Source organism: Paenibacillus catalpae (assembly GCF_900112695.1).
GTDB classification, from domain to species: domain Bacteria; phylum Bacillota; class Bacilli; order Paenibacillales; family Paenibacillaceae; genus Pristimantibacillus; species Pristimantibacillus catalpae.
Window position 1 is genome coordinate 173,015 of sequence record NZ_FOMT01000004.1, and the last position, 57,671, is coordinate 230,685.

Annotated in this window: 53 protein-coding genes and 1 pseudogene (2 of these 54 running past the window's edge); 14 read left to right on the forward strand and 40 right to left on the reverse strand. The window is 51.4% G+C overall.

What is annotated here, in order from left to right:
• The 7 genes from BM200_RS18520 to BM200_RS18550 all read right to left on the reverse strand — a co-directional run.
• Nucleotides 1-3,544 carry the 5' portion of an InlB B-repeat-containing protein gene (locus BM200_RS18520; protein ID WP_091188146.1) on the reverse strand. Its footprint begins 971 nt before the window's first position, so 3,544 of the gene's 4,515 nt are visible here — the first part of the coding sequence; its start codon is at nucleotides 3,542-3,544; the stop codon falls past the left edge of the window.
• A 180-nt stretch (nucleotides 3,545-3,724) separates the two neighbouring features.
• A complete protein-coding gene (locus BM200_RS18525) occupies nucleotides 3,725-4,582 on the reverse strand; it encodes an inositol monophosphatase family protein (RefSeq protein ID WP_091188147.1) in 858 nt (285 codons plus the stop codon).
• 205 nt (nucleotides 4,583-4,787) lie between these two features.
• On the reverse strand, nucleotides 4,788-5,606 hold the full coding sequence (locus tag BM200_RS18530; RefSeq protein ID WP_091188148.1) for a sulfite exporter TauE/SafE family protein: 819 nt from the start codon (nucleotides 5,604-5,606) through the stop codon (nucleotides 4,788-4,790).
• Between the two features lie 130 nt (nucleotides 5,607-5,736).
• Nucleotides 5,737-6,753: a UV DNA damage repair endonuclease UvsE gene (gene uvsE, locus BM200_RS18535; protein WP_091188149.1), complete on the reverse strand. Its 1,017-nt coding sequence runs from the start codon at nucleotides 6,751-6,753 to the stop codon at nucleotides 5,737-5,739.
• A 6-nt stretch (nucleotides 6,754-6,759) separates the two neighbouring features.
• Nucleotides 6,760-7,077 (reverse strand): hypothetical protein, encoded by a 318-nt coding sequence (locus BM200_RS18540; protein WP_091188150.1) that lies wholly within the window; start codon nucleotides 7,075-7,077, stop codon nucleotides 6,760-6,762.
• Nucleotides 7,078-7,114: 37 nt separating this feature from the next.
• Nucleotides 7,115-8,245, reverse strand: a complete 1,131-nt coding sequence (locus tag BM200_RS18545; protein WP_091188151.1) for a D-alanine--D-alanine ligase — start codon at nucleotides 8,243-8,245, stop codon at nucleotides 7,115-7,117.
• A gap of 25 nt (nucleotides 8,246-8,270) precedes the next feature.
• On the reverse strand, nucleotides 8,271-9,629 hold the full coding sequence (locus tag BM200_RS18550) for an amidase domain-containing protein (protein ID WP_091188152.1): 1,359 nt from the start codon (nucleotides 9,627-9,629) through the stop codon (nucleotides 8,271-8,273).
• 395 nt (nucleotides 9,630-10,024) lie between these two features.
• Here BM200_RS18550 and acnA point away from each other — a divergent pair, with 395 nt between their 5' ends.
• Nucleotides 10,025-12,727, forward strand: a complete 2,703-nt coding sequence (gene acnA / locus BM200_RS18555) for an aconitate hydratase AcnA (protein ID WP_091188153.1) — start codon at nucleotides 10,025-10,027, stop codon at nucleotides 12,725-12,727.
• Nucleotides 12,728-12,858: 131 nt separating this feature from the next.
• Here the strand turns inward: acnA and BM200_RS18560 are convergent, their stop codons facing one another.
• Entirely contained in the window at nucleotides 12,859-13,602 is a 744-nt protein-coding gene (locus BM200_RS18560) for an IclR family transcriptional regulator (protein WP_091188154.1), read from the reverse strand.
• A gap of 230 nt (nucleotides 13,603-13,832) precedes the next feature.
• Between BM200_RS18560 and BM200_RS18565 the strand changes: the two genes are divergently transcribed.
• Entirely contained in the window at nucleotides 13,833-14,939 is a 1,107-nt protein-coding gene (locus tag BM200_RS18565) for an alpha/beta hydrolase (RefSeq protein WP_091188155.1), read from the forward strand.
• 96 nt (nucleotides 14,940-15,035) lie between these two features.
• On the opposite strand, the gene folE is transcribed toward BM200_RS18565, so the two are convergent.
• The 7 genes from folE to BM200_RS18600 all read right to left on the reverse strand — a co-directional run bounded on the left by folE (nucleotide 15,036) and on the right by BM200_RS18600 (nucleotide 19,502).
• On the reverse strand, nucleotides 15,036-15,626 hold the full coding sequence (gene folE / locus BM200_RS18570) for a GTP cyclohydrolase I FolE (RefSeq protein ID WP_091188156.1): 591 nt from the start codon (nucleotides 15,624-15,626) through the stop codon (nucleotides 15,036-15,038).
• Nucleotides 15,627-15,665: 39 nt separating this feature from the next.
• A complete protein-coding gene (locus tag BM200_RS18575; protein ID WP_091188157.1) occupies nucleotides 15,666-15,887 on the reverse strand; it encodes a YneF family protein in 222 nt (73 codons plus the stop codon).
• Between the two features lie 109 nt (nucleotides 15,888-15,996).
• Nucleotides 15,997-17,190, reverse strand: coding sequence for a tRNA epoxyqueuosine(34) reductase QueG (gene queG, locus BM200_RS18580; RefSeq protein ID WP_091188158.1), 1,194 nt, complete (start codon nucleotides 17,188-17,190; stop codon nucleotides 15,997-15,999).
• 21 nt (nucleotides 17,191-17,211) lie between these two features.
• Nucleotides 17,212-17,646 (reverse strand): ribonuclease HI, encoded by a 435-nt coding sequence (rnhA, locus tag BM200_RS18585; RefSeq protein WP_091188159.1) that lies wholly within the window; start codon nucleotides 17,644-17,646, stop codon nucleotides 17,212-17,214.
• Nucleotides 17,647-17,714: 68 nt separating this feature from the next.
• On the reverse strand, nucleotides 17,715-18,299 hold the full coding sequence (lepB, locus tag BM200_RS18590) for a signal peptidase I (protein ID WP_091188160.1): 585 nt from the start codon (nucleotides 18,297-18,299) through the stop codon (nucleotides 17,715-17,717).
• Nucleotides 18,300-18,304: 5 nt separating this feature from the next.
• Nucleotides 18,305-18,862 (reverse strand): DUF402 domain-containing protein, encoded by a 558-nt coding sequence (locus tag BM200_RS18595; protein ID WP_091188161.1) that lies wholly within the window; start codon nucleotides 18,860-18,862, stop codon nucleotides 18,305-18,307.
• 217 nt (nucleotides 18,863-19,079) lie between these two features.
• Complete coding sequence (locus BM200_RS18600; protein WP_091188162.1) at nucleotides 19,080-19,502, reverse strand: GNAT family N-acetyltransferase; 423 nt, start codon at nucleotides 19,500-19,502, stop codon at nucleotides 19,080-19,082.
• A gap of 355 nt (nucleotides 19,503-19,857) precedes the next feature.
• On the opposite strand from BM200_RS18600, the gene BM200_RS18605 reads away from it, so the two are divergent.
• Together BM200_RS18605 and BM200_RS29740 are read left to right on the forward strand one after the other, a co-directional pair.
• Nucleotides 19,858-20,472, forward strand: coding sequence for a superoxide dismutase (locus BM200_RS18605; RefSeq protein WP_091188163.1), 615 nt, complete (start codon nucleotides 19,858-19,860; stop codon nucleotides 20,470-20,472).
• Between the two features lie 163 nt (nucleotides 20,473-20,635).
• A complete protein-coding gene (locus BM200_RS29740; protein ID WP_139230805.1) occupies nucleotides 20,636-21,559 on the forward strand; it encodes a hypothetical protein in 924 nt (307 codons plus the stop codon).
• Nucleotides 21,560-21,704: 145 nt separating this feature from the next.
• On the opposite strand, the gene BM200_RS18620 is transcribed toward BM200_RS29740, so the two are convergent.
• The 6 genes and pseudogenes from BM200_RS18620 to BM200_RS18645 form a co-directional block, all read right to left on the reverse strand.
• The gene (locus BM200_RS18620) at nucleotides 21,705-22,856 is read right to left on the reverse strand and encodes a S1C family serine protease (RefSeq protein ID WP_091188165.1); all 1,152 of its coding nucleotides are present in this window, start codon (nucleotides 22,854-22,856) and stop codon (nucleotides 21,705-21,707) included.
• 11 nt (nucleotides 22,857-22,867) lie between these two features.
• Complete coding sequence (locus BM200_RS18625) at nucleotides 22,868-24,121, reverse strand: FxLYD domain-containing protein (RefSeq protein WP_091188166.1); 1,254 nt, start codon at nucleotides 24,119-24,121, stop codon at nucleotides 22,868-22,870.
• A 173-nt stretch (nucleotides 24,122-24,294) separates the two neighbouring features.
• Nucleotides 24,295-24,555 (reverse strand): annotated as a pseudogene (locus BM200_RS18630) (ATP-binding cassette domain-containing protein); the annotation flags it as partial.
• Between the two features lie 6 nt (nucleotides 24,556-24,561).
• Nucleotides 24,562-25,446, reverse strand: a complete 885-nt coding sequence (gene galU, locus BM200_RS18635) for a UTP--glucose-1-phosphate uridylyltransferase GalU (protein ID WP_091188167.1) — start codon at nucleotides 25,444-25,446, stop codon at nucleotides 24,562-24,564.
• Between the two features lie 19 nt (nucleotides 25,447-25,465).
• Nucleotides 25,466-26,848 (reverse strand): HAMP domain-containing sensor histidine kinase, encoded by a 1,383-nt coding sequence (locus tag BM200_RS18640; RefSeq protein WP_091188168.1) that lies wholly within the window; start codon nucleotides 26,846-26,848, stop codon nucleotides 25,466-25,468.
• The gene (locus tag BM200_RS18645) at nucleotides 26,845-27,519 is read right to left on the reverse strand and encodes a response regulator transcription factor (RefSeq protein ID WP_091188169.1); all 675 of its coding nucleotides are present in this window, start codon (nucleotides 27,517-27,519) and stop codon (nucleotides 26,845-26,847) included. The genes BM200_RS18640 and BM200_RS18645 overlap by 4 nt, the downstream gene beginning before the upstream one ends.
• A 140-nt stretch (nucleotides 27,520-27,659) precedes the next feature.
• On the opposite strand from BM200_RS18645, the gene trxB reads away from it, so the two are divergent.
• The 3 genes from trxB (at nucleotide 27,660) to BM200_RS18660 (ending at nucleotide 30,978) form a co-directional block, all read left to right on the forward strand.
• Nucleotides 27,660-28,601 carry a thioredoxin-disulfide reductase gene (trxB, locus tag BM200_RS18650; protein WP_091188170.1) on the forward strand — a complete coding sequence of 314 codons (942 nt, stop codon included), beginning with the start codon at nucleotides 27,660-27,662 and terminating at the stop codon, nucleotides 28,599-28,601.
• 185 nt (nucleotides 28,602-28,786) lie between these two features.
• The gene (locus BM200_RS18655; protein WP_091188171.1) at nucleotides 28,787-30,538 is read left to right on the forward strand and encodes an alpha-glycosidase; all 1,752 of its coding nucleotides are present in this window, start codon (nucleotides 28,787-28,789) and stop codon (nucleotides 30,536-30,538) included.
• A gap of 23 nt (nucleotides 30,539-30,561) precedes the next feature.
• Nucleotides 30,562-30,978, forward strand: a complete 417-nt coding sequence (locus BM200_RS18660; protein WP_091188172.1) for a helix-turn-helix transcriptional regulator — start codon at nucleotides 30,562-30,564, stop codon at nucleotides 30,976-30,978.
• A 15-nt stretch (nucleotides 30,979-30,993) separates the two neighbouring features.
• Here BM200_RS18660 and BM200_RS18665 read toward each other — a convergent pair whose 3' ends face one another.
• The 4 genes from BM200_RS18665 to BM200_RS18680 form a co-directional block, all read right to left on the reverse strand.
• A complete protein-coding gene (locus BM200_RS18665) occupies nucleotides 30,994-31,464 on the reverse strand; it encodes a hypothetical protein (RefSeq protein WP_091188173.1) in 471 nt (156 codons plus the stop codon).
• 218 nt (nucleotides 31,465-31,682) lie between these two features.
• Nucleotides 31,683-32,531 carry a sugar ABC transporter permease gene (locus BM200_RS18670; RefSeq protein WP_091188174.1) on the reverse strand — a complete coding sequence of 283 codons (849 nt, stop codon included), beginning with the start codon at nucleotides 32,529-32,531 and terminating at the stop codon, nucleotides 31,683-31,685.
• The gene (locus BM200_RS18675; RefSeq protein ID WP_091188175.1) at nucleotides 32,528-33,835 is read right to left on the reverse strand and encodes a sugar ABC transporter permease; all 1,308 of its coding nucleotides are present in this window, start codon (nucleotides 33,833-33,835) and stop codon (nucleotides 32,528-32,530) included. Before BM200_RS18675 ends, BM200_RS18670 begins: the two co-directional genes overlap by 4 nt.
• An 84-nt stretch (nucleotides 33,836-33,919) precedes the next feature.
• A complete protein-coding gene (locus BM200_RS18680; RefSeq protein WP_091188176.1) occupies nucleotides 33,920-35,239 on the reverse strand; it encodes a sugar ABC transporter substrate-binding protein in 1,320 nt (439 codons plus the stop codon).
• A gap of 450 nt (nucleotides 35,240-35,689) precedes the next feature.
• Between BM200_RS18680 and BM200_RS18685 the strand changes: the two genes are divergently transcribed.
• Complete coding sequence (locus tag BM200_RS18685; protein ID WP_091188177.1) at nucleotides 35,690-36,724, forward strand: LacI family DNA-binding transcriptional regulator; 1,035 nt, start codon at nucleotides 35,690-35,692, stop codon at nucleotides 36,722-36,724.
• Nucleotides 36,725-36,780: 56 nt separating this feature from the next.
• Nucleotides 36,781-37,215, forward strand: coding sequence for a Dps family protein (locus BM200_RS18690; RefSeq protein ID WP_091188178.1), 435 nt, complete (start codon nucleotides 36,781-36,783; stop codon nucleotides 37,213-37,215).
• A 69-nt stretch (nucleotides 37,216-37,284) separates the two neighbouring features.
• On the opposite strand, the gene BM200_RS18695 is transcribed toward BM200_RS18690, so the two are convergent.
• The 5 genes from BM200_RS18695 to BM200_RS18715 all read right to left on the reverse strand — a co-directional run bounded on the left by BM200_RS18695 (nucleotide 37,285) and on the right by BM200_RS18715 (nucleotide 44,538).
• Nucleotides 37,285-38,796, reverse strand: a complete 1,512-nt coding sequence (locus tag BM200_RS18695; protein ID WP_091188179.1) for an MDR family MFS transporter — start codon at nucleotides 38,794-38,796, stop codon at nucleotides 37,285-37,287.
• Nucleotides 38,797-38,954: 158 nt separating this feature from the next.
• Nucleotides 38,955-39,584, reverse strand: coding sequence for a fumarylacetoacetate hydrolase family protein (locus tag BM200_RS18700; protein WP_091188180.1), 630 nt, complete (start codon nucleotides 39,582-39,584; stop codon nucleotides 38,955-38,957).
• 150 nt (nucleotides 39,585-39,734) lie between these two features.
• Complete coding sequence (locus tag BM200_RS18705) at nucleotides 39,735-41,702, reverse strand: ABC-F family ATP-binding cassette domain-containing protein (RefSeq protein ID WP_091188181.1); 1,968 nt, start codon at nucleotides 41,700-41,702, stop codon at nucleotides 39,735-39,737.
• A gap of 598 nt (nucleotides 41,703-42,300) precedes the next feature.
• Nucleotides 42,301-43,686: a class II fumarate hydratase gene (fumC, locus tag BM200_RS18710; RefSeq protein WP_091188182.1), complete on the reverse strand. Its 1,386-nt coding sequence runs from the start codon at nucleotides 43,684-43,686 to the stop codon at nucleotides 42,301-42,303.
• 183 nt (nucleotides 43,687-43,869) lie between these two features.
• Nucleotides 43,870-44,538 carry a bifunctional 2-keto-4-hydroxyglutarate aldolase/2-keto-3-deoxy-6-phosphogluconate aldolase gene (locus BM200_RS18715; protein ID WP_091188183.1) on the reverse strand — a complete coding sequence of 223 codons (669 nt, stop codon included), beginning with the start codon at nucleotides 44,536-44,538 and terminating at the stop codon, nucleotides 43,870-43,872.
• A 259-nt stretch (nucleotides 44,539-44,797) separates the two neighbouring features.
• On the opposite strand from BM200_RS18715, the gene BM200_RS18720 reads away from it, so the two are divergent.
• Nucleotides 44,798-45,025 (forward strand): DUF2642 domain-containing protein, encoded by a 228-nt coding sequence (locus tag BM200_RS18720; RefSeq protein ID WP_091188184.1) that lies wholly within the window; start codon nucleotides 44,798-44,800, stop codon nucleotides 45,023-45,025.
• 58 nt (nucleotides 45,026-45,083) lie between these two features.
• Here BM200_RS18720 and BM200_RS18725 read toward each other — a convergent pair whose 3' ends face one another.
• The 4 genes from BM200_RS18725 to BM200_RS18740 form a co-directional block, all read right to left on the reverse strand.
• Nucleotides 45,084-45,392, reverse strand: a complete 309-nt coding sequence (locus tag BM200_RS18725; protein WP_091188185.1) for a Dabb family protein — start codon at nucleotides 45,390-45,392, stop codon at nucleotides 45,084-45,086.
• A 53-nt stretch (nucleotides 45,393-45,445) separates the two neighbouring features.
• A complete protein-coding gene (locus BM200_RS18730) occupies nucleotides 45,446-46,375 on the reverse strand; it encodes a TauD/TfdA dioxygenase family protein (protein WP_091188186.1) in 930 nt (309 codons plus the stop codon).
• A gap of 28 nt (nucleotides 46,376-46,403) precedes the next feature.
• Nucleotides 46,404-47,435, reverse strand: coding sequence for an aliphatic sulfonate ABC transporter substrate-binding protein (locus BM200_RS18735; RefSeq protein WP_091188187.1), 1,032 nt, complete (start codon nucleotides 47,433-47,435; stop codon nucleotides 46,404-46,406).
• Between the two features lie 247 nt (nucleotides 47,436-47,682).
• A complete protein-coding gene (locus tag BM200_RS18740; RefSeq protein WP_091188188.1) occupies nucleotides 47,683-48,285 on the reverse strand; it encodes a TetR/AcrR family transcriptional regulator in 603 nt (200 codons plus the stop codon).
• Between the two features lie 116 nt (nucleotides 48,286-48,401).
• Between BM200_RS18740 and BM200_RS18745 the strand changes: the two genes are divergently transcribed.
• The gene (locus BM200_RS18745; protein ID WP_091188189.1) at nucleotides 48,402-49,193 is read left to right on the forward strand and encodes a 3'-5' exonuclease; all 792 of its coding nucleotides are present in this window, start codon (nucleotides 48,402-48,404) and stop codon (nucleotides 49,191-49,193) included.
• 1 nt (nucleotide 49,194) lies between these two features.
• Here the strand turns inward: BM200_RS18745 and BM200_RS18750 are convergent, their stop codons facing one another.
• The 3 genes from BM200_RS18750 to BM200_RS18760 all read right to left on the reverse strand — a co-directional run bounded on the left by BM200_RS18750 (nucleotide 49,195) and on the right by BM200_RS18760 (nucleotide 51,393).
• Nucleotides 49,195-50,058 (reverse strand): ABC transporter permease, encoded by an 864-nt coding sequence (locus tag BM200_RS18750; protein ID WP_091188190.1) that lies wholly within the window; start codon nucleotides 50,056-50,058, stop codon nucleotides 49,195-49,197.
• 16 nt (nucleotides 50,059-50,074) lie between these two features.
• Nucleotides 50,075-50,338, reverse strand: a complete 264-nt coding sequence (locus BM200_RS18755; RefSeq protein ID WP_091188191.1) for a hypothetical protein — start codon at nucleotides 50,336-50,338, stop codon at nucleotides 50,075-50,077.
• Between the two features lie 284 nt (nucleotides 50,339-50,622).
• A complete protein-coding gene (locus BM200_RS18760) occupies nucleotides 50,623-51,393 on the reverse strand; it encodes an ABC transporter ATP-binding protein (protein WP_091188192.1) in 771 nt (256 codons plus the stop codon).
• A gap of 345 nt (nucleotides 51,394-51,738) precedes the next feature.
• On the opposite strand from BM200_RS18760, the gene BM200_RS18765 reads away from it, so the two are divergent.
• A complete protein-coding gene (locus tag BM200_RS18765) occupies nucleotides 51,739-52,617 on the forward strand; it encodes a DMT family transporter (protein WP_091188193.1) in 879 nt (292 codons plus the stop codon).
• Between the two features lie 153 nt (nucleotides 52,618-52,770).
• Here the strand turns inward: BM200_RS18765 and hisA are convergent, their stop codons facing one another.
• On the reverse strand, nucleotides 52,771-53,523 hold the full coding sequence (hisA, locus tag BM200_RS18770; RefSeq protein ID WP_091188194.1) for a phosphoribosylformimino-5-aminoimidazole carboxamide ribotide isomerase: 753 nt from the start codon (nucleotides 53,521-53,523) through the stop codon (nucleotides 52,771-52,773).
• A gap of 152 nt (nucleotides 53,524-53,675) precedes the next feature.
• On the opposite strand from hisA, the gene BM200_RS18775 reads away from it, so the two are divergent.
• The gene (locus tag BM200_RS18775; RefSeq protein ID WP_091188195.1) at nucleotides 53,676-54,452 is read left to right on the forward strand and encodes an exodeoxyribonuclease III; all 777 of its coding nucleotides are present in this window, start codon (nucleotides 53,676-53,678) and stop codon (nucleotides 54,450-54,452) included.
• On the opposite strand, the gene BM200_RS18780 is transcribed toward BM200_RS18775, so the two are convergent.
• Entirely contained in the window at nucleotides 54,449-56,059 is a 1,611-nt protein-coding gene (locus tag BM200_RS18780) for an ABC transporter substrate-binding protein (protein WP_091188196.1), read from the reverse strand. The two genes, BM200_RS18775 and BM200_RS18780, sit on opposite strands and share 4 nt — an antisense overlap.
• Before the next feature lie 57 nt (nucleotides 56,060-56,116).
• Nucleotides 56,117-56,998 carry a helix-turn-helix domain-containing protein gene (locus BM200_RS18785; RefSeq protein WP_091188197.1) on the reverse strand — a complete coding sequence of 294 codons (882 nt, stop codon included), beginning with the start codon at nucleotides 56,996-56,998 and terminating at the stop codon, nucleotides 56,117-56,119.
• 214 nt (nucleotides 56,999-57,212) lie between these two features.
• On the opposite strand from BM200_RS18785, the gene BM200_RS18790 reads away from it, so the two are divergent.
• Nucleotides 57,213-57,671 carry the beginning of a glycoside hydrolase family 43 protein gene (locus tag BM200_RS18790; RefSeq protein ID WP_091188198.1) on the forward strand. Its footprint extends 1,149 nt past the window's final position, so 459 of the gene's 1,608 nt are visible here — the first part of the coding sequence; the start codon lies at nucleotides 57,213-57,215; its stop codon lies beyond the right edge, outside the window.

Sequence of the window (57,671 nt, forward strand, 5' to 3'; positions counted from 1 at the left end):
CCATTGGGAGGGCGTATACGGCGTACTCCGTCTCGATTCGCAGGGTTACTTGCTTCTCAATAAGCATCTGCAGGAGTTCGCCGGACAGCTCGCCAATTGCAATATCCGATCCCGTCTTGATTGGAAGAATAACCGTAACCTTCTGGTCTGCGGAAGCCAGCACCTCTTTCACTTTATCCGCATTCAGATGAATGGTTGATACCGATTGCTCTGCGCGATTAGAATTCTTCAGCTCGCCTAAGCGGTAAGATTTCCCGTCAATGACGATCTCGAAGCCGGAAGACCCCGAATTACTGCCACCGCTGTTACTGCTGATTATGGCAAATGAAGCTGTAACATTCAGGCTGCCGCTTACACTGCGATCCGTTCGTGTGGCGGTTCCCACTCCGTCGCTCCAGCTGACAAACCGATAACCGGCATCCGGAACAGCCGTCACTTCCGTACCATCCGCGCCGTGAAGCGCCGTTTGGACCGCATCACCAGTCAGCGTACCATGCTCGCCTGCCGTATAAGTTAATGCGTATTCGTTAATTGCAAAATTAGCCGTGACGTTCAAGTCAGACACGATCCGGGTATCCATGCGGGTATCCACAAGAATACCGTCGCTCCAGCCGATGAAATGATAGCCAATTACCGGTTCTGCTTTTACTTCCGTTCCGTCAGCTTCGTAATGAACTTCCTGCATTGCCGCTCCGGTTACGCTTCCCCCGGTCCCCGCCGAATAGGTGAGCTTAAATGAGTTAATTGCGAACTCCGCCGTTAAGACAATATTATCAGTTACGTTGAGATCTGTACGACTGGCCGTTGTAACACCATCACTCCAACGAACAAAGTGATAGCCTGCATCCGCCGCTGCCGTTACTTCCGTTCCGTTCGATCCGTGAAGCACCGTTTGTAGTTTATTACCAATCAGTGTTCCATGATCGCCTGCCGTATAGGTTAATGTGTATTCATTAACTGCAAAATTAGCCGTGACGTTCAAATCAGCCGCGATTTGGGTATCCTTCCGTGTATCCGCCAGAACACCGTCGCTCCAGCCGATGAAATGATAGCCTATTGCAGATTCTGCTCTTACTTCCGATCCGTCAGCTTCATAATTGACTTCCTGCGTTGCCGCTCCCGTCACGCTTCCTCCTGCTCCTGCAGCATAGGTAAGCTTGTACGTATTGATTGCGAATTCTGCCGAGACATTCAGATTGCCGGTAACGTTCAAGTCCGTACGGCCAGCCGTCGTTATGCCGTCACTCCAACGCACGAAGTGATAGCCCGTATCCGCTACTGCCTTTACTTCACTTCCATCCGTGCCATGATCCCGCGTCTGATGAACAACGCCGGTCAGAGTCCCATGCGCTCCCGCGGCATAATTCAGGTCGTACTGGTTAAGCTCGAATTCCGCCGTTACCGCAAGGTTTGTTTGGACGTTTGTGTCTTGACGAGATGCTGAGAGCACACCATCGCTCCAGCCGGCAAAATGATAACCCGTGCTTGCTATCGCAGTTACCGTCACACCGTCTGTTCCGTAATCTACGGTTTGAATGGCATTCTTGTCAATGCTTCCTCCAGTGCCGGCCGTGTAGGTTAAGGTGTATTGATTGATTGAAAATATTGCTGTAATGCTTTTGGTGGACATGACTGCGCTATCCGTGCGGGATGCCGTCGTAACGCCATCACTCCAGCCGACAAAGCTGTAACCCTGATTCGGGATTGCCGTAACCTCACTGCCATTTGAGCCGTGTATTACCGTTTGAGAGGATTGTCCAGTTAAGCTCCCGCCTTCTGCGGCCGAGTAATTCAGCGTGTACTCATTAATTGCGAAACTCGCGGTTACGCTTTTGTCCGCTCTGACGTTACGATCTACAGGACGAGTCGCGGTCTCGACGCCATCACTCCAGCCTGTGAAATGATAGCCTGTATCCGGCGCTGCCGTTACGGCCTGACCATCCGAACCGGCCTCTACAATTTGCTCCTTCGATGTTTGCCCGTCAATACTGCCCCCGGCACTTGCCGTATAGGTGAGCTTATAGGTGTCAATCGCGAATTGCGCGGTAACATTCAACTCCCCTGTTACGTTGCTGTCCGTTCGGCTTGCATTCGTATTGCCATCACTCCAGCTTACGAAGTGATAGTCTGGACTAGCTACTGCCGTTACGGTGGCTGCGTTCCCGCCATGCGGAACATTTTGAGTCGTAACCCCCGTAAGACTGCCGTGCTCTCCTGCCGTATAGTTGAGTTTATAGACGATGATCTCAAAATTAGCGGTTACGTTGAGATCGCCGGCAATATCATCGTCCGTCCTGATTGCGTTCGTTTTGCCATCGCTCCAATTAACGAATCGGTAACCCGTATTGCCAACGGCCGTTACGGCAGTACCGCTTTCTCCTGTTCGAACGCCTTGTACTGCGTTTCCGCTAATCGTACCGTTCGAGCCCGCTGTATAGTTGAGTTTATGCTGTGCCATAAGTATAGTGCCGTTCGATCCGAGCGCCATGAACTCTCCATTCACGTATGCTACTCCATACAAGACAGCTGTCGTGCCGCTCGTGCGCTGCTGCCAGTTCTGTCCATCCGGAGAACTAAGAATCGTACCGTTGCCTCCAACAACCACAAACGTACCATCGCCATATGCAGCACCGTAGAAAGTGCCGCTCACCGGAGCCGTACTTGCCGTCCAGCTTACTCCATTCGGAGACGTAAGAATTTTGCCGCTGCTTCCGACCGCAACGAATAGCCCATTGCCGTATGTAATGCCTCGCAGTGTCGTTGTGACGCCCGAGGTTTGCGGCGTCCAGTTCACTCCATTCGGCGAACTGAGAATTGCCCCTCCGCTGCCAACCGCGACATAGGTTCCTCCGCCAAATGCAACCGCATTAAGCGCACCGCTGCCTGACACTGCCTGCTGCCCCCATGTTGATCCACCACTTGATGTCAGAATTGCTGGTGTCTGATTAAAATTAATATCGTTGCTAGCCCCTACTGCTACATATCCTGAGCTTCCGTACGTTACACCGTACAAGGTCAATCCTGACTCGCCGGGAAGCGCGGCCCGCTCCCAATTCACCCCGTCATCAGATTTCATAATCTTCCCGTAATAGCTCTGCTGACCGTACTTGATCGTCTGAGAATAACCCACTCCTACAAAACTAGCAGGTCCGCCTGATACCAAACTTCTAATCTCGTGATTTACTCCCGTAGATAAAGCCGACCATTCCGTACCGGTTGTTGTTGTGCGGTATAGAATTCCACTGTGCATATCAACTTCTTGTCCACCACAGACTCCAGTAATCGCACATTGCGGAAACGGCATTGGCGGCGTACCTGCTGCAACGATCGTTCCGTTGCTGTAAGCCGCCGTACGGAACGAGTCCGTTGGATCGGTCGAGCCTGACGGCTTCGCTACCCAAGACAAACCTTCCAGCGCATCGGTTCCACCGCTTGCAAATGCCTTGCCTGCAAACGCACCGAGACCCGCTGCCGGCAGCAAGCCTAATATTATTGTGAAGACTAGCGACATGGCTATTGTCTTCTTTACTGCATAACGATTCATCAAGATCCCCCATATAGTCACATTATGTGACAAAATTCGATTTTTTTCTATCTAGTATGATATACCATTCTAATCAACTAATCTATGATTTACATATACTAGTCGATGTTTCCAAGACAACAGCAAAAACCGGCTATTCTCGATAGCCGGTCTTACATTGACTCTATTTATTTGTGGCTGCTACTTCACAGCTTCCGCTGCCGCAAGCGCAGCAAGGAACGGCTGATGAACCTTCCCATTCGAAGCTACAACATGGCGGACGCCAAGATTATACGGTCCGCCCAGCGTATCGGTTACGATACCGCCGGATTCCTGTACCAGCAGCGCGCCTGCTGCCAAATCCCAGCTGTTCAATCCAATCTCCCAGAAGCCGCTTAAACGTCCGGCAGCAACATACGCCATATGAAGCGCAGCTGAACCGCCGGAGCGGATATTGCGAACTTGCGGTACAATAGCCTGCAGCCCTTTCATATTCAGCGGCAGGGCATAACCGGCGTCTGCCGGGAAGCCCGTGGCAATCAGACTGGTCTTCAGCGTATCCTCGCCAGACACGCTCATCCGCTTGCCATGCACGTAAGCGCCTTTGCCCTTCTCGGCAATAAACAGCTCGTCGCGCATCGGATCATAAACAACGCCAAGAATAACCTCGCCTTTATGGGCAAGCGCAATCGATACAACAAAGAACGGAAAGCCGTGTACAAAATTGGTTGTCCCGTCAATCGGGTCGACAATCCACAGATACTCGGCTTCGCTTACTTCTGCTAGCGCACGCGCGGATGCTTCCGGCCCAGGCTCAACGCCTTCTTCCCCCAGGAAGGAATGATGAGGGAAATGCGTCAGCACAAGACGCTTAATGAGCGTCTCCGAGCCTTTATCCACTTCGGTCACCAAATCATGAGCGGAATACTTTATATCAAGCTTCTCATAGTTTCCTAGCTTAGATTTAATCCATTCTCCAGCTTTTGCCGCGCAGTTGATCGCCACGGCGGCGAAGCTTTTGCCTCCGACGACGGTGCCCTGCTGATCACTTACAGTCACGGTCCATCACTCTACTCTCGTCATAATTTTAATGAATGCTTTTATTGTATGTTCGTTTCTTATACGAATGACTTCCTATTTAAGTTTCGTACAAGTGAAAATAGCTGCACAACCTAAGGAGGAGCAGCATACTTTCGCAGGTGAGATATAAACCCAGTATAGAGAAAATTTATACACCCTGTATTACAAAAATATTACCGTAGTGTTAAAGCTTCGTCAAACCTTCGTAGATCAGTTGGCCCGCCAGCAATAGCAGCGTGATTCGAAGCAGCCAGAGCAGGCCCTTCCCGCTCATCCGCCCGGCAATCACCGCTCCCAGCTTGCCGCCGATCCATGCCCCCGGCACCAGCGCCAATACAATCCAGTAATTGATCTCCCCAAGCCAGCCGTGCATCCCGCTTCCGAGAATCGAGGAGAGAAAAATGACAAACATGGAGGTTGCCGTCGCCGTATGCGGTGGAAAACGGAACAGCAGCACCATGAGCGGGACAAATAAAGAGCCCCCTCCTATGCCGAACAGCCCGGATATCAGTCCAACCGCAAATCCGATCGCAAGGGCGGGAACCATCGCATAACCATACGTATGCTCCTGCCCTTTGGCATCCACAATCGTCCGCTGGATTGGCCATTGCCGGTTAATCGGGTTCATGTAATCTCGCGCAACAAGCAGCCCTGCCATCAGTAGCATAAATATGCCAAAGGATAACGAGAACGCCGCGCCCTGGAAACGGCCTGTCAGTGCTGAACCGATCATCGCTGCGGGACCGCTTGTGATAAAGAACATCCAGCCGCTCTTGAAGTCGACCAGCTTCTTCTTTGCATAGCTGAGCGTTGAAGCAAGTGCCGTTATGATAAGCATCGTCAGCGAGGTACCTACGGCCGTCGCATGACTGATGTCATTACCCGTGAGCTCTGGTCCCAGCAGCATGAGCACCGGGACGATAATAATGCCGCCGCCAAGGCCGACAATACTGCCGAACATCGCTGCAACAACGCCAAGCAGCGCCAGAAGAATCCACTCCAACACGTTCCTTCACCGCTTTCTCTCTGATGAACCTTGCTTATGTATCTGCATAAAATAACACCGCCAAGGTGAAACAGCTTCCGCCCGTCCTAGTTGGTGGCGTGGCGCGTTTCCTTGACGGTGTTGTCGTTTAAGGGGCGATCTCCACAGTACCGCCGTCAAGTATCCGGATCCCGGCTCCTTGTGCGGCCATTTCCTTTAAATCCTCCATCAGCTTAAGCAGAGCGGCATCCTTGCTCTTTGCCTCGAGCATACAGTCTAGCCTTGGTGTCGTAGACGCAACACTCCGCAGAAACTGTACAAGCGGCTCCGGCTCCAGAAACTCCGCATGCCCCCGGGGATCGGAGAGGCTTTTTGGGCTCGAAGCATGGATTTTGGGCGGCAGCCCTCCCTCTTCAAGACCAAGGCGCTGCTCTTCCAGACTCCAGGTCTGGGCGATCCGCGGCCATAAGCCTTGCGACAGCTCGTCCATCGTGACATCGCCGCTGTTTACGGCATGATGATGAATGTCGAGCACCATCGGCAGGCCAACAGCCTCCGCAGCAGTCAGCGTTTCCCTGACATCAAACGTTTTATCGTCATTTTCCAGGGTAACCCGATGCTTGTACCTGTCGGATAACGCGCCGAACTGCTCGATGAACCGCTCGCCGGACAGCTTCTTATCGCCGTAGGCTCCGCCCATATGAATATTGCATTTCACTGTCTCCGGCAGCTCCATCGCCTCAAGTATCCGGATATGATAATCGAGATCCCGCTCGGATTTCATTAGAACTTCAGGCCGGTTGGTACTGAATACGCAGAAATGATCGGGATGGAACGAGGTCCTCATCCTTGTCTTTTTGGCATAGTCGCCAATTTCTTTCATCGCCGGACGCAGCACGGGAAACGGATCCCAGTCTAAGAGATCCTCATGCGTAGCGAGTGGAATCAGCTTGGAGGAGAACCGGTACATATGGATATCATGGGCATTGGCGTGCTTCATAATGCGAAGCGTGCTCCGCAGATTCTCCTCTGCGATCCGCTCCATCTTCCGTATGCCGGCTTCCCGGTCATTCAGCTTGCTGAGGCTTGCAAACGTCATCGTCCGTGACGGTGAAGCATTCTCCAGAATCATACTCATCGCAACAAATCCGAACCGGACGATCATAATGAATTATACCCTCTCTCCGAAAAACATCTCGTAGGCGAGAGCCGTCTGGATGCGAGCCTCCTCTTCTGTCAGCTTGCGCACCAGTTCCATCTCCACTTCCGTCACTTCTTCGCCCTGGAAATTAATTTCCGCGATAGAAGCGAGGACACGGACGATCGCAATCGCTTCATTATTAGGCGTATAAGCGATTACTTTCTGGCCGGTCGGGAAGACGCGGAACCCGCTCTTCACCATTTTGCCCCTACCGTATTCAAGCAATTCATACAGCTCTTGCTCCGATTTAAATTTGCATACGGAATTAAACTCTGTTGCAAAACCCATCTTTATCCCTCTTTTCTCCAGAATTCATCCTTATCGCTTAGTTGCCGCCGCTGCCCCCGTAATCGATCGTCTGTTTATCCGCATAACGCTTAAGCGCCAGCTCGATCAGCTTATCCAGCAGATCCCGGTAAGGCAGTCCCGACTCCTTCCACATGAGCGGGTACATGCTGATTGGCGTAAAGCCCGGCATCGTGTTTACCTCGTTAATGAACAGCTGACCGTCTGTCTTGCGAAGAAAGAAATCAACGCGTGACAATCCTGAACCGTCAATCGCAAGAAAGGCCCGAAGAGCCATATCCCGCACCGCATCTGCCGTCTTGTTCGGAATATTAGCCGGAATATGAATGGTGGACTTGCCGTCCACATACTTTGCCTTATAGTCGTAAAATTCATTAGACGGAGCAATCTCTCCCGGCACCGAGGTCTTCGGATCATCATTGCCCAGGACGCTGACTTCAATCTCCCTCGCATCAACGAACTCTTCAACAATAACCCTGCGGTCGTACCGGAATGCAAAATCAACCGCTGCAATGAGCTCCTCGCGATTCTTCGCTTTGGATATGCCTACACTGGACCCCAGATTGGAGGGCTTCACAAAGCACGGATAACCTAACGCTACCTCACATTCCATAATAAAAAAGGAGGCGTCCTTCTCCCACTGCGCCCGGTTGAAATAACGGAAGACGCATTGCGGAAGACCCTCGTAGGCGAATATCTTCTTCATCGTGATCTTGTCCATCCCGGCAGCGGAGGCCAAAACCCCGGCCCCGACATACGGGATGTCCGCTATCTCCAGCAGCCCTTGTATCGTTCCGTCTTCGCCAAACGGACCGTGAAGCAGCGGAAAAACAACATCAATCGGCTGCCCTCCGCCTGCTATAGCGCTGCCGCCTGCCAGACGATCCAGCAGAGGGGCAAGCGGAAAAGCCGGCACGGGCTGTGCCGCCGCTGGATCTGCCGGGTCAAGCCGAAGCTCATCAATCGCAAGCGGCTTGCCTGCAAGCATCGGCCCGACTCTCCACTCGCCAAGCCTCGTAATATAAAAAGGCGTTATTTCATATTTTGCGTAATCGAGCTCCCCCATCACTGCAAATGCCGTCTGCAGCGATACGTCATGCTCTCCCGACTTCCCTCCGTAAATCAACCCTAAGTGTACTTTCTTCCCCATTAGGTATCCTCCGGTATGATCAATTTTAGAAGTGGTCCGCAATATGAAAAAAACGATATCTCGTTTGCTCTGTCCATGCGTAGGAATCGCGGTAGTCCCAGAACCGGTGCCGGCTCGGAACGGTATTGGCGTTCACAAGCGGCATACCCGCCGCGTCAAAGGCCGTAATAATCGTGCTGTGCTGATAGCGGTTATCCCCGTTCCAATCATAGGTAATGACATCACCAAGCTGCAGCTCTTCCACGGATTGGACAACCGTTGCATGCAGGCCCGAGTTTCGTTTGCCCGACAAATAGTTGGTCAGCGCATTGGAGACTGCCCAGCTGTAGCTCCACCATTCTTTGCCGCCGTTTCGGCCCTTATACCACCAGCCGCTTTCTCTTTTACCAGTATAGTTCATAGGCGCGTGGCCTGCAAAGAGACACTGGGAAATATAGTTTGTGCAGTTTACCTCGAACTCTTCATAGGCCGGATTCCCTTCATTCCACCACCGGTCGGCATAAGCTGCCGCCATCTCGCGCCGGTACGGAATGCCTTTCACCCGCTGCTTCAGCTGCGGATATTGATCCAGATTCAGAAACGGCGTAGAACGGAAAAGCGACGCTTCACGGGACTGATCTACCGCTTCCTCCTCTACTGCCCCGGTATATTCGGATGCGCCGAATCTAGGCCTCCGCTCGGCAATAACCGGTTCAATCCGGAAAATCCGCCAGGCACCGCCTGCCTTATTGAGCCATAAACGCTCAAGCTCGGTTCTTTCCTCCAGATAATACAGCCCCGACTGCTCCATCTGCCTTTTGATATGAAGCTTTACTAGAACGGATACTTCCGCTGAGGATTCGTTAACCTTGACGAGCTCTGCCTTCGTCTCGCCCCGCGCAGGAAGAACACCGCGGTACAGATCCCTTTCACGAAGCCGTTCGAGCCGGTAACGAAGCCGCAGGCAGTGGTCTTTATCGTCTATATAATCGTCAAGTGCGGCAAAATGCTGATCCGTCTCCGCCTTATTATATAAGTTCACATATTTGGATATCGTGGTCTTCCATTCACCGGCCGCTTCCCGCTTCCCTGAAGCAGCCTGCTCAGAGGAACGGAGTAAGGCGGAAAGCTTCTGATGTGCCTGCTTTCCGGCAGTATGTCCGGCGGGCGGCTGGGCAGACTTTGGAGGTGTGGATTGGACGGGGAGCCCGCTTGGCAGCTTTTGTCTGCCTTGCTGCACACGGACGGGATCATCGGGCACTTCAAACGAAGCCTCCGGCGCATCCGCTTTGTTCGAGAATCCGGACGGCCGGTTCAAACGCACCGCCGTCGGCTGGAGCAGCAAAGCTTTATTCGGCCGCTGCTTGTCGGCACGATTCCTTGTTCGATCCGATCGCGTAGACATGGCTACCCCTCCCATTCCTGTATTTGCTGGTTCATTATATGAGCAAATGTAAGAATTCATGTAACAATCACCAAGGGGCTTGGGAACACTACCTGAAGTAAACTTTGAGCCAGCTTTCGAAGTAAGCTTACTTCGTAAACTTTAAGCTACGCTTTCGAAGTAAAGTTTACTTCGTAAACTTTAAGCCCACGCTTTCGAAGCAAAGTTTACTTCGTAAACTTTAAGCCTATGCTTTCGAAGTGAAGTTTACTTCGTAAACTTTAAGCTACGCTTTCGAAGTAAGTTTACTTCGTAAACTTTAAGCCCACGCTTTCGAAGTAAAGTTTACTTCGTAAACTTTAAGCCCACGCTTTCGAAGTAAAGTTTACTTCGTAAACTTTTTAGGAGGTAACAACATGTCCACGAACAACCCTTTTGCGCAACGCAGCACGCTGGATGCTGCCGGCAAAACCTATGTGTATTATCCGATCACGGGGCTGGAGAACCAAGGGCTTGGCCCCGTTTCCAAGCTGCCCTTCTCCATTAAAGTGCTGCTCGAAGCAGCTATCCGCCAATTTGACGGACGCGCAATAACGGAGGAGCATGTTAAGCAGATTGCCGCATGGGCGAATGGCCGGGTCGATAAAGAAATTCCGTTTATTCCAGCGCGTATTGTTCTGCAGGACTTCACCGGCGTTCCCGTCGTTGTTGACCTGGCTGCGATGCGCGACACTGTCAAACGTGCCGGAGGCGATCCGAAGAAGATAAATCCGCTTGTACCGGTTGACCTCGTTATTGACCACTCGGTTATGATCGATTCCTTTGGTAACCCGGAAGCATTCGAGTACAATATCAAGCTTGAGTTTAAACGCAACGAAGAACGATACCGTTTCCTTCGCTGGGCGCAGACCGCCTTCGATAATTTCCGGGCCGTGCCTCCCGACACCGGTATTGTTCATCAAGTAAACCTGGAGTATCTGGCATCTGTTGCGGCAACCAAGAGAATCGGCGAAGACACGGTCGTATTCCCGGACTCGCTCGTTGGCACCGACTCCCATACAACGATGATCAACGGCCTTGGCGTTGTGGGCTGGGGTGTAGGCGGCATCGAGGCAGAAGCCGGTATGCTGGGGCAGCCGCTATATTTTGTCATGCCGGAAGTTATCGGCTTTAAGCTGACCGGCAGTTTGGCCGAAGGCTCGACGGCCACCGACTTAGCCTTGACCGTTACGCAAATGCTGCGCAAGAAAGGAGTTGTCGGCAAGTTTGTCGAGTTCTACGGACCGGGTCTATCCAATATCAGTCTGCCTGACCGTGCAACGGTTGCGAATATGGCGCCGGAATACGGCGCGACGATTGGATATTTTCCGGTAGACGAGGAGACTCTCCGATTCATGCGGGATACGGGACGGGAGGAAGAACAGATTGAGCTGGTTCGGGCTTACTATCAGGCACAGGACATGTTCCGTACGGACGAAACACCGGATCCGGTGTTTACAGACATGCTGGAGCTCGATTTATCCAAGGTTGTTCCATCCCTTGCGGGACCAAAGCGCCCGCAGGACCGCGTTGAGCTCACTCACCTCAAGGAAGCGTTTAACGATATTATCAACCTGTCCGTTGAAAAAGGCGGCTACGGCTTAAGCGAAGAAAATATCAAGCAAAGAGTGAAGGTTCACCATAATGACGGCCGCGAGAGCGAAATGGGCACCGGCGCCGTCGTGATCGCGGCGATAACAAGCTGTACGAACACCTCCAACCCAAGCGTTATGCTTGGCGCAGGACTAGTGGCTAAGAAAGCGGTGGAACTCGGGCTCAAAGTACCGGCATATGTGAAAACCTCCCTAACGCCGGGTTCACTTGTTGTTATGGACTACTTCGATCGTGCCGGCCTGACGAAGCCGCTTGAAGCGCTTGGCTTCCACTTGACCGGTTACGGCTGCGGTACTTGCATCGGCAACTCGGGTCCTCTCCCCGACGAGGTCAGCAAAGCGATTGCCGACAACGATATGACCGTGGCGGCTGTACTTTCGGGTAACCGGAACTTCGAGGGACGTATTCATGCCCAGGTCAGAGCGAACTATCTGGCATCGCCGCCGCTTGTCGTCGCTTATGCGCTCGCCGGCACAGTCAATATCGATCTGTCGAAGGATCCAATCGGGACCGGCAAGGATGGCAGGCAGATTTATTTGAAAGACATCTGGCCAACCAATCATGAGGTGCATGAGGCGATCAAATCGGCTCTCCGTCCTGAAATGTTCCGTGATAAATACGCCAATGTCTTCACGCAAAACGAGCGCTGGAACGCACTCGAAGTACCAAAAGGCGAAAGCTACGAATGGGATCCAGGCTCCACCTACATCCAGAACCCTCCGTTCTTCCAGAATCTTGGTCAAGATGTCGGAGACATCGAAAATATCCCTTCGGCACGCGTATTGGCTCTGCTTGGCGATTCGGTTACAACGGACCATATTTCCCCTGCGGGTAATATCAAGGCCGACAGTCCGGCAGGCAAATATTTAACTGATCATAACGTCGAAAGAGTCGATTTCAACTCCTACGGCTCCCGCCGCGGCAACCATGAAGTGATGATGCGCGGCACGTTCGCCAACATCCGGATACGGAACCAGGTGGCGCCGGGCACCGAAGGCGGCGTTACGACTTACCTGCCAACCAATGAAGTGATGTCCATTTATGATGCATCGATGAAGTATCAGGAGGATGGAACAAACCTTGTCGTAATCGCAGGCAAGGAATACGGTACAGGCAGCTCCCGTGACTGGGCGGCAAAAGGCACCCTGCTGCTTGGCGTCAAAGCCGTTATCGCCGAAAGCTTCGAGCGGATTCACCGCTCCAACCTGGTTGGCATGGGCGTACTCCCGCTTCAGTTCCTCGAGGGGCAAAGCTGGAAATCCATTGGCCTCAACGGCCGCGAGACGATTGATATTTCGGGGCTGTCTAACGACATTAAGCCGGGGCAAAAGGTCCACGTCAAAGCAACCGCCGAAGACGGCAAGGTGTCCGAGTTCGACGTATCCGTCCGTCTCGACTCGATGGTCGACGTGGACTACTACCGCAACGGCGGCATCCTTCAAACGGTGCTCCGGCAGATCATGTAGCTGCAACAACAAAAAGCGACTGTGCTAGGCTTAGCCTGCACAGTCGCTTTTTCTTTTCCTATAGACAGGTTAATGACCTCGAGCAATGATGATCGGAAGAACATTCAAATGCGCAGTTGGCCCGCTTAACCTTACTTGATCATCGTTCCCATCCGCTTAGCGTATTCGATCAGGACAGGTGAGTACTCACGCATGGTCTCCATGGTCAGACGGCTGGACGGCCCGGATACAGACAGCGCCGCTGACACCTGGCCGTGCCGGTTGAAGATGGGCGCGGACAACGCCGCAACACCGGGCTCGCGTTCCTCGAAGCTCGTTGCATAGCCCTGCTGCACGATTTCTTCGAGCTGCTGCTTGTACTGGTCAAGATCGAACGCAAGCAGCCAGGCCGGATCGCCGAAAATCTGCTCCTGAACAAAACGGTCCGAGTAAGCGATCAGCACTTTGCTGGATGCGCCTGCATAAAGCGGCAGCCTTGCGCCAACCGGCGCAACCCGGCGTACCGGCTGATTACTCTGGACAGCCTGAATCCGCACACGTTCCAAGCCGTCACGTACATATATACTAACGGTTTCTCCCAGCCGGTCGCGCAATCGCTCCATCTCCGGCTGCCAGATCACGGACTGATCATCCGAACGGGACAAATGGGCGGACAGCTCCCACATCCGCATCCCGAGGTGATAACGCTCTGACGATGGATCCCGTTCCACAAAACCCCTGTCCTCAAGCGTAGCAAGCATGCGGTGGACGGTGCTTTTATGCAGGCCTACCTTTTCTGCGATCTCAGACATTGCCAGATCCGTTCCCTCTATAAAACAGAGCAAAATATCCAGCGCCCGCTCAACCGCCCGTACATTCGATTTGCCTTCTTCCATCCAGTCCGCCCTCCCTTTTTCCGCTCAAATTGGTTTCGTACAATGAAACTTAATATCATCCAGTATACCTTAATTCCGCGAGAATGGTAAAGAAAAGATCTTTCATTACAGCCTGATTACAAATGCTTAACATTACATCGACATCAATTGACAGGCTTACCCTTCGGGTCTACGATAAAAGTACTAGATATGTAGAAGCGCTTACATAGTTTGTGGGGAGGGACACAGAGATGAGTACAACAATGATGACACCAATGCCGCTTGAAACCGGCTATCCCCTGCAGCCGTTTCCGCCACTAGACGGCGGGCTGCAGAAAGAACGACCACAAGCGAAGACGCGCAAGCATTTCTTCATCGCGCTGGTTGCCTCTTTCACAGCGCTATGCCTACTGCTTGTTCTCGTCTTCTACGGATATGTCGCCTGGATGCTGACTTATCCTTATGTAGCGCCGCTTACTTCCAATCCGAAGGCCGCTGCCGGCCTCGATTATGAAGATATTTTATTCCCCAGCGCAAGCGGAAGGACGACCGTCAGCGGCTGGTATGTGCCAGCCTCGTACAATGATTCAGATGCCGTCCTGGCAAGCTCGAACGCATCCTCGGAACGGACGGTTATTTTCAGCCACGGATACGGAGCGAACCGCGAAGAGGACTGGGTGCCTATGTATGATTTGACGAAGCTGCTGCACGGGCTTCACTATAATGTGGTGCTTTTTGACTATGGCTATGCCTCGCAGAAGTACAAAGCACCGGCCACTGCCGGTATCGAAGAGTCGCAGCAGCTGCTCGCCGCCATTCACTTCGCCAAGTCGCGCGGAGCTGAGGAGATTGTGGTATGGGGCTTCTCGATGGGAGCAGGTACAGCCCTGCAGGCCGCACTTCAGACCAATGACATTGATGCGATGATACTCGACAGCACCTTCCTGGCAACTGCCGATACGATGTTCCACAATGTGACGCAATTCCTGCCCCTTCCGAAGTTCCCGTCGATGCCGCTCATTGAGACGATGCTGCCGATCTGGTCGGGCACGAATCTGAAGCAGGTACCGATCAATCAAATATTAGCGAAATCCTTCGATATACCGCTGTACATTATGCACGGCACAAATGATGCCAAAGCGCCTTATCAGCTAGCCGAGCAAATTGCGGCAGAACAGACAAACCCGCTCTCCCGTTCCTGGATCGTACCTAAGGGTCAGCATGAAATGCTCTTTCGTGCTTCACCAACGGAATACATCCAGCGTGCGGCCTTATTCCTGGGCCAGGTCGATCAACAGTTCCAGGCAGAAGCAGATTCCGGATCAGACTCTTCCGCAGATACCACCCAAACGTTATAAACTCAATCATCCCGCACTTTTCCATAAAAAAGCCACTGCAGCATCAAGTGTTCCAATCACACCTGATGCCGCAGTGGCCTTTTATTTGCTTACGCCCTATTGCTTAAGAAGTGCCAGAAACTCCGAACGGAGCGCACTGTCCGAGAACACGCCGCGGACTGCCGAGGTAACCGTCTTGCTGCCCGGCTTCTTCACCCCGCGCGCGCACATGCACAGATGCTCGCCTTCAACAACAACCATCACGCCTTGCGGCTTCAGCACTTCTTGCATAATATCAGCGATCTGCGTAGTAATCCGTTCCTGTACCTGCAGTCTTCTCGTTATGGCTTCAACAAGTCTTGCAAGCTTGCTGAGGCCTGCGATTTTACCGCTTGGAATATATCCGATATGCACCTTTCCGAAGAACGGCGCCATATGATGCTCGCATTGACTGTAATACACAATGTCTTTGACAATAACAAGCTCTTCATGCTGCTCGTCAAAGGTGACGCCAAGCACTTCGCGCGGATCTACCTCATAGCCTGCAAAAATCTCTTCATACATCCGGGTAACGCGAGCTGGCGTCTCCAGCAACCCTTCTCTTTCGACGTCTTCGCCAACCAGCTTCAAAATTTCCTTTACATGATGCTCAATTTGCTCCCGGTTGCGCGATACCGCCGAATTGACGTAGTCTTTCATACCCGCCATTTCGAACCACCTCTCCGGCTACTTCCAACTAACCGCACTTTATTTTCGTGGCATTTTCTGATTTTTCATCATTTGCTGTGCACGATTCATCTGCTGTTTGTTCAAGTTGTAGCCCATTTGTTTGGCCATCTTCTGGATCATTTCAGGGTCGCTCTGCATTTTCTCTAGCTGCTTGCGCAAATAGAATACCCCGATAAAGAAGCCGCCTGCAGCCCCCGCAATTAGTGTTACAATCGGAATAATGATGTTCCATGCCGACATTATTATACTTCACCCGATCCTTTCTATCATTGCTGCCTATAGTCTATAATGACCCCTATAATAGCATGTAAAGCGGGCATTCGCAAACGTCCCGCATAAGTAATATTTCCTAGCTTTCGCGCGGGATCGGAGCTCCTTCTTCCGCTCCGTTCAGACCCGCCTCAAGACTAGCAATTGCCCGCTCCAAATATACTCTTGCTTCCTCATCAGACTCGTCAGGCAAAGCCTTGCGCAAGCCCTCCATCGCCTCTTCGCCGCCGATCCGTCCAAGCGCCCATGCGGCAGTCCCGCGCAGTACCGGACGGGAGTCCTCCTTCAGCACGCCAATCAGATCAGGCACAGCGCTCTTGTCCTTGAAATTGCCAAGACCGATAACCGCATTACGCTGGATCGGCTTCTTGCCCCGCCATGCGGAGGACGTGTGGCCATAGCGCTCCTTAAACTCCCGGTTGCCGATTGTAAGCAGCGGTACAAGCAGCGGCTTCACGACCTCCGGATCGGGCTGAAGCTCTGGCTGATGCGTCCAGTTCTTGCCACGGTTCACCGGGCAGACGGTCTGGCACGTATCGCAGCCGTACAGCCTGTTGCCGATCTTGCGCATCAACTCGTCAGACACAAAACCTTTCGTCTGGGTAACAAAAGAAATGCAGCGCTGCGAATCCAGCTGTCCGGGACCAACCAATGCATCCGTCGGGCAGGCATCTATACATTTCGTACATTCGCCGCAGCCTTCCGTTACGGGTGTATCCGGCTCAAATGGAATATTCGTAATCATCTCGCCAAGATAAATCCAGGAGCCGAGATCCTCGCTTAAGATCGAGCAGTTCTTCGCACTCCACCCGATCCCTGCCCGCTCGGCAACCGCACGGTCAGACAAAGCGCCCGTGTCCACCATGCTCTCCACACGCGCTTCCGGCACACGCTCCTTCAGCCAGGCTTCAAGTCTTGCCAGCCTGTCCCGCAGCACCTTGTGATAGTCCTCGCCCCAAGCCGAACGGGACAAAATACCGCGCCTTGCACCTGGCTCCGACTTCGGCGGATTAGGCAGCTTCGCCGGATAAGCAACCGCAATCGCAATGATCGATTGCGGCTGATCAAACAGCAAAGCCGGATTAGTCCGTTTGTCCAAATCCGGCTCCTCGAAGCCCGACTCGCGGCCAAGCTCGCGATGCCGGATCAGCCTGTTTTTCAACTCTGTAAACGGATCAGCGGAAGCAATGCCAATCTTGTCGATGCCCAGGCTTTGCGCCGCTTCACGCATTTCTTCTTTTAATTGTGCCAAGCGGCTCTTGTCCATCAGCATGCTTCCTCCCTCCGTGCTCCCTTATAATCGTTTAATCGCTTCACGGGCAAGCTCATCGCAGCGGTTATTCCACTCATTATCGCTATGCCCCTTTACCTTGATATACTCTACCTGATGACGCTTCATCAGATCCCATAGGCTTTTCCACAAATCCTGATTCTCAACCGGCTCTTTCTTGCTGTTCTTCCAGCCGTTACGCAGCCAGCCGTGAATCCAGCCCTTCTGAAAGCAATTGACGACATAAGCCGAATCGCTGTAGATTTTCGCTTTGCATGGCTCCTTCAGGAGGTTTAGGGCTTCAATAACGGCCTGAATCTCCATCCGATTGTTCGTCGAATGCTTCTCTCCCCCGGAAATTTCTTTCCGATGGGCACCGTAGAACAAAACGGCTCCCCAGCCTCCCGGCCCCGGATTTCCGGAGCAGGCACCGTCCGTATAAATCGTTACTTCCTTCATCATCCATCTCCTACAAAGAATTGCGGAGCAATTCTTGCTTCGTAAGCATTTGCTTGGAAGAAATCAAGCTACAAAGCCTTAACCTGCTTGAACGGCCACAGGATAAAATCGGCTCTCCCATGAATCATCGACCGAGGTACAGTACCGAAGTTCCGGCTGTCCTTGCTCGCTCTGGCATGGCGATTGTCTCCCATTACGAAATATTGCCCCTTTTGGACGATTACCGGCATGAAGTCCAGATCCTCGATCTCGATATCGGTATAGTTCTCCGCCATCTTGACCCCATTGCGGTAAAGCTCTTTATTATAAATTTCGATGCGGTCGCCTGCTACGCCAACAACCCGCTTCACCAGATAGTCATTTTGACCGCCGTAGGCTGAAGGATCCTCCAAAATGACGATGTCCCCCACCTTCGGACTTCCGATCAGATAGGCAGCTTTATTGACGAACAGCCACTCCCGGTCCCGAAGCGTTGGCTCCATGGAATGCCCCTCAACCGTCGACAGGTTAAAGACAAACAAATGAAGCACCATCACGATAAGAAAAGATATCGTTATCGTCTTCGCCCATTCCAGCAATTCCTTGATCCATCTCGGCTTCTCATCCATCTGCTGCGGGACAGGTTCATTTATATCTGAAGGGGATACACTCATCAGGCTTACCCCTCGCTTTCCCCGCAGGTGCTATGCCAGTCTGCATAGTAGCCTTGGACTATCTCATCCTGAAACGGCACAGCTCCTTCATCCATTCGTTTGAGAAGGGCAGACAGCCCTTGCTGTACCTTGTCCTCTACCATCTGCGGATAATGATACGCCAGCTTGTGCATCTGATACTCGTCCTGATCTACAACATAACGGTTGCCGTCAGTTGTCCGAATCACATCCAGATCATAATCAATATAGGTAAGCACATCCCCCTGCAAATAAGGAGGAGATGCGATATTACAATAGTAACGAATGCCGCTGTCTTCAAGAAGCGCCACGACATTAAACCACTCACCCGGAATAAAGAAGGATACCGCCGGCACCCGGCTGATCCATTGCTTGCCGTCGGATTCCAAAATAGGCGTCTGGCGATTTATGAGCACAATGATATTCTGATCCCTGTGCACCGGCGCAAGCCGATCTGTCGGCACAAGGTAGTTGCGCTGCCATGTTCGATGAATATGACCGTCGTGCTTAAAGCTTTTGATAACACAGTGCCGATAAATGTCCATGACGCCTCTCCTTACTTATTGTGAAACCGCGGCAACAACTTTGCGTTGCCTCATTAGTATGTTCCAAACAATAGTCCTTTTAAATAGAAAAGCATATCTGACCGCCAAAAGCAATGGCGACGCAGATATGCCCTGCACAATATGTGCTAATATGTCGGCCAAGTGTAAACGGCTGCCGTCCTTTGGAGGCGGAGCATACGTTTCGCGAAAAAGCTACTTAGCCTGCTACAATACTTAATTTCTGGAATGAACGGAAGAAGTCGTTCGAAGCATAACCCATCGCTTCATATAACGGCAATACCGGTTCATTATGCTCGTCGGCGGTGATTAATATTTTGGAAACGTTGCGTTGCTCAAAGCGCTGCCGTAAGGCTTGTATAAGCGCTTTTCCAATTCCTTGACGCTGATACTCTGTATGAACAGCGATGCGATAGTAATAACCTTTGTTATTATCGATCGTACCGATGATCATACCAACAACTTCCGACTCTTCGACAGCGACGAGTACGAGCTCACTGTCCCATGACAATTGACGAGCAAAAGCTTCCATCGTTTGTTCGTAACACTCTTCAGACAATACATCCTCGAGGAGTGTAGTAACCGGTCTGTAGTCAGACAACTGGAAGGAACGAACGTTCATTAATTATACACCTTCTATACCTTGTCATAGTGCTGCACCTATATATTTTACGACATTTTATAACGAAATCCTCCTTTCATCTTAAAAAAAACTTAAAAATTTTAAAGAAATTTGCTAAATAACGTTGAAAACGCTTTATTTTAAGCGCTTACAATGGGTTTTTTATCATTTACTCAAAATATGGATCGTTTTCTACCGTTTTTGCATATTTTCTAGTCTTTCGTGACAATCTAGTTCTCGTATGTCTTTAGTCCGCTTTAGTCGACTTTCGCAACATTAATGTTGATTTATGCACTCGGATAAGGGATAATATGAGAAGAGTTTTACATAACCTATTTATGGGAGGCTGTTAATCATGGCTCATCAATTACCTGCTTTGCCTTATGCAAAAGACGCTCTTGAACCTCATATCGACGCGCTGACAATGGAAATCCATCACGGCCGTCATCACAACGCTTATGTAACAAACCTGAACGCTGCTCTGGAATCCGCTCCTGAGCTGCAAGACAAATCGCTGGAAGAGCTGCTGGCTAACAACCTGGCAATCGTTCCTGACGCGATCAAAACAGCTGTACGCAACAACGGCGGCGGCCATGCGAACCACTCCCTGTTCTGGGAAGTAATCGGACCAAACGGCGGCGGCGCTCCAACTGGCGCACTTGCTGCAGCAATCGACAGCGAACTGGGCGGCTTCGACGCATTCAAAGCTGAATTCGCGAAAGCAGCTACAACTCGCTTCGGCAGCGGCTGGGCTTGGCTGTCTGTTAAAGACGGCAAACTGAAAGTATCGAGCCTGCCTAACCAAGACAGCCCGATCTTCGAAGGCGAAACGCCTGTACTTGGTCTGGACGTTTGGGAGCATGCTTACTACCTGAACTACCAAAACAAACGCCCTGACTACATTGCAGCGTTCTGGAACGTTGTAAACTGGGCTGAAGTTGGCAAACGTTACGAAGCAGCTGTTAAATAAGAGCTTGCTTAAGATACAAGGCTGTCCCTTTATGGGGCAGCCTTGTTTTTGTTATTAAGTGTCGTGCCGCATTGACTGCATCATGCACACGGATAGGCATCCGCCGCATAAGATGGATAAGGATGAATGCCTAATCTGTCTTCAAAGGAGTCTGACAAAGCGCATGAGCAGCTATACTTATAAGTATATTGAAGGGAAAGGCAATAACACCGTTGTCAGCAACTGCGGCTGCGGCGGCACGCGGATGTTAATGCCTGGACCACCTCCACCTCCACCTGGGCCAGGACCAGGGCCGGGGCCAGGACCAGGACCGGGGCCGGGGCCAGGACCAGGACCGGGGCCGGGGCCAGGACCAGGACCGGGGCCGGGGCCAGGACCGGGGCCGGGGCCAGGACCAGGACCGGGGCCGGGGCCAGGACCGGGGCCGGGGCCAGGACCGTTTCCGCCGGGGCCAGGACCGTTTCCACCGGGACCGGGACCATTCCCGCCAGGACCCGGACCATTCCCGCCGGGGCCGGGGCCATTCCCGCCGGGGCCAGGACCGTTCCCGCCAGGGCCGGGACCATTCCCTCCAGGGCCGGGGCCGTTCCCGCCGGGGCCAGGACCGTTTCCACCGGGGCCAGGACCATTCCCGCCAGGGCCGGGGCCGTTTCCGCCGTTCCCGTTTCCGCCGTTCCCGTTTCCACCGTTTCCGCCATTCCCTCCTCAACCTGGACCATCCTTTGTAACTGTCGTCATTAATGGAGGACGTGTCTTCCCGAACGTGACCAACTCCTACCGGGTATTTTTCCGGCCTGGAATGAGCATTCGTGATTCCCTTGCGGCAACTGGCGTTGTACGCTTCTCGTTTAACGGCCAGATTGCTTCGGTCAGCGGTATCCCGATCGGCGGACCAATCCAATATATCCTCCGCCTGAATGGCCGTGTCCTTCCGCAAACGTTGCTGACCTTCCCTGTGCAACGCTTTGACACCGTCTCAATCGAGCTTATTTTCTTCATATCCGGACGCGCCGAAGACGAACTATCGCAAGAGCTGACGGACATCGCCCATCTGAACGTAGCGGAGCATTTCGCGACCTACGATTAAGAAGATAGCTACAACACAAGCTGTAAGGCAGATTTTGGCCAGCTTTATTTTGCGCAATGCCCCATAGAAGCAGCAGCGCGCCTAATGCACACAATACAAGAAGGCCATTCCCCAGCGGGAATGGCCCTCTTTTCAATCTATAGCCCTATTCGGGCTTCTTCTCTTGCTTTTCTTCCTCTTGCTTGATGACTTTCCCCTTACCGCTGATCAGCTTGAGCTGGTCGTTCTCGTAGCCAACGTCGTAGGTCACCTGATATTTGCTGAGCCGATATTCGCCGTCCACCCGCTCATCAACCGAGATGATCGCTGTTACGATCGCCTCATCATCACTCTCTTTGGTGACATGAATATTGTCGATAACGACATTCCGGGTCATCATATACCCTTGGCGGAACACCTCATAGCTTGTGCCCAGCTTCCAATTGCCGCCCAGCAAGGAATAAGCGTAGACGTAGTCGGCATTATTAAGACTGTCATAGAAATGGGTCACCAAATATTCCGCATACTCGGTAATTGATGCATCCTGCTTCACTGCGCTGTCTTCCTCGCCTGGCTTCCACTCCGGCAGCGTCTTCATCGGATGCTCCGACCAAGCCTCGGCTATATCGAGCACATTCACAATCGGAATGCTGAAGCCAATTGAGCTTTGCTCGATCCCCGCAGAGTTAATCCCCAGGACTTCACCCGTCTTCTTGTCGACTAGCGGTCCTCCGCTGTTACCCGGGGCAATTGGCGCGGAGATCTGATACAGGTCTTTATACGTGTAAGGCTTAATCTCAAAGCTTCTGCCTACACCGCTAACCATCCCTGTGGTCACCGTATTTTGGAAGCCAAGCGGGCTGCCGATCGCGATGACTTCATCGCCAATCTCCGCTTTTTCCTTCCGGACCATCGCAAGCGGTTCTACGCCTGCCAGTCCGGCCACGCGTACTACCGCTACATCCGTCTCCGTGCTGATGCCGATGACATCTCCCTCAAGCTCCTTCGCATCCGCTGTCTTGACCGTAACCTTGCTCTCCCCGGCAACCACATGCGCATTCGTTATGAGGTCGCCTTTATCGTTATAGACGAAGCCCGAGCCTTGCGTACCGTCCTTCGTTTCAATCATGACAACCAGCTTTTGCGTTGCGTATATAATATCCTTTAATGATTTAGGCGCACCTGCGTTGGCATCCGCAAGCAGAGGCAATCCGCTTAGATGCTTCGGCACCTCCGCATGAATATACGCAGCGGTGCCCGCTCCCGCGCAGAGCACTGCCACAGACGCGATGAGACTAATCCAAGTTCCTTTTTTCATGACTAATTCCCCTAATCCAAATACCAAGTCATATGATCGATAGCCACTGTTGCATTCTCATCCTGTACATGATGAACAACAAAGGAAAAGCCGAACGTCTCTCCCGCCTCAATATAAGAAGGGGTTGCATCCACCTTGCCCGTTGTAATCACTTTTCCTTCCGAATCATGAACCGTATATTCAATCGATACCGAATAGATCGGCCGGGTTGCTGCGTTGAGCAGCTCCCCTGTTACATTATAATCGCCAAACAGATCAAGCTCCGCATTAATATGCTTTACTTTGACCGCCGCCGTCTGATTGATCAGATCCTCTTCCGCTGCCTTCTGCATCGCTTGTTCAATCCGCTGCTGCTCAGCCTCTTCGAAGTTTTTCTTCTCTTCCACAATCTGATCGTACAGCTTTGTCAGCTTCTCATTGTCCGGCGCGTAGATCAGCCCTTTTTGCGCTGCAGTAATCGCCGCCGAGAAATTTTTCTTCTTCCGCATCGAATCGGCTTCACTATAACTGATATCCGCAAACTTCGCCTCAATCTTCTGACGGAGCGCAAGTGCCTCATCACCCGACAAGCCTTTTACCTGGTTATACTCGCTTGCCAGATCATCCATGCTCTCCATGCTTTCAAATTCTGCCGATACTTGAAGCACCGTCACCTTTGTCGACAACTCCTCAACCTGATTCCGCACTCTTCCAAAAATCGGCTCTTCCCGCCCGCGCAGCTTCGATTTCAGCTGCTCCAGCTGGGTTGCCGCTTTATCAAGATCCTGGTCATCCAGACGCTGCTGAATTTCCGTCATCATGCGGTCCAGCGACAGCGCCTCTTCTACAATCTTCAAGTCCGCCTGCACCGGCTTGAATCCCGGACGGGCATCCGCTGCTTTGTTAAGCTGCCGGAACGCTTCCTCGTATTTACCCGCCAGCGCCTCCTGCCTGGCAGTTTCCTGCCAGTCGAGTACACGGTTATTTAATCTAGCTTCATATAAATAATAGGACAACAGCACGGCTGCAATCACAACCAAAACAACGACGGGTATAAGTCCGATTAAAAAGGTCTTCCTGCCTGCAGTCTGCCTCACCGGCAGCTGCGACGTCTCCAGTGCTGAGCCTGCTTGTTCTTTCGCCAAATCCCATACTTCCAATGCTGCCGCCTGTGATTCTTCATTCCCTTGCTGCAAATTTCGCTGTGAAGGCTCCAGCAGCCTGCCGCATCTGCTGCAGTATACGGCATCCGCATCATGCTCCCTGACGCAATGATGGCAATACAATTTCCATTCTCCTCCAACTTAAATGTTCATCTTCTATATCTCTTATCTATTCTATATGAAAAAATAAATGATCTCCATTTTTCCTTAACGGAAAATAAAAAAAGTTTCTCCAAGCCTTTCCAATACCAAAAAGCCGAACCCCGCATAAGCAGGATCCGGCTAAATATTACCCTTTATTTAACTCCAATCGGCATCATGTACATGCCCGTCCGTTCATCGCTATGAATCGCAACCTCGATGCCGTAAATGTCTTTCATCGTATGCTCCGTCACTACAAACTCGGGCAGACCCTGCAGCAGCAGCTTCCCTTCCTTCATGACAAGCAGATAATCGCTGTAGCGGGTGGGTTCATCCAAAAATAAGATTGGCGTCCGCTGCGCAAGCGCCATGGCGATCCATACCCGCTGCCGTTCGCCGCCGGACATTTCGCTGAGGCGCTCCTAACCAAGACGCTCGCGCAAATATTTGCGGACTTCCACGCTAAGATCCTCCCGCTCCAGGGCGAAATCGATCGTAGCCTTCACAAATCCAAGCTTATCCCCGACGTCATGACGTTTGCCCGCAAAGCGATGCGCCAGAATAGGAGCCACATGATTTAGCTGTTGAAGGCTGTCCGTCAGCTGAATTTCTCCGGCCTTGCCCGGCTTGGCGTGCTCCAGCAGCTCGAAAATCGCAGGATCCAGCACATATCTTCCGACAACCGCCCAATTCGACGGTGCCTGCCCCGGCGCCGGCTTCTCAATAAGGTCAAGAATGCGGTTATGAGAGGGATCCGTATTGTCAAATGCGGCAATGCCGTACTTATGCGTCTGATCCCAGGGCACCTCCATCAGGGCGACAACCGAAGAGCCGGTCTCTTCATATTGATGGATCATCTGCTGCAGGCAAGGCGGTTCGGAGCGTAGAATATCATCGCCCAGCAGTACTGCAAACGGCTCATCGCCAATGAAACGCCGCGCGCAAAGAACGGCATGTCCAAGACCAAGCGGCTCCTTCTGGCGCACATAATAGATATCCGCCAGATGCGAGATATCCCGGACAATGGCGAGCATCTCTTCATTGCCGCGTTCCTCGAGCTCTTTTTCGAGCTCGTAAGACTTGTCAAAATGATCCTCAATCGCCCGCTTATGCCGGCCGCTGACGATAATGATGCTGTCGATGCCGGACTGAACCGCTTCCTCTACAATATATTGAATCGCCGGCTTATCGATAATCGGGAGCATTTCCTTCGGCTGCGCCTTGGTCGCAGGCAGGAATCGCGTCCCTAGCCCCCCCGCCGGAATAATCGCTTTGCGCACCTGCTGCCTCTTCGTTTCATTAAACATAGCCGTCACCCTTTCGAACTCAAATGTCTAACTCAGGTTTCAGCGGCAGACGGATCACAAATACCGCCCCTTGCTCCGCGTCCTCAATCTCGATTGTTCCGCCGTGAATGTCGATAATTTTCTTCACAATAGATAAGCCCAGCCCGCTTCCGCCATGAGTACGGTCCCTCGACGGATCGATTTTGTAAAACCGTTCAAAGACCCGATCCCGCTCCTCCTCCGGTATCCCGCTGCCCGAATCGGCGATCCGGACGACCGCATAGCCGTTCTTCTCCGACAGCTGGAACGAGATTTTCCCTTCTTCCGGCGTGAATTTGATACTGTTTGCAAGCAAATTGATCCACACCTGATTCAGTTGGTCCTCATCGGCCTTAATAACCGTTTCCTCCATTAACAGCTCAACGGTCAGCCGTTTCGCAAGCCAGGTCGGTTCGCAGGACAAGACCGCGTCACGAAGCTGCCTGTCGAGCCGGTACGTAACCGGCTCATACGGATGATGCTCGGAATCAAGGGAGGCGAGCTTCAGCAGATTTTCGCTCAGGCGGGATAAACGGCTGCTCTCTTGTTTAATAATACCAACATAACGATTGCGGTCAGCTTCCGTCAAATCTTCGCTGCGAAGCGCTTCGGCAAAACCGCCGATCGAAGTGAGCGGCGACTGGATTTCATGCGATACATTGGATACAAAATCACGGCGCATCGTCTCCAGCTGCGACAAGCTGTGCGCCATCTTGTTAATGCTGTCCGCAAGCTCGCCAAGTTCATTCTTGTGCGACATCGGCAGCTGCACGCTAAAGTCGCCTTTCGCGATTCTGGTTGTGGCGGCGGTCATCATTTTGAGCGGCTTCACCAGATAACGGGCGGCAAACAGAATCAGGACACAGCCAACTACGAGCAGCGTAATCAGAATGGTGAATGTATTCCGCTGGAAACTGCGGACCTGTCTTACATGGTCAGGCGCGATAAAAACGGCCCATTTCGTATTGCCAAATTGCGCCAAGCGCCCGTAAGCCGGAGGGATTGGCGGTCCACTAGAATGCTCGTCCACGAAATCCACTCTTGCCTTGTCGCCTTCGAATATATCCGCCACCGTCTTATAAGACAGATGATTCACGATTGCCCGGCTTGTCCGGCCGACCTGTATCACCAGCCCGTTCCGGTTAACGGCGACAATCGACATCTCCTGAAGGCTCGACACCTGCTCGAGAAATACCGGAAGCGAACGCGGAGACGAATCATTGTACAGCCGCTCCAGCCGCGTGATCATCATTTCCTCCATGCCGTTCTGCCCCTTCAGATCATGCCTGAACAGCTGATTGGCGGTGTAATAAGCAATACTAATACTTACTAATACGATGACCAGAAAAGTCACCGCTATTCGCACATACAAGCTGCGAATCATGCCCGCTCCTCCAATCGGTAGCCAAGGCCGCGTATCGTCACAATATGGAAGCCAAAGTCCTCCTCCGGAAACCGCTCGCGAAGACGCTTAATATGTACATCTACCGTACGCTCGTCCCCTTCGTAATTCATTCCCCACAGCTGCTCGATCAGATGCTCCCTTGTGAAGGTTTTGCCAGGATAGCTTGCCAGCTTGAAGAGCAGCTCGAATTCCTTCGGCGGCAGCAGAATCTTCTCTCCGTTCGCCGCGAGCTGGAAGTCCGAGCGGTTCATCGACAAGCCGCCCAGCTCAACGACCTGCGAAGAAGCGATGCGGTAACGCTTGAGCAGCGCCTTAATGCGCACGATCAGCTCAGGCGGGTCAAACGGCTTGACAACGTAATCATCGGCGCCAAGCTCGAAGCCTTTTACCTTATGAGCCGTCTCGCCCTTGGCCGTCAGCATAAGCAGCGGCATGTCGAAGGATTCGCGCAAAGCCGAGCATAACGCCCATCCGTCCATTTTGGGCATCATCACATCTATTACGGCAAGATCCGGCTTCACTGCCTCCAGACGGGTAAGCGCATCTTCACCATTAGTCGCTTCTATTACTTCATAACCTTCCCTGCGCAAAAACAAGCTTACCAATTCCCTTATATTCGGATCGTCATCTACGACGAGTATTTTCGGCATATTGGAGCACCTCCTGCAAACTATCTTTCTACAATAATACATCTAGATGAAAATAAGATGAACTGTGTTGACAAAGTTTACAGATTATAATAATTTTAAACTAGAAATATGATTCACCATTTAGAACGGAGGAAATCATTATGCATAAAACAGTTATTATCGGTACCGGCCCTGCCGGCTTAACGGCGGCGATCTATCTTGCGCGCGCTAATATGGAACCACTCGTCATTGAAGGCTGGCAGCCAGGCGGTCAGCTTACTACAACAACGGAGATCGAGAACTTCCCAGGCTTCCCTGAAGGTATTCTTGGCAGCGAATTGATGTCCAACATGCGCAAACAAGCGCAGCGCTTTGGCGCAACCTTCCGCAATGGCTCGGTTAAGAGCGTAGACTTCAGCAAACGCCCTTACACGCTTGATGTAGAAGGTATTGGCGAGATTCAAGCGGAATCCGTTATTATATCAACTGGCGCATCCGCTAAATATCTTGGCATTCCAGGCGAGCAAGAAAACATCGGACGCGGCGTCAGCACTTGCGCAACATGCGACGGCTTCTTCTTCCGCAACAAAAAGCTGATCATCGTAGGCGGCGGCGACTCCGCAATGGAAGAAGCGGTGTTCCTGACACGCTTTGCTTCCGAAGTTACCGTTGTAAACCGTCGTGACGAGCTTCGCGCTTCGAAAATCATGCAGGACCGCGCACGCGCGAACGAAAAAATCAGCTGGAACCTGAACAAAACTCCGCTTGAGATCGTTCCTGGCGAAATGGGCTTGAAAGGTCTTAAAGTACTCAACAACGCAACTGGCGAAGAAGAATTCGTAGAGGCGGACGGCGTGTTCATCACAATCGGCCATACCCCTAACACGAAATTCCTCGGCGGCCAAATCGACACCGATGAGCAAGGCTACATTATCGTGAAGCCCGGCACTTCGGAGACCAACATCCCTGGCGTATTCGCCTGCGGCGACGTGCAAGACCGTCAATACCGCCAAGCGATTACAGCAGCAGGCAGCGGCTGTATGGCAGCTCTTGATGCGGAACGCTTCCTGGAAGCACAAAGCCATGACGCGGTGCATGCTTAAGATATTGTGAATTCTTGTGGCTGCCTGTGGCTTGTTCGAGCCATTCCTTGTATAATGAAGAGGTTCGAACAACGAACAACAATTTAAAGGCAATGCTACCTACAAAGGTACAACCTCGCTGATTTATTAGCAGGTTGTGCCTTTTTTTGTTTTACCCCATTATTCGATTGGAGTGATCCTCATTTATGCTGCTGGAAGCGATCTATCACAGACCAAAGCAAAACTGGGCTTATGCGTATGACAATAGCACTCTTCATATTCGGATCCGCACGAAAAAGAATGATGCCCAGCGTGTTGAGCTCATCGCCGGAGATAAGTACAACTGGAGCGGAACCTTTACGATTACCGACATGAGCGTATTATCCTCGGATGCCCTGTTTGATTACTGGGAGGTTTCCATTGAGCCGCCGTTTCGCAGGCTTCGTTATGCCTTCCGCCTGACGGATGGCGATGAAACGGTCATTATGACGGAGAGCGGGTTCCCGGCTGAGCTGCCGGATAACCCAAATGCGTTTTTTGATTTTCCCTATATTAATCCCGTAGATGTGTTCGCTCCTCCCGCCTGGGTGAAGGACGCCGTGTTCTATCAAATCTTCCCGGAGCGTTTTGCGAACGGTGATCCCTCGCTAAATCCAGCGGAGACGGAAGCTTGGGGCGGCAAGCCAACTCCAACGAATTTCTTTGGAGGCGACCTGCAGGGCGTGCTTGACCATCTTGATTATTTGTCCGAGCTTGGCATTAATGCCGTCTACTTCACTCCACTTTTCGAAGCGACGACCAACCACAAATACGATACCGAGAACTATATGCAGGTGGACCGTCACTTTGGCAGCAACGGGACGCTGAAGGAGCTTGTTGAAGCCTGCCATGCACGCGGTATCCGCGTCCTGCTGGATGCGGTGTTCAACCATGCCGGCCGGACATTCCCGCCATTTGTGGATCTGCTGAAAAATGGCGACAAATCCGTTTATGCGAACTGGTTCCATGTGCGTGAATGGCCTCTCCGCGTAGAGGAAGGCATTCCTACCTACGAGACCTTTGCATTCGAGCCAATGATGCCAAAGCTGAATACGGAAAACCCTGATGTGAAAGCTTATTTATTTAATGTGGCGCGGTACTGGATTGAGAAAATCGGGATTGACGGCTGGCGGCTGGATGTGGCCAATGAGGTCGATCACCAGTTCTGGCGGGAATTCCGCCAAACGGTGAAAGCCGTAAATCCGGAGGCATATATTCTCGGCGAGATTTGGCATGATGCGATGATGTGGCTGGAGGGCGATCAATTCGACTCGGTCATGAATTATCCGTTCACGAATGCCGTGCTCGACTTCTTCGGGCATCAGACGATTGATGCGAAAGCGTTCGCCGATGCGATCGGCAAGCAGCTTGCCGCTTATCCGCAGCAGGTGACGGAGACGGCGTTTAACCTGCTGGACAGCCATGATACGCCGCGGCTTCTCACCATTTGCGGCGAAGACGCTCGCGCCATGAAGCTGGCAGCTTTGTTCCAGCTGACGTATCCCGGAACGCCGTGCATTTATTACGGCGATGAAGTGGGCATGAACGGCGAGGGGGATCCCGACTGCCGGAAATGCATGGTGTGGGAGCCTGAGCAGCAGAATCAGGATCTGCTCGCGTTCTATAAGCAGGCGCTTGCGCTGAGGCGCGAGCACGCCGCGCTGCGGAGCAGCGCCATCCGCTTCCTGCAGGCTGCGAATGGCGAGAATGGCGGCGTTATCGTGTACGAACGCCGCGAAGGCGACGAGCGCATCCTCGTCGCGATGAATGCGCGAGGACGCGAGGCCGTTGCCGCTGTGCCATCCGGCGGCAGCTGGGTGTCGCTGCTCGGCGATGAGCAGCGGCTAGAGCCGGCAGCCGGGAAGCTGCTGCTGCAGCTCCCGGGGTACGGCTATGGCATTTGGAAGCAGCTTAATTAACACAAAAAAAGACGGATGCAGCATTGCTGCTTCGTCTTTTTTTGTTCATTTCGGCAACTTCGTCTATTACCATTCCGCGAACGAGCCGTCGTCATAAGCTAGCCGCGGTGTATCCCAGTCGCCTCCGAAGCACGCCTGTAGCGAAGCTCGAGTATTTACGGCTGGCGCGAGATTATTGCGATTATCAAGCAGCAACTCGAGCGGCTGAGCAGCGTACTCGATTGCGGCGCCGAGCGCTCCTGCGGTTTAAGTGCATTGTCGGCATCAGCTACAACGATTATGTAACGCGGGTGCGCATCGAACGGTCGAAGGAGCTGCTCCGGACTACGACGCTGAAGATCGCGCGCATCTCTCAGCTGGTCGGGTACGAGGATCAGGGCTACTTCTGCAACGTGTTTAAGAAAGTGACCGGCGTTAGCCCTTCATCGTACCGGATTTGAAGCTGGCTTGTCTTTCTATGTTCTATTCCCTTTTATCCGGATACGTATCAGAGTAATAACCGATTGAATAAGCAGCATAAGCAGAATGCCGCTAAGAAACGAGTAAAAGTTAATATAGATCGTATTCGTGTATGGATTGAGCCAGCCATACTCCTCGATGCGGCCTTCAATCTGATCATGAATCCTTTGGGCTTTATCAACTTGAAGCAAGATCGATACGGCTAACAGGATGAGGAGAATGAACGAAACCCATATCCGATTGTACTGCAGCAAATAGCGTTCTTTATGTACGATTAGGGCTATACCCGTCAATAACAGCAAATAAGCGGGCAGCTCGATAAACCATAAGACAACCGCGGGATTCCCGTTGCCCGTTATTCCTTTGCCCGGCTCCATCTCAAAGGTGAAGAGCTCCACAAGACCTACGAGTATAAGATTAATAAGCAGCACAACCAGAGTGGCTATCCGTAGTGATTTTGTATTCATCGACTTGCCCCCCCTCCAACCAGATGTATCCATATATTTATTATGCCATAGAAAACTAGTTTACCGCATGATCGCTGAATTCAATCACCTTGTTTCACTCCATGAGGCTTCAGCCTATTTACCCGTTTGATGCCGTACTCAAACAACCAACCCAAACAAAAAAATCCGGCGCCTCAGGCACCGGATTAGTCTATGAAGCCTATTCGCCAAGCAGTCCCTTACCCTTTCGAAGCCCCTGCCGTAAGCCCTTGAACCAGGAATTTCTGCAGGAAGACGAATAGCAGCGTAATCGGAACCGCAATCAACACGGCACCTGCGGCGAACATCGTAAAGTTCGAATTCTGATACGAGCTGACCAGATCCCACATGCCGACGGCAAGCGTCCAGTTCTCCTTCGAACGAAGCACCAGCCGGGCAAAAATAAAGTCAACCCAAGCCCCCGCAAACGTCGTCAGCGCCACATAAATCAAAATCGGACGGGCAAGCGGCAGCATAATGCGGTAAAAAATCTGCAGGTGATTCGCGCCGTCAATGCGTGCCGACTCATCCAGGCTGCGCGGAATCGTATCGAAGAACCCTTTTATAACAAAGCCGTTCATCAGTACGGAGCCCGCGGAATAAACGATGATGATCGCCGCGTGGGTATCGAGCAGGTTAAGCTGAAGCAGGAAAATATAGACCGGCACAAGGCTCATGAAGCCGGGAAACATGCCAAGGACGAGCAGCGTTGTCAGCAGTGTCTTCCGTCCCTTGAACCGGAAGCGCGACAGCGCGTACATGCTCATCGTCGACAGAATCGTCGAGAAGATCATCGACAAAATGGCGATTTTCAGCGTATTCAGGTACCATCTGCCATAGAGAAATACTTTCGATTGAAACAGCTCCGTATAATGAGACAACGTAAACGACTTCGGAATAAACGAATCGCTGTAGAGCGATGTGCCCGGCCGGAACGACGACAGCAGCACCCAAAGAGCAGGATAAAGACAGCATATCGCAATCACAGACAGCACCACGTAGCTGAACGTCAGCCGGATATAACGGCTTTTCGATTGACCAGCCTTCATTGGATCATATCCTCCTCTTTGAACGATTTCGTACGGCGGTAATTAATAATGGAGAACGTTGCGATAATGATGAAAATAATAATGCCAATCGCCGAAGCCATATTGAACTGGCTGTTGTTCAACGTTAATTTGTACAGCCATGTCACGAGCAGGTCCGTGCTTCCCGCGTATTGATACTCCCCGTTAAGCGGTTCTCCGTTCGTCAGCAGGAAAATCAGATTGAAGTTATTGATATTGCCCGCAAACTGCGTGATAAGAATCGGCGCCGTCGCGAACAGGACAAACGGCATTGTAACGATGCGGAATTTCTGATAACCGGATGCGCCGTCAACATCAGCAGCCTCGTAGAGATCTTTCGGAATGGCGGTAAGCACGCCAAGAATAAGAACCATCGATACCGGAATACCGACCCACATATTAACGAGAATAGCAGTCGCTTTCGCCCATGTCGGATCGGTCAGCCAAGGCAGCTTGCCAAAGCCGAAATACGACAAGTACTGGTTGATCGGGCCAAACTGTCCGTTAAACAGATTGCGCATCACAAGCAGCGAGATGAGCTGCGGGATAGCGTAAGGCAGGATGAAGAGCGTCCGCCACAGCTTTTTAAACTTAACATCCTTCTGTTCGATGAGCAGAGCAACAAGCAGTCCACCGAAATAACAGGTTGCGGTCGCAAGTACCGCCCAAATAATCGTCCATGTAAAGACGCCAAAAAACGTCCTGCTCCAGGACTTCAGCGTGAGCAGATCCTTAAAGGTGTTGAAGCCAACCCAATCGACCAGCTTCGCCGGCGGAATATGTTGAGGCAATGAGTAGTTCGTGAACGAAAGCAGGATCATGAAGACAATCGGCATAATCGTCAAGAACAATACGCCTAGCCCCGGAATGGTCAGCAGCAGATGCGGGAATTTGCGGTCCCACACATAACTGATGGACTCCCGGAAGGCGGCAGCCTTGCCGCCTTGATCCCTTGCAGCTCCCGTACGGTACGCATCGCGAATATTCATAATGTAAATGGTGATAAATAGCGCTAATATCAAAACCGTAATTAATCCGTTAATCATCAGGAAGATCGAATGATCCCCTTTGACCGTCTGATAAACCTTGCCTACCTTCACCATCTTGGATGGTGCGTCCCCAAGCGTCCAAATCCCCCAAAGATCATGCACAAGCCGCGGAATAAAATAACCAAACGCTGCCGCTCCCGTGAGCAAGAGCAGTACTCCCTTTATATATTGCCGGTTGTACAGCTGGCCGAGCCCCATAAATATGGCGGACAAAATAGCACTGCGACGACGATTCATACCCGTGTTACTCCCTTCCATAGCCTCATGCCCGCCGAAGCTGCTTCGGCGGGCGAGCCATCTGTCTCTTATTTCGCGAAACGATTATTTCGTCGTGCCTTTTGCCGCTTCTTGTATTTGCGTTACCGCATTGTCGAGAGCTGCCTTAGGATCTTTGTTCTCGTTCCAGATATCTGCCAGAGCTGCGCCGATTGGATCCCATACGCTGCCCATCTCGGGAATGGAAGGCATAGCCTGCGAGTTCACGAATTGTGCTGCAAAGCCGCTCGAAATTTCATCCGCTTTAAAGGTTGGATCTTCCATCGCTTCTTTGTTTGCCGGAATGGCGCCTGTCAGCGAGTAATCTTTCAACTGGCCGGCTTTGGAAGAGATGAAGTTTGCGAACAGACGGGATGCATTCGGGTATTTCGTGAATGAGTTAACATACCAAGCTTTTACGCCGGAGAACGACACAGCCGATTTTCCGTTAATGGTTGGGATTGGAGCTACGCCAAAGTTAATGCCCAGGTTCTTGAAGTCGCCGACTTTCCAAGGACCCGTAATCGTCATCGCAAGCGATTTATCCGCAAACTTGCCCTGGATAATGTCTGCGGAAGCATCACCGGATTTGATCGGCAAAATCTTATTCAAGGATTGGAAGGATTTCAGGCCTTCAACCGCGCCATCATTGTTCAGGCCGATATCCGCCGCGTTTGAGCCGTTCTCGCCAAACACATAACCGCCAGTAGATGCAAAGAAGATGTAGTTGAAGTAGAAGTTGCCCATTTCCCACATGAGGGCATATTTATTTTTTGCGGGATCATTAAAGGTCTTCGAGAATGTAACGATGTCGTCAAACGATGCAGGAGGTGTCTGAACCAGGTCTTTGTTATAGAAGAGCGCGTACGTTTCAACCGAGCGAGGGTAGCCGTACAGGATACCATCGGAAGTCACCGCGTTAACCGCTGCTTCAGCGTTGGCTGTTCTGGTTTCCTCTTCAAAGAAATCGTTAGGAAGAATAAGTCCGGCCGATGCCGCTTGACCAAGGTTGTCATGCGGGAACGTTACAATGTCTGCGCCGATGCCCGCAGGACCGTCAGTCGTCAGCTTTTTCACTTGATCCGGCGACTCTACTTCTTCAATCTTCACCGGAATGTTATATTGCGCCGTAAATTCTTTCGCCATTTCTTCTACAAAACCGCGCTCGTTCTTCGAATCCCATACCGTCAGGGTTGCGCCTTCCTCCGGCACAATTGTCTCATTTGCCGGCTCTTCGCTTGCACCTGCGTTGTTAGCAGCAGCCTCGTCCGTAGCAGCAGGAGCATTGGTTGCCGCAGAGCTGCCGTTGTTATTGCTGCCGCCGCCTCCGCAAGCCGACACGATAAACAACGCCGTGATCATCGTCGTTACAAACCATTTTTTCATTCTTAAAGATCCCCTTTCGTATTGTATGACTTGGGATATAGTGCCGCCGATTTTCACCCGTTCCCTATGCCTCTGCATGCGACCGCGGCTGTCATGCCGCTAAATGTCGATTTGTGCAAACGTTTGTGCAACTGGCAATGAAAAAGTAAGGGCGTACCCCGTTTTCATTCGATTTCGGCTATTTTTCCGCCAATATCCTTCATGAAAGCGTTATATCCACAAATTCATCATACAACAGCCCATAGAAATTGTTAAAACGTTTGCACAGATGATCTGCGCAGGGAATTTAATAGTTATCTCTCGTTTCCTTCGTTTTCCTCATACTTTCCCAATATTTCATGGATTGTTTAACAAAGCCCCTAACTGCCCGTTTACTTTAAACAGCCGTTCAAGTAACATGTAGGCATAGAGTTCAAACGATTGCATAACAGTAAGGGGATCACGATAACGATGGTAACCATTAAAGATATTGCGAGAGCAGCAGGCGTTTCCCCTTCGACCGTGTCGAGGGTGGTATCCAATCATCCCCGGATCAGCAAGGAGACCACTGCCAAGGTCAAAAAGATTATGGAGGAAATGGGCTATCACCCAAACGTCATGGCTAAAAGTCTCGTCTCGAAGACAACTAAGACGTTAGCCATTATGCTCCCCCGCCCTGCCGAAGAGCTGTTCCAGGACTTCTTTTTCGGAGAATTGCTAAGAGGAATACTGACCCACTCGACAAGAGCGGGCTACGATATGCTGCTTACGACAGCAACAAGCGCACATGATGAGACCGAGACGATCTCCCGCCTCGTATTTGGCAGACGGGTAGATGGCGTCATCTTGCTGTCCGCAAGGGTAAACGATCCGCTAATCCGCTATTTGGGCGCACAGGATTTCCCGAGCATCCTGATTGGCCGTACTGGCGAGGAGCACACTCGCATGATGACGGTCAATAACGATAACGTGCAGGCTGCCTATGATGCCACCCACCACCTGATCAAGCAAGGCCATTCAAGAATCGGCTTTGTGAGCGGACCTGCGAATCTGACCGTATCCCATGACCGGATGGAAGGCTACAAGAAAGCGATGGGCGAGGCTGGCTTGCCGATGCAGTCGGAATGGGTCGTGGAAGGTGAATTCCTGCAGGAAAGCGGCTTCCGGGCGATGTCGTTTATGATGGGGCTGCCTGAACGTCCGACAGGACTTGTCGTTATCGACGATGTGGTTGCCTTCGGCGTCCTTCGCGGCTTAACCGAACTCGGCTACAAGGTGCCTGATGATATAAGCCTTGTCAGCTTCAACAATATTGCGCTGTCCGAGCTTGCAACGCCGCCGATCAGCTCCGTTGATATCGGCACCTACCAGCTTGGCTATACAGCATCCCAGATGCTGATCCGTCTTATTCTGGACGAGCCTATCCATCAGCCTAATGTCATTATTCCGCACCGGCTGATCGTACGAGAATCATCCGTTCGCCTCACTGTTAACCGAGGTTTTTAAGTATGCAAATCCTTTCCTTCGCACACACTATTGCCTAGGAAAGGAATGAGAAACCTATGACCCAAACAAATGACGTTCTGAATAAACAAATTGCCAATTGGAGCGTCCTGTACATTAAATTGCACAACTATCACTGGTATGTAAAAGGAACGCAATTTTTCACCCTGCACGTGAAATTCCAGGAATTCTACGAAGAAGCGGCTCTTCATGTCGACGAGCTTGCCGAGCGGCTGCTGGCCTTAAAAGGCGCACCGGTCGCTACGATGGCGGAATACTTGAAGATCGCGAGCATTAAGGAAGCCAGCGGCAGCGAATCGGCTACCCAGATGGTCGAGACGCTGATTGGCGACTTCTCTACCGTAATCGGTGAACTTAAGCAAGGCATGGAAATTGCGCAAAGTGCCGGTGACGAGACAACCGCCGACATGCTGCTTGCGATACACACCACCCTAGAAAAGCATGTCTGGATGCTGACCGCATTTAACGCCTGATAGCTGAGAAAAAAACACCCCCGCATTGGCTTTCCGGCCTTCTGCGGGGGTGTTTTTAAGCTTGTTATGCTAAGCAACCGTTTTTCCAGCGGCCTCTACGTCTATTTCCTCGCGTTTCGTGAGCACCTCCTTCTTCAAGAACCAGCAGATCACAAACGATACCGCTGCAAATCCGAGTGCAATAACGAAGATATGGTCAAAGGCATTGGCAAATACCGTTTGAATCTTGAATACCAGATCCGATGGCAAGCCGGCCGGAATGCCGCCTGTCTTGATCGTATCTACGGTTCCCGGATCCAAACCGCTTGATAAGCCGTTTATGCCGTCCTTAATGCTCTTCGCCAGGACACTGCCGAATACGCTAAGACCAACCGTTGCTCCAAGCGATTGGAACAGCTGTACCGTGCCAAGCGCTACCCCGCTGTGCTCCTTTTCTACGGACTCCTGCACGATCAGATTATCACCGCCAAACAGCGCTCCAATGCCTAATCCCATGACAAAGAAGGCAATAATAACAAACAGCGGGGTTGTGCTTACGGCGAGCTGCGTGAGCATAGCGATTCCCACAAGCGGCAGCACGAAGCAGGTGATAAACAGGTTGCGATAAGCTACGCGGGTAATTAGAAATCCATTTACAATGCTGGACGGGATAGCTCCGGCCATAAAAGCGAACATCAGATAGCCCGCTTGCGTTGGCGTAAGTCCCATGACATTTTGCGCGAAGAACGGAAACGTTGCGATGCCGCCCATAAGCCCAAGCATTAGCGTAAATACGAGAAGCGATAAGACAACAACATTACGGTTACGGAAAAGATGCAGCGGAATGATGGGTTCCTTCGCTCCTGACTCGATTCGAATGAATAGAGCCATCAACACAGCCGATAAGGCTAATAGACCTAGGATAATAGGGGATGACCAGCTTAATCCCTGATTATCTATCAATACAGGCGCTATCAGGAAGGACAGCAGTGCCGCGACAAGCGTGCCTGCCCCTGCCCAGTCGATGGTGTGCTTTTCTTCCCCTCTGGACTCATGCATCCCTTTGAACAAAAAGGCTACAGCGATAATTGCTACGGGAATATTGATTAGGAACAGCCAATGCCAATTCAGATTGCCGACAAAATAACCGCCGATTGTTGGTCCAATCAACTGCGGAAGAATCATCAGCGGGCCAATAAGACTTTGCACCTTCGCCCGCTGCTCAAGCGGGAAGGACTCTCCAATAATAACAAGAGCGATCGGCATTAATCCGCCTGCTCCAATACCTTGAACGCCTCTGCCAATGAGCAGCTGCGCCATCGAATCGGCGGAGCCGCACACAATGGAACCAATACAGAACAAGGCCATACAGCTCATATATACTTTTTTTCGGCCAAATACATCCGCAAGTCTGCCCAATATAGGCATAGCAATCGTCATGGCCAGCATATATACGCCTGCTACCCAGCCGTACAGCGATAAACCATGCAGCTCTTTTATTATCGTTGGCATCGCCGTTGAGACAACGGTTTCATCCATCTCGGCAAATATAAGGCCAAGAAGCAAGCCGATCAGGATAAGCGTTTTATTGTTTTTCTTCACATTAGCACCTCTCTACTTCGTACTTCGTTCATCTGAGATCATCTTACCTTCAGAATTTAAACGGAATTTAAACGGGAAGAAGATCTGAAACGGGATAAAAAAAGACTGTCGACAATTTCTCGACAGTCTTGCTCTTAAGATAGTTCATTTAAACGGTACTATACCAGCTTCACCTTACAGCTTGCTGCTTTCTCACCATTCCATAGTGCTTCGAGCACGTCGCCTTCATGAAGTGCGGCTACGCCAGCAGGCGTGCCGGTGAAGATAATATCCCCGGCTCCAAGCCCGTAACGCGAATCGATATGGCGCACCAGCTCGGAGATGCTGAAGAGCATATCCCGCGAGTTGCCAAGCTGCGCTTGCTCGCCGTTGCGAAGCAGGGCGAAATCATGTTCCTTCAGCCCCTCCTCACCCGGATAAGCCATCCATTCGCCAAGCGGCGCGGAAGCTTTAAAGCCTTTGGCATCGAGCCAAGGCTGGCCTTTCGCTTTCAGCTTGCTTTGCACATCGCGCAGTGTCAGGTCGAGTCCCAGCGCAAATCCGTCAATTATGTCATCCGGTGACATGCCCGGTTCAAGAGGGCGTGCAATCAGCAGCACAAGCTCCAGCTCAAAATGCACTTCCCCGCGTCCGCCCGGAATTTCTACGACATTGCCATTCATCGGTACGACAGCATGAGAAGGCTTCGTAAATACGAGCGGCTCCTCCGGCACCTCGTTGCCAAGCTCAAGCGCATGCAGCCGGTAGTTTCGGCCGATGCAATAGATGTTGCGAATATCGTTTGCCATGGATTTGTCCTCCTGAAAAGAATTATTACTCAGACAGCCTGAACTGGGCTGTTCGTGATGATTCTTGCTTCGTAAGCTTATGCTTAAAGAATGGTCACACAGACAGCCTGAACTGGGCTGTTCGTGATGATTCTTGCATCTATAAACGGTCTAGCCTTTTTTCTGTGCTGCGATCTTCTCGGCGAGCTCGTTAAGCTCCGTCCAGCGATCCATCAGCTCTTCCAGCTTCGTCTCCAGCTGCTGCTGCTCGTCAACCAATTGCTGCAGCAGAGCAGAATCGCTGCCCGCATTATTCATCCGCTCAGTAACGGATACCAGCTGCTCTTCCGCCTTCGCGATCCACTCATCAATCTGCTCATAATCCTTCTGGTCTTTATACGACATCCGTAAAGCTTTCTCACCGGATGGTTTGCTTCCGCTGTCTGCCGCTGATGCATCTGCTCCTGCTGCCGGCTTAATCGCTGCCTGTGCAAGTTTGCCGCTTCCCGCAGCAAGACCGGCTGAATCCGAAGAACCGCCATGCTTCTCCACATATTCCTGGTATTCCGTATAGTTGCCGACATGCTGCGTAATAACGCCTTCACCTTCAAAGGCAAATATTTTATCAACCGTACGGTCAAGGAAGTAGCGGTCATGAGAGACCACAAACACAACGCCCGGGAAGTCGTCGAGATAATCCTCCAGCACCGATAACGTTGCAATATCCAGGTCATTGGTTGGCTCGTCAAGCAGCAGCACGTTAGGAGCATTCATCAGGACTCGCAGCAGTTGCAGACGGCGCTTCTCGCCGCCGGACAGCTTGCCGATGATCGACCACTGCATGGCCGGCGGGAAAAGGAACCTCTCCAGCATTTGGCCTGCCGAGATCGTTGTACCGTCTGCTGTGCGTACCTGCTCTGCTCCTTCGCGAATATACTCGATTACGCGAAGCGATTCGTCCATCTCTTCATGCTCCTGAGAGAACCAGCCAAGCTTAACAGTCATACCCAGCTCAACCTTGCCTTCATCGGGCTCAAGCTTGTGGGCAATCAGCTTCATTAGAGTGGATTTGCCGCTGCCGTTGCGACCAACGATGCCAACACGATCCTCCGGCACTGCGATATAGCTGAAATCCCGGATAAGCGTGCGGTCGCCAAAACGTTTGCTGACCGACTCCATTTCCACGATTTTTTTGCCCAGCCGCGTAGAAGCAACAGATACGTCCATTTTGCCGGACGATTGTTTAGGAGCCTGTGCTTTCAAATCTTCGAACCGGTCGATCCGTGCCTTCTGTTTGGTCGACCGGGCTTTTGCTCCACGCCGAATCCAAGCCAGCTCATTACGCAGCAGGTTTTGGCGTTTATCCTCCGATGCCGCCTCACGCTCTTCCCGCTCCACCTTCAGCTCGAGGAACCGGCTGTAGTTCGCTTCATAGAAGAACGCCCGCCCCTTGTCCAGCTCAATGACGCGGTTGCTTACCCGGTCCAAGAAGTAGCGGTCATGGGTAATCATGAGCAGGGCGCCTTTGCGCTTCTGCAGCATGCTTTCCAGCCACGCGACAGACTCGTTATCGATATGGTTGGTAGGCTCGTCCAGAATAAGAATATCCGATGGCTGCAGCAGCGCCGCTGCCATCGCTACGCGTTTCCGCTGGCCGCCTGAGAAGGTATCCACTTTATCGTTAAAATTCTGGATGCCAAGCCGGCCAAGCGCCGTCTTCGCTTCACTCTCCAGCGTCCACGCATCCAGCTCATCCATCTTCTGATTCGCTTTAATCAGCCGCTCCTGCAGCGACTCATCGGTTGGCTTCAGCTCAAGCGCTTCAAGCGCAGCCGCGTACTCGCGGACCGCCCGCAGCTGAGGGGAGTCGCCGCCAAGAACATGCTCGAGGGCCGTTTCGCCCGGTGCGAATGCCGGATCCTGTGCCAGCATCCGGACTACCACCCGGTTACCAATCGAAATGTTGCCCGAATCGGCAGGTTCAAACCCGGCGATGACTTTCAGAAACGTCGACTTCCCCGTTCCGTTTACGCCGATAATGCCAATCTTGTCGCCTTCTTCGACGCCAAAGGTAACGTCCTCGAAGAGCATTTTCTCGCCGTAGCTTTTTGTTATATGTTCAACAGATAATAAATGCATAAGAGAACCCTACTTTACATCCAAAATGTGCAGCCGCCGCATGGGCATCTGCCATCCGTATCATACCATATTCGACCGCCTGCTGGCATCCGAGCCTGCCGCCTTAAGCAGGGACGCACTCTCCAACACCTTAACGATGCCCGACATCGTTAAGCTTAGCCAGTCACCTGCCACCAGACGAATTTCTTTCCGCAGACTCTTCCAACCTTAAGGTCCCCGAAGGACCTTAAGTGTCTACTAACTCCGCTGTTAGCCCGAGTTTAAGGTCCCTCAGGGACCTTAAACTCCCGAACTCGTGCACATTCCCGCCGTAATCAGCTGCTTCAGATAACCTTAAGGTCCCCGAAGGACCTTAAGCGTCCACTAACTCCGCTGTTAGCCCGAGTTAAGGTCCCTCAGGGACCTTAAACTCCCGAACTCATGCACTTTCCCGCCAAAATCTGCTGCTTCAGACAACCTTAAGGTCCCCGAAGGACCTTAAGCGACCACTAACTCCGCAGTTAGCCCGCGTTAAGGTCCCTCAGGGACCTTAACCCCACACTTCAAAAGCCCGCACAAAAAAAACAGGCTCCGGATACCCGGAGCCTGCTTGCATCTATTAACGTTTGCCGACCATTGCTTCCGGTTTCACGTATTCGTCGAACTGTTCCGAAGTGAGGAGGCCGCTTGCGATCGCGGATTCTTTCAGCGTCAGTCCTTTTTTGTGCGCGTTTTTCGCAATCGCCGCCGCATTCTCGTAACCGATGTACGGGTTCAGAGCTGTAACCAGCATAAGCGATTGATCCAGATTGCGTTTGATTACCGCTTCGTTAGGCTCGATACCAACTGCACAGTTATCGTTGAACGAGATCATGCCGTCCGCCATCAGAGCAACGGATTGCAGGAAGTTGTAAATAATAACCGGCTTGAACACGTTAAGCTCGAAGTTGCCTTGGCTTGCCGCAAAGCCGATTGTTGCGTCGTTGCCGAATACTTGGCAAGCTGCCATAGTCAGCGCTTCGCTTTGTGTAGGGTTTACTTTACCCGGCATAATCGAGCTGCCTGGCTCGTTCTCAGGAATCGTAATCTCGCCGATGCCGCAGCGCGGACCACTTGCCAGCCAGCGAACGTCGTTGGCGATTTTCATCAGATCCGCCGCGAGTGCTTTTACCGCACCGTGTGCGTACACGATTTGGTCATGGCTTGTGAGCGAGTGGAATTTGTTTGGAGCTGTAATGAAGGTTTTGCCTGTCAAAGCGGTTACTTCAGTCGCAACTTGAACCGCAAAATCAGGATGAGCGTTAAGCCCCGTGCCAACCGCTGTACCGCCAAGCGCCAGTTCACGCATGGTGTCAACGCTTTGGATCAGCATTGCGCGGGTTTTTTCCAGCATGGCATGCCAGCCGCTGATTTCTTGACCAAGCGTAATTGGCGTTGCATCCTGCAGATGCGTTCTGCCGATTTTCACGATGTTATCGAACTTCTCCATTTTTTCTACAAATGTAGCAGCGAGTACATCGATAGCCGGGATCAGCTTGTCTTCCACATCGATAACGCCTGCGATATGCAAAGCTGCCGGGAATGTATCGTTTGAGCTTTGGGAACGGTTCACGTCATCGTTGGGATGAATGCGTGCTTCGCTGCCGCGCTCGGCAAGCAGCTGGTTCGCACGGTGTGCCACAACCTCGTTCACGTTCATGTTTGTTTGCGTGCCGCTGCCTGTCTGCCATACAACAAGCGGGAAATGCTCGTCCCATTTGCCTGTCAGAATCTCGTCAACCGCTTCGCCGATTACGCCGGCTTTCTCCGCTTCCAACTTGCCAAGCTTCAGGTTCGCAATTGCCGCAGCTTTCTTGATGATCGCCATTGCATAAACGACTTGAATCGGCATACGCTCGCCGCTAATTTTGAAGTTCTGCAGGCTGCGCTGGGTTTGAGCTCCCCACAGCTTGTCCGCAGCAACTTTAATCTCACCCATTGTATCTTTCTCAATCCGGTACTCCATGCTCTTTAACGGCCTCCTTCATGTTTACATGCACATAGTACTACTTTATACAATATCACCCGGTCATTTCAATACGATTACCGCCTCATATCCATGCCGGGACGGCATAATTCCAAGCCCAGCATACAAAAACGCCCCAAGAGGGAGAAATTCGAACTCTCCCGTCATCAGGACGTTTGCTAACTACAGGCCTCTCGCAGCGCGATAGGCTTCCATATATGCGCTTGCTTTTTGCTCGATCAGCGAGAAGTCGCCTGTTGCTACCGCATCCTTCGTCAGATCGGAACCGATCCCTACAGCTACGGCCCCGGCTTTGACCCAATCCTTCAGATTGGAGAGCGATACACCGCCCGTTGGCATAATGTTCGCCTGCGGCAGCGGGCCTTTGATCGACGGGATGATGCTTGGCGAGAACAGGTTGCCCGGGAACAGCTTGACTACATCAACGCCAAGCTCGAGCGCGCTTTGAATTTCATGAACCGTCATCGTACCCGGCATAACCGGAATCGCATAACGGTTGCAAAGCTTAATCGTATCCGGGTTAAAAGCAGGTGCTACCACAAATTCTGCTCCAGCCATGATCGCTGCGCGTGCGGTTTCCGGATCAAGTACCGTACCTACACCGATAATCGCGAAGTTGTCCGCATCCGGTGAAGCCGTGCTGGAATACTCTTTCGACAACTGCTCGATTGCGCGAAGCGCAAACGGCACTGTCATCGTAATTTCAATTGCTTTAATTCCGCCTTTAATGGCACGGCGTGCCATCTCTGCTACTTCCTCCTGCGAATCTGCACGCAGAACTGCAACGACACCCGCCTCTGTTAATTGCCCAAGTACTTTCAGCTTCTTCATGAAATAATGACCTCCCATAGTCACAAGTGAAATAAACGCAAAAAGATTGAACATTCCCGCTCCATTATAGGCCTATATCCAACATTCGGACAACCCTATTAAAAATCTGGTTCCGTTTTTGCTTGTAAGCGGATACTTATAATATACCCAAGGTGAAACGGCCTCTCCATCCTTTGGTGGCGGGGCGCGTTTCAACACTTATAAATTCTTAGAATTAAAGCGTATTACTGTCAGACATTTCAAGAAAGGAATGATTCTTATGACAACGCCATCTGTCTCCCATCTCATTACGCCGGGATCAACCCTTTACTCCCTGATGACCCGCCACAAAGGCGAATTAATGACCGTATCAACCGCTGCCGGCGTCGTACAAGGCATTCTGACGGCATTTGACCCCGCTTATCTCACGCTAACGACCGATACGAACCAGACCAAATACGTGCTTGTCATGAATATCGCATCGTTTTCCTTCGAACCGGCCTATTAACGCAAAAAGAGGGTGTCTCCGGAAGCCCGATCGGCCTCCAGATGCACCCTCTTACTTTTTACACTTCCGAATAATCAATCTCGAGGAACGCTTCTACTTCTTTCACCCAACGCTCTTCTACAAAGCTTACATGCAGCGGATGCGCATTATAAGCCTCATAGGCCGCCTGGTCAGCGAACTCCATCGAGAATCCGAATTTGTAATCATTCTTCGGGCTGACTTGACGGAATACGCGGAACTGCTGAACAGCGGGAATGGAGCTTAGAATCGCTTTGCCGTCCTCAAGAAACTTCTGTTCCAGTTCAGAGCCTTCGGCATGCTTCAAGGTAAAAATAACGGAGTGCTGAATCCATGTTGTTGCGGGCAATTGCTTCCTCTCCTTTAGCGCTTTGATAGGCCAAGCCTGCCCTAAGTATATAATTAATAAGGACGGTCGCCAATAATAGAAATCCGTTCCGCAACGCGGCGGTTTGGATAATAATCGGAAGAAGCATAATGCTGGGTGGCGCGGTTATCCCACAGCGCAACCGAATTCTTTTCCCAATGGAAACGCACTTGGTATTCCGGTATGGCCGCTTGCTGGAAGAGGTATTGGAGCAGCTTCTCTCCTTCTTCTTCATCCAGACCAATAATCCGTGTCGTGAATACCGGATTCACAAACAGCGTCTTACGTCCCGTCTCCGGATGTGTCCGGACAACCGGATGCTCTGCTGCAGGGAATTCCGCCTGCTTCTGGGCAAGCAGCTCCGGCGGCATGTTCCGGCCAAATGTCGGAGTAAAATCGTGAATCGCCTTCAGCCCATCAATGCGCTCCTTCACATCCTCGGGCAGGTTATCATAAGCAGCCCCCATGTCCGCCCACAGCGTGTCCCCGCCTTGCGGCGGCACCTCGGACAACCGGAGAACCGCACCTAGGGAAGGTTCAAGGCGCCAACTGACATCCGAGTGCCAGTTATTCTCCTGGCCCTTCATATTGGCATCTTTCTCGAATCGGGTAATTTCGGCGGCTGCGCCTTTTGGCAGGAACGGATGATTCTCCAGCTCTCCCCATTGTCTTGCAAAATTCAGTTGCTGCTGGCTTGTAATATCCTGATCGCGGAAGAAAAGAACCTTCCATTCCAGCAGAGCGCGATGCAGCTCTTCTTTTACTTCCGGCGAAACCTGCTCACTTAAGTCGACTCCTTCAATCTCGGCACCAATAACCGGACCAAGCGGCTTCAGCGTGAATAAGGTGTAAGGACGATCCTCAAGTCCATCAGCCAAACGCTGCAAGAAACGCGGGCCGCCTTGAATTTGGCGTTTCGTAAAAAGATCAAATTGACGGGATGTGTCTACAGTTAATTGAGTCATGGATAATCGCTCCTTTAATTTTTAATATTTATTGGGACAGCTTCTCAAGATAGCTGGAAACGACATGATCCTGGAAGCTAACCTTATTCTTAATGAAGCCGTTGCTGAGCAGGAGCTCCGACGACTTCTGCTGCGCATCCAGCTCTTCCTGCGAGTACGCACGAAGACTAGGGGCGGAGCTTGTAAGCAATGCTTTCACAACACCTGCATCAATCTTCTTCAAATCCGCATAGGTCTGAACCGCTTCGTCGGTATTGGCATTCTGCCAATCAATCGCTTGCTTATATACTTTCAGGAACGCCGTTACAAGCTCAGGATTGCTCTTCGCAAAATCCGTTCTTGCAATAGCAGATACCGGTGCGGCAATTCCTTCATTGGCTCCCGCGATAACAGCCGCTTTACCCGACGCTGTCTCCTTCGTGGTATAAGGGTCCCAGGTTACCCAGGCATCCACCTTGCCGGTCTCGAATGCCGGCAGCGCATCCTCCGGCTGCAGAGCGATAAGATTGACATCCTTGTCGCTCAGCCCATACTTCTCCAGCACCTTCAGCAGAAACACATGTGCCGTCGTTCCTTTGGCAACGGCTATCGACTTACCCTTCAGATCTTCCACCTTTGCAATACCTTTGTCCTTTGGCGTAATAATCGAGTTCGACAGCTTACCATCGCTGAGAAGGGCAATTACCTCAAACGGCAGGTTCGCCGACAAACCGGAGATTGTAGCGCCATCCCCCAGGAAAGACAGATCCACGCGCTTCGAGGCAAGTGATTCGAGCAGCGGAGGCCCGCTCTGGAATTCACTCCAGCTTACATCGGCGTTCAGCTTCTTGAATTCTTCCTCCAGCCAACCCTTTTCTCTGGCCAGCAGGAGCGGCGTTAATCCTCCGTTAATCGCAACGTTGACCGTGATATGCGGCCGTTCCGTTGCTCCGGCATTCGAAGCTGATCCCGCTTCGGATTTCGCATTTGAATCCTTGCTGCCGCAGCCGCCCAGCACCGTAACCAGTGCTATAACCGACAACGCCGTAATCGTAAGCGTACGCAACTTGTTTCTCTTCATAAGCTCCAACTCCCTTAATATAAGTTTATTTATATGTTTAATCGGATTTAGAGAAATAAAAAAATTCGCTTCCATTAACCGTCCCTGTTAGCAAGGTAGGTTACGAAAGCGAATCTCCGGTCGACCAGTCGATTCTCTATTCTCTTATTATGAACAAACTGATAAAGTGATCAATTTGTCATTTGGTGATTCTGATATTACCAGCTGCCTTTTGGACTGTCAACCACTTTTTTCTTATTATTCCAATTTATTTACTAGGATTATTTACAACCAACCTAAGCATGATGTCTATGACAAGATCGGAAGGCTCGCCAAATCCGCGATACTCCCACATGGCCGTATTATGGAACAGCGTCAGCAAAAGCGTTGCCAGCTCAACCGGATTACCTTCGGCAATCGTCCCTTCTGCTTGACCGTCACGCAAAATATCCGCGAGAAGATCGCGGTTCAGATGAACATTCCGGTGTATGGCTTCCTTTTCCTCCGGACTTAACACCTCTGTTGCCTGCGCCTGCAGCACAACCCAATACATCGTTCCGGTCCTGCTGCTGTGCATATATTGGCTGATCAGCCATCTCAGCTTATCAATGACCGTGCCGCTGCCTACCCGCGCTTCCTTCAATAATTCTGTGTACCTTTCTTGCGAGGACTGTACAAGCACCGTCAGAATCTCTTCTTTGGATTCAAAAAAATTATAAACATGACCGTAGCTTAATCCTGCTTCGGTCGCGATATCCGATATTTTCGCCACTGCTACGCCACGCTTCGTAAATACCGACGCAGCTGCCGTTAAGATCTGATTGCGTCGCAGCTCCCTCTGCTGCTGATCCTTGATGACATTCCTGGCCATGGTGTTTGCTCCTTTTAACAACTGATCCTCTCATGAGGTTCTCATACGCTCATTCCTGTTTTCTTCTCATTTCTGTTAGAATGGATAGGCATGAGCAATTAATCGGGGGTTAATAAATGAATTATATTATTCTGGATATTGAATTTAACGGACGCAAATTCGCAAGCGACCTTCCTATGGAAGTCATTGAGATTGGCGCCGTGCGGCTGAATGCCGAGCTTCAGCAGACCGATATTTTTTCTTCTCTGATCAAGCCGGTCTACTTCTCCAAGCTGAATTCCTTCATTAAGAAAAAAACAGGCATTCCGCAGGAAGAAATTGATATAGCACCACGATTTCCGCATGTCATCGGCGAATTCATCAAGTGGCTGGACCGCGGCGAGCAGTTTATAATCCTGACTTGGGGCGGCGAAGACCTGAAGCGGATTATCTATGATACTCGGATGCACAAACTGGACGATGCCTTCTGGCTGTCTATCGATTATCTGGACCTTCTAAAGGGCTATCTTCGCTATAAAAATGTTACAAATGACGTCAGCGTAGAAGCCGCATTAGCCGACCTTAATCTGGTCTCCGAAGGCAATGCCCACCGCGCCTTGGACGATGCAATTATGACGGCAGATGTGTTCCGCGCCGTGTTTGACCATCTGGATTTTGACACCTATAAGCAAAAATATAAGGATCTCTACACCAATGCGAAGGAACGCCGACTTGTCAAAAATGCCGTTCGCGCCATGCGTGCCCAAAAGGCAGCCCCCACCTGGGAACTGCTAGTGAGCAAGCATTTGGAAGGCAAGGTAACCATGACGGACCCACGCAAGGAAGCCGAGCTGAAGGAGTATTTCGAAGCGGAAGCAGCCAAGCTGCCCCCCCGTCCAATCCCGCCGCAGAGCCCTGCCAGTCATTAAATTAACCTTTATAGCTGTCCCGCCATTTGAGCAGACGGCGCTCCAGTACCCGTACAAGCGAGTCCGTGAGTTTGCCTACGGCAGCAAATAGGATAATACCGATAAACACAACCTCCGTACGCATAAACGACCGGGCATCCTGGATCAAGTAACCGATGCCCCGGTCGGCACCCATCAGTTCGGCCACTACCAGCACCAGCCACGCAATACTGATCGAGAGCCGAAGCCCCAGAAGCACATTTGGCATCGCTGCCGGAAGGACAAGCCGGATCATCTGATTCAGCCGTTTGAACTCCAATACCCGCGCAACGTCAAACAGCTTGGAATCGACATTCCGTACGCCAAGAAACGTATTAACGTACAGCGGGAAAAACGCACCTAGAGCAATCAGCAGGATTTTCGACGTCTCCCCAAATCCGAACCATAAAATAAACAGGGGCGTAATCGCCAGCAGCGGCACGGTACGGATCATTTGAACCGTAGGATCGATAATTTCCTCGACCCTGTTGAACATACCCACCGCCAGACCAAAGATAAGCCCCAGGCTGCCGCCAAGCAGGAAGCCAAGCAGCGCTCTAAGCACGCTAATCTCCAGATGACGGAACAGCTCGCCCGAGACGATCATGTCATAGAACTCTTTGACGATGGAAGAAGGAGCCGGGAACAGCATCGGATCCACAATCCCCGTCCCGCTTACATACTGCCAGCCTCCTACGATAATAAGCGGCAGCAGGCTGCCCGTCAGAAGCTTTCTTCCTTTGAAGTCCCCCTGCTTCCTCGTCGCGCGAATAGCAGCTGCCGGTTTTGATGCAACCGGGGACGGCTTAACTCCTTTTAAGGCTTCGGTTGTAAGATTATTAGACATAATTAAATCATCCTTTCTAGGCTCCGGTTGGGCGCTCCGGTTGTTGGGTCGATTGTTCCTTGCGGTTTGTTCCGCGCTCCGGTTGGCGCTCCGGTTGTTCGGTCGATTGCTCCTTGCGGTTTGTTCCGCGCTCCGGTTGGCGCTCCGGTTGTTCGGTCGATTGCTCCTTGCGGTTTGTTCTGCGCTCCGGTTGGCGCTCCGGTTGTTCGGTCGATTGTTCCTTGCGGTTTGTTCCTTGATTAGACGAGTTCATATGTTGGAACAAACACGCAATAGTCACACTCGACCCAACAACCTACGCTGACCGCTAAACAAACACGCAATAGTCACACTAGGGCCGAAACAACCTACGCTAACCGCTAAACAAACACGCAATAGTCACACTAGGGCCGAAACAACCTCCGCTAACCGCTAAACAAACACGCAATAGTAACATTAGGGCCAAAGCAACCTCTGCTAACCGCTAAACAAACACGTAATAGATACACTCGGCCAAACAACCTCCGCTGACCGCTAAACAAACACCACAGTAGTCTCGCTCGGCCGAAACAATCTCCGCTATCACTAGATTGTGTAAGACTCTTTTTCGGGTTCCTCATGATCGAGGGCTCGCAGGACCAGGGTGCGAAGATCCTGGAACGCAGTGCCCGTTCTTTTCCGAGGGAAAGGCAGATCGATTGGCACGATTGTTTTGATCCGGCCGGGACGTGCGTCCAGCACGATAACCCGGTGCGAGAGAAAGACCGCTTCATCGATATCATGGGTCACAAACAGCATCGTTGTGCGGTTCTCCCGCCAAATATCAAGAAGCGCCTCCTGCATATGGCTGCGGGTGAACGCATCGAGCGCGCCAAACGGCTCATCGAGCAGCAGCACCTTCGGATTGCGGAGCAAAGCTCTTGCAATAGCCACCCGTTGGGACATGCCCCCTGACAGCTGCTTCGGATAAGCTTTCTCGAAGCCTTGCAGTTTGACCAGCTTGATCAGCTCATCTACTTTCCTCCGGACATCGGGATTACGAAGGGACAGATCCGCGGCAATGTTCTTCTCAACCGTCAGCCATGGGAATAAACGATGCTCCTGAAAAATAAACCCTTTCTCCTGAGAAGGCTTCTTCACTTGCTCCCCTTCCAGTAGAACACGGCCTTCAATATCGATATCAAGACCCGCTACAATCTTGAGCAGCGTGCTTTTCCCGCAGCCGCTTGGCCCGATGATCGATACAATCTCCCCTTGATTAATGGTCAGCTTCAGCCGGTCCAGAACCGGAACTGCTTCACCCGATGAATGGAAGGTTTTGCTCACATCTACAATTTCCAATAATGCCGTTGACATAGCCGGCACCTCCTCAAATTTTGGTTGCTTCACTCGATTTTAAATTTTCGCATTGGAATAGTGGGAATTAGGGTATAAAAAAAGATCCAATGGCAGCCTTATACAGGCATTCCCATTGAATCTCTGGTTGGTCCAGTCGATTCGATCTCGATTTGACAGACTGACATTTTCGTCAATCCGTATCTGTTGTTACTGATCATAGCGAGAAAGCAAAGGACTGTCAATCGTTTTTTTCAGCGATAATCGCAGGAAACAAAAGTTACAAATTGCTCCCTTTCCCCACCTGTAGTAGTATTACTTGTTGGGGTTTTTATTCTATTTTATTGCATGGGAGAAGTATCATTCATGAATCGCGCATCCAAGTCTTTCTCCGCCTACGAGTTCCTCTATATCGTCGGCATTATTGCCATCTCGTTCTCATCCATCTTCATCAAGTGGTCGAGCGCCGAGCCATCGGTTATCGGCATGTACCGCCTGTATTTGACTATCCTGATCATGCTTCCCCTTGCCTGGAAATATAAACAGGAGCTGCTCTTCCATACGTTCCGCCAGCTTCTGCTGCTATTCGCCTCGGGAGTTATGCTCGCCCTGCATTTCCTGCTGTGGATGTCATCGCTGAACTACACGACGGTAGCAAGCTCAACAATCTTCCTGGCGCTGGAACCAGTTTTGGTCATGCTTGGCTCTTATCTGATCTTCAAAACCAAAGCAAACAAGATCATGCTGATCGGCATGGGCATTGCGATGGTCGGCACCGTGATCATTGGTTCAAGCGACCTTGCGCTGTCAAAAGAAGCCTTATACGGCGATGTGTTGTCGATTCTGGGGACGATTGCCGTAGCGATTCATATGCTCATTGGCAAACAGCTGCGAAGCACCACAAGCGCTTTTGCCTATAACTTCCTGGTGTTTGCGATTGCCGCTACGACCCTTGCCGTCTATAACCTCATACAAGGTTATCCGTTTACCGGCTACAGCAAGAACGAATGGGGCATTTTCCTGCTGCTGGCGATTGTACCAACGTTGTTCGGCCACTATCTGTTCAACTGGCTGCTGAAGTATATGAATGCCACGGCCGTCTCCATGTCTGTGCTGGGTGAGCCGGTCATCGCGTCGCTTCTGGCGTGGGCGCTGCTCAAGGAGGCGCTGACCGGCTGGCAGCTTGGGGCGGGTATGGTCATTTTGTTTGGAGTTTGGCTATTTATGCGTCATGGCAAGGAGTAACTTTCTCACTAGCGAAGCGCCTGCCTTTGTCTTCCCTTTGCAAAATTCAAAAATTTATTCAAGCAAAGGGAAGACAACAGAAGCTGTAACACCGAATGTGCAGACAGCTGTTCAATGATGTTTTCAGATTCGATGTATGATATGACGACCTTTCTACCGGCAGTAAGCCACAACCTTATCGTAGGAGAGAGTGCCTCCAAAGATATCAAGCGCGCTGCCGATCGTGATGTCGAGCTTGCCGTCCGTCAGACGACGGAAGAGATCCAGATCCTCGAACGACCTGGCGCCTCCGGCATACGTGGTTGGGATCCGTACCCAATCCGCGAGCTGCTTCACGAGGCTTTCCAGAATGCCTGTCCGTTTCCCCTCCACGTCTACCGCATGAACAAGAAACTCGCTGCAATACGATTCCAGCTCACGAAGATTCGCTTCGTTCACCTGGAAGCTGCTGAACGTGCGCCATTGATTCGTTACGACATGCCAGCTTCCGTCCTTTTGCTTGCAACTCAGATCGATAACGAGCTTGTCCTTGCCGACCTCGGAGACAATTTTGCTCAGGTTGTCCATATTCAGCTCGCCATCTCGGAAAATATAAGAAGTGACGATCACCTGCGAAGCACCTGCCTCGAGGTATTTTGCCGCATTCTCTGCCGTAATCCCTCCGCCGATCTGCAGGCCTCCCGGGTATTCGCGCAAAGCGGATAATGCCGCCTCTTCATTGCCGCCGCCCAGCATAATCACATGGCCGCCTGTCAGGCCGTCCCGCTTAAACATCGAAGCATAATACGCCGAGTCATGCTCGGAGACAAAATTTTCAACGACATGCTGCGGATTCACATTAAGCGTCTCCCCAACAATTTGCTTCACTTTCCCGCTGTGCAGGTCGATACACGGTCTGAACTTCATGCCATCTCCTCTTTCTCCAGTTCTGTCCCTATATTGTAGCAGAATCATCTTGCGGACGTATGCCGCATAGGCAAATTTTTATGGGCTTCGTAGAAGACAGCATATGTTACACTAGTGAAATAGAGATGATAGACAAAGGAGATTACGGTTGCATGAAGCTTATATCTTGGAACGTTAACGGCCTTCGGGCTTGCGTGAATAAAGGATTTCTGGGTTATTTCAATGAAATGGATGCGGATTTCTTCTGTCTGCAGGAGACAAAGCTGCAGGAAGGCCAGATCACTCTGGAGCTGGGAGAAAACTATCATATGTTCTGGAATTATGCCGAGAAGAAGGGCTACTCCGGCACGGCGATCTTCACCAAGCATAAGCCTCTTTCGGTAAGCTACGGCCTTGGCGAAGAAGATGAGGATAACGAGGGACGGGTCATTACTTTGGAGCTTGAAGACTTCTATCTTGTTACGGTGTATACGCCAAACGCAAGGCGCGACCTTTCGAGACTGGATTTCCGTCTGGAGTGGGAGGAGATGTTCAGAAGCTATCTTACGAAGCTGGATGAGCATAAGCCGGTTATCGTGTGCGGGGACTTAAACGTAGCCCATCAGGAGATCGATCTGAAAAATCCGAAGTCGAACCGCGGCAACTCCGGCTTCACTGACGAGGAACGGGAGAAAATGACGCGGCTGTTAGACGCCGGATTTATCGATTCCTTCCGCCAGCTGTATCCTGACCGGACGGATGCTTATACCTGGTGGTCCTATATGCCAAAAATCCGGGAACGGAATGTCGGCTGGCGTATCGACTATTTCCTTGCTTCTGCAAGACTTGCTCCTTCGATTGTAGACTCCTGCATTGATTCCCTAGTACTTGGCAGCGATCATTGCCCGGTTGTGCTGACTTTGGATATGACAAAGGGACATGAAGCTTAAGGCAACACGTCCCAATCTTCAACATGAATAAACATGCCGTAATCCTTCGGCGACGCTCCCGCTATTTTATTATTGACCACGCCTAGGGAACGAGTCGCATAGACAGACAGTAACGGCACTTCTTCGGCAACGATCTGCTGCAGCCTGCTATAGCTCTGCTTGATATCCGCTTCATCCGTCTCCGACTTCAGGGAGGACAGCAGCTTGTCCACCTCGGGATTGCTGTAACCGTTAGGGTTGCCTTCCTGCAGAAAATACGCCACATCCGGCAGCGGATTAACCAGGGACATCGAGACGGTCATCATGCCGAGATCATAGTCCCTCTCCACGATTTTATGAATCAATGGCGCCAGCTTAACCATTTGAATGTCGGCATGGACTCCAACCTCTTTAAGCTGGTCCGCAATCAAATGCGCCGCCTGCTCCAGCGTGCTGTCCCCGGACAAGACGGATAACGTCAGCTTTGTACCGGGTGTCCAGCCTGACTCTGCGAGCAGGCTTTTTGCTTTCTGCGGATCATATCCCGCCGGTTTGATGGACGGATCCAGATAAGGACTGTAGCTGGTGAACAAACCATCCACCGGCTCACCTGCTCCCCGGAGCAGCTCGTTGACGATTTGCTCCCTGTTAATGGCATAAGAGATGGCTTGTCTTTGCTTTACGTCGGGCAGTTCCCATTTATTGATGTACATGAACTGGGTCGTAATCGAAGGACGGTCTTCTGCCGTCACATTAGAGAGCGATTTGATTCTGCCGTAATCCTCAATCGGGATCGCCCCATACGAAGGTATATTCAGATCAATGTCCCCGCTTTCGAGCTGATCGGCAAGCTCCCTGCCTTGCACAACTTTGAAGTTTAACCGGCTAATTTTAGGAGTTCCCTTGAAATAGGCTGTATTCGCCTTCATCTGGACAAGCTGATCCCGCTCATAGCTGTCGAGATGATACGGTCCGCTTATAACGGCTGATTTTTGCACAAAATCACCATTCTTGATTGCAGTCAGCGGTTCATTCTCAAGTGCTGCCTTCGGGAGAGTCAACAGATACCGTCCGATAGTGTCCCGCATAATGGTTAGGGTTGTTGGTGCTTTGGTCTGGATCGTCAAAGTATGCTCGTCCACCTTATTTACGCCGGCAATTTCGGACTGCCCATCCGGCAGGAAGCCGGCTGAATCCACACCCTCGATAATGGCAAACATATAGGCATAAGTAGAGGAAATTTGCTTATTCGTTATCAGCTTTAGCGTAAAAATAACATCGTCTGCCGTAATGGGACTTCCGTCACTCCATTTGGCAGCGGGGTTAAGATAAATCGTAAAGACCTTATGATCCGTTGTCGTGATGGAATCCGCCAGCATCGGCTTAAAGGCCAGATCTTCATCAAGCTCAAAGAGCGGCAGATACATGAGGCCCGCAATATAGGAAGAGACCTGTCCAATCGGTGACAATGGCGTTATCGCATTGGGCGAATAAGTGACCCCGATATTTATTGTTTTTGCCGTGACAGACGTATTGGCCGAAAAACTGAGTTTACCGCATGCCGACAGGATCAATGCTATGCCTATCAGCAAACCTAGCAGGGAGCGCATACGACTATTGCCATGCATGATGCCTCACTCCTCTTATCCAGAAAATGCCTTTAGACCTAGTTTATCATTATACGGCTATTCGTGGAACCTGCCCCGAAAACGGCTTGGCGACTCCCCCGTCCAACGTTTGAACTGTCTGCTGAAATGAGCAATATTGTTGTATCCGAGCAGGGAAGATATCTCTTCAATCGTTAATTCCGGGTCCATGAGCAGCAGCTTCGACTTCTTCAGCATAATCGTGGATAAATATTGCCTGGGCGATACGCCAAATGCTCTCGTAAACATGCGGTTCACCGAAGAGGTGCTGTATCCGACGGCAGCCGCGACCGAAGTTACCGTATCCTTATCATCCAGATTGCCGCTGCTGCCTATTTCATCTACAGCCTGCTCCAGCATAGCAGCGACCTGTGAGGCAATCTCGGAGTTTCTTATTCCTGCCGGATCCTGATTCAGCCTGGACAAGGTTCCGCTTAAGACGGCAAAAAGCTCAAATAACGCGGATAACATAAACATGCGGGACTCCGTACGCACGACCGGCTCCTCCGAAGCCGTTAATCCGATCAGCTTGTCTAGCGCCGGCCTGATTGCTATGGAGAGTTCGCTGTCGGATGGATAAAAGCAACGTGGAGTTCGGCAAAGCAGCTCACGGAAGGAGGGTTCATCCACATCAAAGTGAAGACAGTAATACGTCATGTCCTCGTCCCCTGACACCCGGCTCTCATGATGGTCACCTGGCCGGAAGAGCAGCAGATCACCTGGTTTTTGAATATAGCTGGTTCGCTCCACGATAAAATCCTGTGTACCTGACAGAACCAGATTAATTTCAAACATCGGATGCTTATGCAGCGGATAGCTCCAGTCCGGTTCAACGGTTCGCAAATGAGCTCCAAACACGCGGAAAGTAGAGTCCATATCGGGCAGCATAAACTCCCTTTTTTGTCGTTCTTTTTGCTCCATTCCAAACTCCCCTCTCATTTATTTCCCAGCCTGATTGATTTGGGTAAATACTCTCTCGCTATGGATATGGGATACCGTCCAAATCACTGATAATATATAGCTATTATAACACATCAGCTATCCGAGACAGTCGTTAAAGAAGGGTAACTCATTCCTTCCTCCTGTCTTTTCAATAGCTTATTTCCTGAACCGATGAGAGGAGAATTTTGTCGATATGACTACTATTTACAATCCTATACTTCCCGGCTTTAATCCGGACCCTTGCATCTGCCGTGCAGGCGAGGATTATTATATTGCGGTGTCGACTTTCGAATGGTTCCCTGGCGTTGGAGTCTACCATTCCAAGGACCTGAAAAACTGGCGGCTTGCCTCCCGTCCATTGAACCGTCTCAGCCAGCTGAACATGATGGGCAACCCCGATTCCGGCGGTATTTGGGCACCTCAATTATCCTATAGCGACAACCAATTCTGGCTGATATACACCGATGTGAAAGTCGTTGAAGGACAATGGAAAGACTGCCATAACTACCTCGTTACCTGCGATACCATTGATGGCGAATGGTCCGAACCGATTCATATGAACAGCTCCGGCTTTGATCCTTCCCTCTTCCATGATGAAGACGGCAAGAAGTATTTCGTTAATATGCTGTGGGATCAGCGCGTGGGCAATCAT

What these genes read in the sequence shown, in the direction of transcription:
- uvsE (WP_091188149.1), bottom strand. Translation starts at nt 6,753, where the DNA reads ATGATCGTCCGGTTCGGATTTGTTGCGATGAGTATGATTCTGGAGAAT.
- BM200_RS18540 (WP_091188150.1), bottom strand. Translation starts at nt 7,077, where the DNA reads ATGGGTTTTGCAACAGAGTTTAATTCCGTATGCAAATTTAAATCGGAG.
- BM200_RS18545 (WP_091188151.1), bottom strand. Translation starts at nt 8,245, where the DNA reads ATGGGGAAGAAAGTACACTTAGGGTTGATTTACGGAGGGAAGTCGGGA.
- BM200_RS18550 (WP_091188152.1), bottom strand. Translation starts at nt 9,629, where the DNA reads ATGTCTACGCGATCGGATCGAACAAGGAATCGTGCCGACAAGCAGCGG.
- acnA (WP_091188153.1), top strand. Translation starts at nt 10,025, where the DNA reads ATGTCCACGAACAACCCTTTTGCGCAACGCAGCACGCTGGATGCTGCC.
- BM200_RS18560 (WP_091188154.1), bottom strand. Translation starts at nt 13,602, where the DNA reads ATGGAAGAAGGCAAATCGAATGTACGGGCGGTTGAGCGGGCGCTGGAT.
- BM200_RS18565 (WP_091188155.1), top strand. Translation starts at nt 13,833, where the DNA reads ATGAGTACAACAATGATGACACCAATGCCGCTTGAAACCGGCTATCCC.
- folE (WP_091188156.1), bottom strand. Translation starts at nt 15,626, where the DNA reads ATGGCGGGTATGAAAGACTACGTCAATTCGGCGGTATCGCGCAACCGG.
- BM200_RS18575 (WP_091188157.1), bottom strand. Translation starts at nt 15,887, where the DNA reads ATGTCGGCATGGAACATCATTATTCCGATTGTAACACTAATTGCGGGG.
- queG (WP_091188158.1), bottom strand. Translation starts at nt 17,190, where the DNA reads ATGCTGATGGACAAGAGCCGCTTGGCACAATTAAAAGAAGAAATGCGT.
- rnhA (WP_091188159.1), bottom strand. Translation starts at nt 17,646, where the DNA reads ATGAAGGAAGTAACGATTTATACGGACGGTGCCTGCTCCGGAAATCCG.
- lepB (WP_091188160.1), bottom strand. Translation starts at nt 18,299, where the DNA reads ATGAGTGTATCCCCTTCAGATATAAATGAACCTGTCCCGCAGCAGATG.
- BM200_RS18595 (WP_091188161.1), bottom strand. Translation starts at nt 18,862, where the DNA reads ATGGACATTTATCGGCACTGTGTTATCAAAAGCTTTAAGCACGACGGT.
- BM200_RS18600 (WP_091188162.1), bottom strand. Translation starts at nt 19,502, where the DNA reads ATGAACGTTCGTTCCTTCCAGTTGTCTGACTACAGACCGGTTACTACA.
- BM200_RS18605 (WP_091188163.1), top strand. Translation starts at nt 19,858, where the DNA reads ATGGCTCATCAATTACCTGCTTTGCCTTATGCAAAAGACGCTCTTGAA.
- BM200_RS29740 (WP_139230805.1), top strand. Translation starts at nt 20,636, where the DNA reads ATGAGCAGCTATACTTATAAGTATATTGAAGGGAAAGGCAATAACACC.
- BM200_RS18620 (WP_091188165.1), bottom strand. Translation starts at nt 22,856, where the DNA reads ATGAAAAAAGGAACTTGGATTAGTCTCATCGCGTCTGTGGCAGTGCTC.
- galU (WP_091188167.1), bottom strand. Translation starts at nt 25,446, where the DNA reads ATGTTTAATGAAACGAAGAGGCAGCAGGTGCGCAAAGCGATTATTCCG.
- BM200_RS18640 (WP_091188168.1), bottom strand. Translation starts at nt 26,848, where the DNA reads ATGATTCGCAGCTTGTATGTGCGAATAGCGGTGACTTTTCTGGTCATC.
- BM200_RS18645 (WP_091188169.1), bottom strand. Translation starts at nt 27,519, where the DNA reads ATGCCGAAAATACTCGTCGTAGATGACGATCCGAATATAAGGGAATTG.
- trxB (WP_091188170.1), top strand. Translation starts at nt 27,660, where the DNA reads ATGCATAAAACAGTTATTATCGGTACCGGCCCTGCCGGCTTAACGGCG.
- BM200_RS18655 (WP_091188171.1), top strand. Translation starts at nt 28,787, where the DNA reads ATGCTGCTGGAAGCGATCTATCACAGACCAAAGCAAAACTGGGCTTAT.
- BM200_RS18665 (WP_091188173.1), bottom strand. Translation starts at nt 31,464, where the DNA reads ATGAATACAAAATCACTACGGATAGCCACTCTGGTTGTGCTGCTTATT.
- BM200_RS18670 (WP_091188174.1), bottom strand. Translation starts at nt 32,531, where the DNA reads ATGAAGGCTGGTCAATCGAAAAGCCGTTATATCCGGCTGACGTTCAGC.
- BM200_RS18675 (WP_091188175.1), bottom strand. Translation starts at nt 33,835, where the DNA reads ATGAATCGTCGTCGCAGTGCTATTTTGTCCGCCATATTTATGGGGCTC.
- BM200_RS18680 (WP_091188176.1), bottom strand. Translation starts at nt 35,239, where the DNA reads ATGAAAAAATGGTTTGTAACGACGATGATCACGGCGTTGTTTATCGTG.
- BM200_RS18685 (WP_091188177.1), top strand. Translation starts at nt 35,690, where the DNA reads ATGGTAACCATTAAAGATATTGCGAGAGCAGCAGGCGTTTCCCCTTCG.
- BM200_RS18690 (WP_091188178.1), top strand. Translation starts at nt 36,781, where the DNA reads ATGACCCAAACAAATGACGTTCTGAATAAACAAATTGCCAATTGGAGC.
- BM200_RS18700 (WP_091188180.1), bottom strand. Translation starts at nt 39,584, where the DNA reads ATGGCAAACGATATTCGCAACATCTATTGCATCGGCCGAAACTACCGG.
- BM200_RS18705 (WP_091188181.1), bottom strand. Translation starts at nt 41,702, where the DNA reads ATGCATTTATTATCTGTTGAACATATAACAAAAAGCTACGGCGAGAAA.
- fumC (WP_091188182.1), bottom strand. Translation starts at nt 43,686, where the DNA reads ATGGAGTACCGGATTGAGAAAGATACAATGGGTGAGATTAAAGTTGCT.
- BM200_RS18715 (WP_091188183.1), bottom strand. Translation starts at nt 44,538, where the DNA reads ATGAAGAAGCTGAAAGTACTTGGGCAATTAACAGAGGCGGGTGTCGTT.
- BM200_RS18720 (WP_091188184.1), top strand. Translation starts at nt 44,798, where the DNA reads ATGACAACGCCATCTGTCTCCCATCTCATTACGCCGGGATCAACCCTT.
- BM200_RS18730 (WP_091188186.1), bottom strand. Translation starts at nt 46,375, where the DNA reads ATGACTCAATTAACTGTAGACACATCCCGTCAATTTGATCTTTTTACG.
- BM200_RS18735 (WP_091188187.1), bottom strand. Translation starts at nt 47,435, where the DNA reads ATGAAGAGAAACAAGTTGCGTACGCTTACGATTACGGCGTTGTCGGTT.
- BM200_RS18740 (WP_091188188.1), bottom strand. Translation starts at nt 48,285, where the DNA reads ATGGCCAGGAATGTCATCAAGGATCAGCAGCAGAGGGAGCTGCGACGC.
- BM200_RS18745 (WP_091188189.1), top strand. Translation starts at nt 48,402, where the DNA reads ATGAATTATATTATTCTGGATATTGAATTTAACGGACGCAAATTCGCA.
- BM200_RS18750 (WP_091188190.1), bottom strand. Translation starts at nt 50,058, where the DNA reads ATGTCTAATAATCTTACAACCGAAGCCTTAAAAGGAGTTAAGCCGTCC.
- BM200_RS18760 (WP_091188192.1), bottom strand. Translation starts at nt 51,393, where the DNA reads ATGTCAACGGCATTATTGGAAATTGTAGATGTGAGCAAAACCTTCCAT.
- BM200_RS18765 (WP_091188193.1), top strand. Translation starts at nt 51,739, where the DNA reads ATGAATCGCGCATCCAAGTCTTTCTCCGCCTACGAGTTCCTCTATATC.
- hisA (WP_091188194.1), bottom strand. Translation starts at nt 53,523, where the DNA reads ATGAAGTTCAGACCGTGTATCGACCTGCACAGCGGGAAAGTGAAGCAA.
- BM200_RS18775 (WP_091188195.1), top strand. Translation starts at nt 53,676, where the DNA reads ATGAAGCTTATATCTTGGAACGTTAACGGCCTTCGGGCTTGCGTGAAT.
- BM200_RS18780 (WP_091188196.1), bottom strand. Translation starts at nt 56,059, where the DNA reads ATGCATGGCAATAGTCGTATGCGCTCCCTGCTAGGTTTGCTGATAGGC.
- BM200_RS18785 (WP_091188197.1), bottom strand. Translation starts at nt 56,998, where the DNA reads ATGGAGCAAAAAGAACGACAAAAAAGGGAGTTTATGCTGCCCGATATG.